Origin of the sequence: Bartonella sp. LB28NMGDW, from assembly GCF_042194435.1 — a bacterium.
Classification (GTDB): Bacteria; Pseudomonadota; Alphaproteobacteria; order Rhizobiales; family Rhizobiaceae; genus Bartonella; species Bartonella grahamii.
On record NZ_JBHIMX010000002.1, the window covers coordinates 115343 to 173013 of the forward strand.

At 37.1% G+C, this 57671-nt stretch carries 38 protein-coding genes (1 of these 38 cut by a window edge); 23 read left to right on the top strand and 15 right to left on the bottom strand.

The window, feature by feature from the left end:
- Nucleotides 1-20: 20 nt before the first annotated feature.
- On the bottom strand, nucleotides 21-884 hold the full coding sequence (locus ACFIKG_RS01880) for an LOG family protein (protein WP_375625466.1): 864 nt from the start codon (nucleotides 882-884) through the stop codon (nucleotides 21-23).
- 106 nt (nucleotides 885-990) lie between these two features.
- On the opposite strand from ACFIKG_RS01880, the gene dapD reads away from it, so the two are divergent.
- Nucleotides 991-1839: a 2,3,4,5-tetrahydropyridine-2,6-dicarboxylate N-succinyltransferase gene (gene dapD / locus ACFIKG_RS01885; protein WP_375651646.1), complete on the top strand. Its 849-nt coding sequence runs from the start codon at nucleotides 991-993 to the stop codon at nucleotides 1837-1839.
- A gap of 574 nt (nucleotides 1840-2413) precedes the next feature.
- Here the strand turns inward: dapD and lepA are convergent.
- The 5 genes from lepA to dnaK all read right to left on the bottom strand — a co-directional run bounded on the left by lepA (nucleotide 2414) and on the right by dnaK (nucleotide 11364).
- Nucleotides 2414-4219: a translation elongation factor 4 gene (lepA, locus tag ACFIKG_RS01890; protein ID WP_375651693.1), complete on the bottom strand. Its 1806-nt coding sequence runs from the start codon at nucleotides 4217-4219 to the stop codon at nucleotides 2414-2416.
- 1259 nt (nucleotides 4220-5478) lie between these two features.
- On the bottom strand, nucleotides 5479-6393 hold the full coding sequence (locus tag ACFIKG_RS01895; protein WP_375651647.1) for a DMT family transporter: 915 nt from the start codon (nucleotides 6391-6393) through the stop codon (nucleotides 5479-5481).
- 32 nt (nucleotides 6394-6425) lie between these two features.
- Nucleotides 6426-7331: an acetylglutamate kinase gene (gene argB / locus ACFIKG_RS01900; protein ID WP_012754491.1), complete on the bottom strand. Its 906-nt coding sequence runs from the start codon at nucleotides 7329-7331 to the stop codon at nucleotides 6426-6428.
- Nucleotides 7332-8171: 840 nt separating this feature from the next.
- Nucleotides 8172-9314 (bottom strand): molecular chaperone DnaJ, encoded by a 1143-nt coding sequence (dnaJ, locus tag ACFIKG_RS01905; protein ID WP_375625469.1) that lies wholly within the window; start codon nucleotides 9312-9314, stop codon nucleotides 8172-8174.
- A gap of 157 nt (nucleotides 9315-9471) precedes the next feature.
- Entirely contained in the window at nucleotides 9472-11364 is a 1893-nt protein-coding gene (gene dnaK, locus ACFIKG_RS01910) for a molecular chaperone DnaK (RefSeq protein WP_273722421.1), read from the bottom strand.
- A 966-nt stretch (nucleotides 11365-12330) separates the two neighbouring features.
- Between dnaK and ACFIKG_RS01915 the strand changes: the two genes are divergently transcribed.
- A complete protein-coding gene (locus ACFIKG_RS01915) occupies nucleotides 12331-12885 on the top strand; it encodes a copper chaperone PCu(A)C (RefSeq protein WP_375651694.1) in 555 nt (184 codons plus the stop codon).
- 112 nt (nucleotides 12886-12997) lie between these two features.
- Here the strand turns inward: ACFIKG_RS01915 and lysM are convergent, their stop codons facing one another.
- The gene (lysM, locus tag ACFIKG_RS01920; protein ID WP_375651648.1) at nucleotides 12998-13453 is read right to left on the bottom strand and encodes a peptidoglycan-binding protein LysM; all 456 of its coding nucleotides are present in this window, start codon (nucleotides 13451-13453) and stop codon (nucleotides 12998-13000) included.
- Nucleotides 13454-13839: 386 nt separating this feature from the next.
- Between lysM and ACFIKG_RS01925 the strand changes: the two genes are divergently transcribed.
- From ACFIKG_RS01925 to thpR, 6 genes are all read left to right on the top strand, one after another.
- Nucleotides 13840-14562, top strand: coding sequence for a response regulator transcription factor (locus tag ACFIKG_RS01925; protein WP_005774392.1), 723 nt, complete (start codon nucleotides 13840-13842; stop codon nucleotides 14560-14562).
- A 39-nt stretch (nucleotides 14563-14601) separates the two neighbouring features.
- Entirely contained in the window at nucleotides 14602-16386 is a 1785-nt protein-coding gene (locus ACFIKG_RS01930; protein WP_375651649.1) for a stimulus-sensing domain-containing protein, read from the top strand.
- Nucleotides 16387-16409: 23 nt separating this feature from the next.
- Nucleotides 16410-16874, top strand: a complete 465-nt coding sequence (locus ACFIKG_RS01935) for an HPr kinase/phosphatase C-terminal domain-containing protein (RefSeq protein WP_375648607.1) — start codon at nucleotides 16410-16412, stop codon at nucleotides 16872-16874.
- Nucleotides 16875-17009: 135 nt separating this feature from the next.
- Nucleotides 17010-17408, top strand: a complete 399-nt coding sequence (locus ACFIKG_RS01940; protein WP_375626191.1) for a PTS sugar transporter subunit IIA — start codon at nucleotides 17010-17012, stop codon at nucleotides 17406-17408.
- Between the two features lie 17 nt (nucleotides 17409-17425).
- Complete coding sequence (locus ACFIKG_RS01945) at nucleotides 17426-17719, top strand: HPr family phosphocarrier protein (RefSeq protein WP_012754483.1); 294 nt, start codon at nucleotides 17426-17428, stop codon at nucleotides 17717-17719.
- A gap of 626 nt (nucleotides 17720-18345) precedes the next feature.
- Nucleotides 18346-18885, top strand: coding sequence for an RNA 2',3'-cyclic phosphodiesterase (gene thpR / locus ACFIKG_RS01950; RefSeq protein ID WP_375626189.1), 540 nt, complete (start codon nucleotides 18346-18348; stop codon nucleotides 18883-18885).
- 106 nt (nucleotides 18886-18991) lie between these two features.
- Here thpR and grpE read toward each other — a convergent pair whose 3' ends face one another.
- Together grpE and hrcA are read right to left on the bottom strand one after the other, a co-directional pair.
- Nucleotides 18992-19654, bottom strand: a complete 663-nt coding sequence (gene grpE / locus ACFIKG_RS01955) for a nucleotide exchange factor GrpE (protein ID WP_375625476.1) — start codon at nucleotides 19652-19654, stop codon at nucleotides 18992-18994.
- A gap of 124 nt (nucleotides 19655-19778) precedes the next feature.
- The gene (hrcA, locus tag ACFIKG_RS01960) at nucleotides 19779-20849 is read right to left on the bottom strand and encodes a heat-inducible transcriptional repressor HrcA (protein WP_273787508.1); all 1071 of its coding nucleotides are present in this window, start codon (nucleotides 20847-20849) and stop codon (nucleotides 19779-19781) included.
- 530 nt (nucleotides 20850-21379) lie between these two features.
- Between hrcA and rdgB the strand changes: the two genes are divergently transcribed.
- Both rdgB and hemW read left to right on the top strand, forming a co-directional pair.
- Nucleotides 21380-22027: an RdgB/HAM1 family non-canonical purine NTP pyrophosphatase gene (gene rdgB, locus ACFIKG_RS01965; protein ID WP_375625477.1), complete on the top strand. Its 648-nt coding sequence runs from the start codon at nucleotides 21380-21382 to the stop codon at nucleotides 22025-22027.
- Nucleotides 22024-23223, top strand: coding sequence for a radical SAM family heme chaperone HemW (gene hemW / locus ACFIKG_RS01970; RefSeq protein WP_375651650.1), 1200 nt, complete (start codon nucleotides 22024-22026; stop codon nucleotides 23221-23223). The genes rdgB and hemW overlap by 4 nt, the downstream gene beginning before the upstream one ends.
- Nucleotides 23224-24844: 1621 nt before the next feature.
- Here the strand turns inward: hemW and dapE are convergent.
- The 3 genes from dapE to ACFIKG_RS01985 all read right to left on the bottom strand — a co-directional run bounded on the left by dapE (nucleotide 24845) and on the right by ACFIKG_RS01985 (nucleotide 27800).
- Nucleotides 24845-26017: a succinyl-diaminopimelate desuccinylase gene (dapE, locus tag ACFIKG_RS01975; RefSeq protein ID WP_375651651.1), complete on the bottom strand. Its 1173-nt coding sequence runs from the start codon at nucleotides 26015-26017 to the stop codon at nucleotides 24845-24847.
- A gap of 207 nt (nucleotides 26018-26224) precedes the next feature.
- Nucleotides 26225-26986, bottom strand: coding sequence for a M48 family metallopeptidase (locus ACFIKG_RS01980; protein WP_375625480.1), 762 nt, complete (start codon nucleotides 26984-26986; stop codon nucleotides 26225-26227).
- A complete protein-coding gene (locus ACFIKG_RS01985; RefSeq protein ID WP_375651652.1) occupies nucleotides 26973-27800 on the bottom strand; it encodes an alpha/beta hydrolase in 828 nt (275 codons plus the stop codon). Before ACFIKG_RS01985 ends, ACFIKG_RS01980 begins: the two co-directional genes overlap by 14 nt.
- Nucleotides 27801-27995: 195 nt before the next feature.
- Here ACFIKG_RS01985 and infC point away from each other — a divergent pair, with 195 nt between their 5' ends.
- From infC to ACFIKG_RS02000, 3 genes are all read left to right on the top strand, one after another.
- Nucleotides 27996-28514 carry a translation initiation factor IF-3 gene (infC, locus tag ACFIKG_RS01990; RefSeq protein WP_026500140.1) on the top strand — a complete coding sequence of 173 codons (519 nt, stop codon included), beginning with the start codon at nucleotides 27996-27998 and terminating at the stop codon, nucleotides 28512-28514.
- A gap of 359 nt (nucleotides 28515-28873) precedes the next feature.
- On the top strand, nucleotides 28874-29059 hold the full coding sequence (locus ACFIKG_RS01995; protein ID WP_375649439.1) for a hypothetical protein: 186 nt from the start codon (nucleotides 28874-28876) through the stop codon (nucleotides 29057-29059).
- Nucleotides 29060-29123: 64 nt separating this feature from the next.
- Nucleotides 29124-30896, top strand: a complete 1773-nt coding sequence (locus ACFIKG_RS02000; RefSeq protein ID WP_375626179.1) for an ABC transporter ATP-binding protein — start codon at nucleotides 29124-29126, stop codon at nucleotides 30894-30896.
- A gap of 1563 nt (nucleotides 30897-32459) precedes the next feature.
- On the opposite strand, the gene ACFIKG_RS02005 is transcribed toward ACFIKG_RS02000, so the two are convergent.
- Both ACFIKG_RS02005 and ACFIKG_RS02010 read right to left on the bottom strand, forming a co-directional pair.
- Nucleotides 32460-37118 carry a translocation/assembly module TamB domain-containing protein gene (locus ACFIKG_RS02005; protein ID WP_375651653.1) on the bottom strand — a complete coding sequence of 1553 codons (4659 nt, stop codon included), beginning with the start codon at nucleotides 37116-37118 and terminating at the stop codon, nucleotides 32460-32462.
- Complete coding sequence (locus ACFIKG_RS02010; protein ID WP_375651654.1) at nucleotides 37118-39082, bottom strand: autotransporter assembly complex family protein; 1965 nt, start codon at nucleotides 39080-39082, stop codon at nucleotides 37118-37120. Before ACFIKG_RS02010 ends, ACFIKG_RS02005 begins: the two co-directional genes overlap by 1 nt.
- 406 nt (nucleotides 39083-39488) lie before the next feature.
- Between ACFIKG_RS02010 and ACFIKG_RS02015 the strand changes: the two genes are divergently transcribed.
- Nucleotides 39489-41021, top strand: coding sequence for a YifB family Mg chelatase-like AAA ATPase (locus ACFIKG_RS02015; protein ID WP_273722401.1), 1533 nt, complete (start codon nucleotides 39489-39491; stop codon nucleotides 41019-41021).
- 11 nt (nucleotides 41022-41032) lie between these two features.
- Here the strand turns inward: ACFIKG_RS02015 and ACFIKG_RS02020 are convergent, their stop codons facing one another.
- Complete coding sequence (locus ACFIKG_RS02020; RefSeq protein WP_375626174.1) at nucleotides 41033-41938, bottom strand: transporter substrate-binding domain-containing protein; 906 nt, start codon at nucleotides 41936-41938, stop codon at nucleotides 41033-41035.
- A gap of 1337 nt (nucleotides 41939-43275) precedes the next feature.
- Here ACFIKG_RS02020 and gyrB point away from each other — a divergent pair.
- From gyrB to ahcY, 9 genes are all read left to right on the top strand, one after another.
- The gene (gyrB, locus tag ACFIKG_RS02025; protein ID WP_375651655.1) at nucleotides 43276-45708 is read left to right on the top strand and encodes a DNA topoisomerase (ATP-hydrolyzing) subunit B; all 2433 of its coding nucleotides are present in this window, start codon (nucleotides 43276-43278) and stop codon (nucleotides 45706-45708) included.
- Between the two features lie 118 nt (nucleotides 45709-45826).
- The gene (gene ubiE, locus ACFIKG_RS02030; RefSeq protein WP_375626170.1) at nucleotides 45827-46609 is read left to right on the top strand and encodes a bifunctional demethylmenaquinone methyltransferase/2-methoxy-6-polyprenyl-1,4-benzoquinol methylase UbiE; all 783 of its coding nucleotides are present in this window, start codon (nucleotides 45827-45829) and stop codon (nucleotides 46607-46609) included.
- 2 nt (nucleotides 46610-46611) lie between these two features.
- Nucleotides 46612-48198 carry a 2-polyprenylphenol 6-hydroxylase gene (ubiB, locus tag ACFIKG_RS02035; RefSeq protein WP_375625488.1) on the top strand — a complete coding sequence of 529 codons (1587 nt, stop codon included), beginning with the start codon at nucleotides 46612-46614 and terminating at the stop codon, nucleotides 48196-48198.
- Between the two features lie 68 nt (nucleotides 48199-48266).
- Nucleotides 48267-49688: a bifunctional phosphopantothenoylcysteine decarboxylase/phosphopantothenate--cysteine ligase CoaBC gene (coaBC, locus tag ACFIKG_RS02040; protein WP_375626168.1), complete on the top strand. Its 1422-nt coding sequence runs from the start codon at nucleotides 48267-48269 to the stop codon at nucleotides 49686-49688.
- 1852 nt (nucleotides 49689-51540) lie between these two features.
- Nucleotides 51541-52260, top strand: a complete 720-nt coding sequence (locus ACFIKG_RS02045) for a sulfate transporter family protein (protein WP_375625490.1) — start codon at nucleotides 51541-51543, stop codon at nucleotides 52258-52260.
- A 993-nt stretch (nucleotides 52261-53253) separates the two neighbouring features.
- Entirely contained in the window at nucleotides 53254-54174 is a 921-nt protein-coding gene (gene accD, locus ACFIKG_RS02050; protein WP_375625491.1) for an acetyl-CoA carboxylase, carboxyltransferase subunit beta, read from the top strand.
- Between the two features lie 4 nt (nucleotides 54175-54178).
- A complete protein-coding gene (locus ACFIKG_RS02055; RefSeq protein ID WP_375651656.1) occupies nucleotides 54179-55498 on the top strand; it encodes a bifunctional folylpolyglutamate synthase/dihydrofolate synthase in 1320 nt (439 codons plus the stop codon).
- Nucleotides 55499-55541: 43 nt separating this feature from the next.
- Nucleotides 55542-56540, top strand: a complete 999-nt coding sequence (locus ACFIKG_RS02060; RefSeq protein WP_375625493.1) for a complex I NDUFA9 subunit family protein — start codon at nucleotides 55542-55544, stop codon at nucleotides 56538-56540.
- A 719-nt stretch (nucleotides 56541-57259) separates the two neighbouring features.
- On the top strand, nucleotides 57260-57671 hold the 5' portion of the coding sequence (gene ahcY, locus ACFIKG_RS02065) for an adenosylhomocysteinase (protein ID WP_375651657.1). Its footprint extends 986 nt past the window's final position; the window shows 412 of its 1398 coding nt (coding positions 1-412); the start codon lies at nucleotides 57260-57262; the stop codon falls past the right edge of the window.

Genomic DNA, 57671 nt, shown 5'->3' on the forward strand with positions numbered 1-57671 from the left:
AGTGGACATCTTAAAAGTCGTCAAGGCAGTTTATAAAAAGAACGAATTTCTTCAAAAGCTTCTGCTGCTGTATTGACAAATTTCATATAATTAACATCAGTAGGAGAAATTGTACCTTGTTCAGACAGATACTCAAAATTGATAGCATTGCTCCAGAACTCTTTGCCAAACAATAAAATTGGTACCTGTTTCATACGCCCCGTCTGTACTAAAGTTAACGTCTCAAACAGTTCATCCAGAGTCCCAAATCCTCCAGGGAAAATAGCTAATGCTTTCGCTCGTAATAAAAAATGCATTTTGCGCATCCCAAAATAATGAAAATTGAAACACAAATGCGGCGACACATACGAATTAGGCTCTTGCTCATGTGGTAAAATAATATTCAAGCCAATCGTTGGGGCACCAACATCACAAGCACCACGATTTCCCGCCTCCATGATTCCTGGTCCGCCCCCCGTAACAACCACAAATTCACGATATTCTGTCGTAGCGGAATAAAGTGAGCACAAACGCGCAAACTCTCTTGCTTCATCGTAATAATGTGACATAGCATGCAAATTTTTCTTTTGTATTTCATTTTTTGCAGCCCACGCTGCTTGCCCAGGTTCAGGAATACGCGAACCACCAAAAAAAACAACTGTTGATTGAATGTCATATTCTTTAAGGGTTATTTCCGGCTTTAAAAATTCAAGACCAATACGTTGTGAGCGCAACTCTGGACGCATTATAAAATCTTGATCGATATAGGCTAAACGATAAGTAGACGAACGCATTTGTGCTGAATTAGAGATTTTATGTATTTGTTGTAGAGCATCCTTCGTATGGAGAAGTGGTGTCCAATTTTCTTGCTCCTCTTTTCTTTTTTCTTTACAGCTTTTTTTCATGCACCTGTTCTACTTCCTCATCGTTTTATTGACTGAACACATTTCTTCGCGTAGTTCATAGAGAATAAACCTTGAAGCTTTCAACTTGTTTAACGGAACTCTCGTCATGACCCATCTCACACAACTTGAAATGATTATCGAACAAGCTTTTGACGATCGCGATTCTGTCAATACTACCACAAAAGGCGAAATCCGTGAGAGTGTCGAACATGCATTGAACCTTCTTGATAAAGGTGAAATCCGTGTTGCAGAACGACAAAAAAATGGACAATGGCATGTTCATCAATGGTTGAAAAAAGCGGTTTTGCTCTCTTTTCGGCTTAATCCTATGCAACTTATTACTGGTGGAATCAATGGAACACATTGGTGGGATAAAGTTCCTTCAAAATTCTCTGGTTGGCAAGAAGCAGATTTTAAAAGTGCTGATTTCCGTTCCGTTCCTGGAGCCATTGTACGCTATTCTGCTTACATTGCACCCAACGTTATATTGATGCCATCCTTTGTTAATCTTGGTGCTTTTGTAGATGAGGGCACAATGGTTGATACATGGACCACCGTTGGTTCTTGTGCACAAATTGGTAAACATGTCCATCTTTCTGGCGGTGTTGGTATTGGAGGTGTTTTGGAACCACTGCAAGCAAACCCAACAATCATTGAAGATCATTGCTTTATCGGTGCTCGCTCTGAAATTGTTGAAGGCTGCATTATCCGTGAAGGTGCTGTTTTGGGAATGGGAGTCTTTATTGGAAAATCTACAAAGATTATTGATCGTACAACAGGTGAAATTTTTATCGGTGAAGTACCAGCCTATTCAGTGGTCGTGCCAGGTTCTCTCCCTGGAAAACCTTTACCAAATGGTGATGCAGGACCAAACCTTTATTGCGCTGTTATCGTAAAACGCGTTGATCAAAAAACACGAGAAAAAACATCCATTAATGATCTTTTACGTTCTTAAACACAAGATTAATTCATAATAATATTTCATCGTTTTTTAACTTGAATAATAACCTCGAATACAAGGATTCTCTCATTTCAAATCCTTTCATAGTGAATCAATCACTATCATTTCCTTGCACGTTACAAACGCAGTTAGTGTGTGGGTAAGAAACACTTTAAGTAAAGAGTAAAAATATCTTTAATGAATTCTCTTAAGTGATAAGGATTGCCATAATATTTTGAGCTGAAAAAGAGTATGATGGGCGCGCTTTACACCTTTATGACGCGTAAAGACGCTGATGCCAAAGGGATTTTATATTATTCACTGTGTATTTTACTTTATATTTTTCACAGCCCCATTGCGAAATGAAGTTGATACATTGAGTGATGATTCACTAAAACAAGCGCGCCAATATGCAACATAAATGTATTTCGTTTAAAGTATTCTTTTTTACGTGAGAAGCATGACACAATTACGCAATACACAAAAATATGAAGCACAGCGCAATTTTATTTAAAAGTGTTCTTTAAGCATCTGAACCAATCGACAAAAGCAAAAGCACAATCAATGAGAGAAAATACTCCTTTTTTCATTATTTGTTCATTTTGAGCGCTTGAATAAATGCCGATTGTGGAATTTCTACTTTTCCAAATTGGCGCATCCGCTTTTTGCCTTCTTTTTGCTTTTCCAAAAGTTTGCGCTTACGCGTGACATCACCCCCGTAACATTTCGCTGTTACATCTTTACGCAAAGCACGAATTGTTTCACGCGCTATAACTTTACCACCAATAGCCGCTTGAACTGGAATCTGAAACATATGTTGGGGAATAAGATCTTTCAGTTTTTCACACATGGAACGCCCGCGCTTTTCTGCAATCGTGCGGTGCACAAGCATAGACAATGCATCTATAGACTCTCCATTTACCAAAATAGACATTTTAACTAAATCCCCCTCCGCATAATCGGTCATCTGATAATCAAAAGAAGCATAACCCTTTGAGATTGATTTTAGCCGATCATAAAAATCAAAAACAACTTCATTCAGTGGTAAATCATACGTTACCATAGCACGGGTTCCAACATAGGACAAACCAGCCTGTATCCCCCGCCGCTCTTGGCATAGTTCTAAAATTGACCCAAGATAATTATCAGGAGTCATGATTGTCGCCCGAATCCATGGTTCTTCGATTGAAGAAATTTTAACCACATCAGGCATATCCGCTGGATTGTGCAACTCTTTAACAGAACCATCATTCATATTCATGCGATAAACAACCGAAGGTGCTGTCGCGATTAAATCCAAATTAAACTCACGCTCTAACCGCTCTTGAATAATTTCAAGATGAAGAAGTCCCAAAAAGCCACAGCGAAAACCAAATCCCAAAGCCGCGGATGTTTCCATTTCAAAAGAAAAACTCGCATCATTTAAGCGTAATTTGCCCATGGCTGCACGCAAATCATCAAAATCGGCAGCATCTATTGGAAAAAGACCACAAAATACAACTGGTTGCGCAGGCTTAAAACCAGGTAAAGCATTTTCACAAGGACGGCGCTCTTCAGTAATCGTATCCCCAACCCGTGTATCTGCTACCTCTTTGATAGAGGCAGTGATAAAACCAATCTCGCCTGGTCCTAACTCATCAACCTGTACCATTTTAGGTGTAAACACCCCAACGCGCTCAACTGGATATTTTGCTCCTGTACCCATCATACGAATGGTTTGGCCTTTTTTTAAAATACCATCTATCACCCGTACCAAAACAATGACACCAAGATATGCATCATACCAGCTATCAACCAACATTGCTTTCAAGGGATTTGCAACATCGCCTGTATGGGGAGGTGGTAATTGTGCAACAATTGCCTCCAAAACATCAGGAACACCCAAACCTGTTTTTGCTGATATTTCTACTGCTTGAGATGTATCAATGCCTATCACATCTTCAATTTGTTCTTTAACACGCTCAGGTTCTGCTGCTGGAAGATCAACTTTATTGAGTACAACAACCAATTCATGCGAATTATCAATCGCTTGATAAACATTTGCTAACGTCTGTGCCTCTACACCTTGGCTTGCATCTACCACCAACAGAGAACCTTCACAAGCTGCCAATGAACGCGAAACCTCATAAGCAAAATCCACATGACCAGGTGTATCCATAAGATTTAAAATATAGGTTTCACCATTCTTTGCCTTATAGTGTAAACGTACCGTTTGTGCTTTAATAGTAATTCCACGTTCACGCTCAATATCCATGGAATCGAGTACTTGTTCTTTCATCTCACGTGTATCAAGTCCACCTGTTATTTGGATCAAACGATCAGCTAAAGTGGATTTGCCGTGATCAATATGCGCCACGATGGAAAAATTACGAATATAATTACGATCTATTGTCATATAAGGCGATTTAGCAAAGAATAATACAAAACGCAAAGACCAATTATGCTCCGGCTTCTATCAAAAGAATATAAACCTAAAAAGCTTCTCAAAACACAACTTTTCATAACCTAAAAAATAAGGCTTTTATTTGCTAAATTAAATCCAACGGTGCTAAAATGATATTTTCACATCTTATTTTATGACTCATATGCTGGATAAACCGATACCATCACACATTTTGCCAGCCTCCAATGTTGCAACAATCCTTTACACTTGAAAAAGTTTATAAGAGATATGCCTTTCTTGTACAGTTTTTACCCACATGGACTACCTGCTTGTAACGTGTCAGCAAGTAGATTTGGATTGATTTAATATGAAAACGATTTGAAGTGAGAAAATTTTACGGTATTCAGGGTTCTAATTCAATGTGAATAATTCTATATTATAATTATAAATCAATGTGTTATAATATTTATATGATGGGCGTGTATATCACTTAAGCTTGCAATAAAATTCGCAAGAAATGCTTTTTTATTTATACGCAATAACCTGCTTTTTTTAGCAATCTTATATAAAATAACATGAATATCGCGAGCCTTTCTCATTTTAAATCTTTTCATAGTGAATCAATCAAATTTTTTGCTTCCCCATTATAAAACAGGGCTAGTATATGGATAAAAACGTTTAAGAAATGAGTAAACATGCCTCTCTCTCTTTCAAATGCCAAAGGCTGTCATAATATTGAGAACTGACAAAGAAAATGCTAGTGCCTTTTATTTAAGTAAAACGATGATGCTCTGTAGTTTTTCTATACTTCACGCGGACCGTCAATGAATATGATGTATATTAAGAAAATTGTCTTTTTAAAAAACGCGTTAATATACAACATTATGGGAGGCTGCTTTAGGCGTTCTATTTTACGTGAAAAGCGTGATCCCATGAAATAACAAAAGAAATAAAGTGCGACAGTGCGTAATTTTCATTATTCAAAAACATTACCATGGATGTTTTTGAAAATTGTAAAGCTAAATTTAACAATAACAGTAAAGATGAAAGCTGTTTTTTGTCTTTACCACTTCATGCTTTGACTCAATGAACGTTGACTTCCCGTTTCAGAGGTTAAGAAGACAGATAAATATTATTGCTCCAATTTACTATACAAAAGCTGGAATAGCTTATAAAGCCTCCTTTATCTTCATATTAAAAAAAGCCTCAAAAATGAAAACTTTGCAAGCAAAAATCTCATGTAATAAAATCATAATAGAAAAGGTGCATAGCTAATCAATTTTTTCAATTGCTTTGTTTTTTTTACGCCATTGTGAAGGTTGTAATTCAGCCACAATGATCCCAATCAGAATAAGCAAACCGCCCAATAAAGCTAAGGGAGATAAATGTTCTCCAGCCAAACGCCCAACAATACCAGCCCATACCGGTTCACCTGCGTAAATGAGTGTCGCACGTGTAGGGGAAATGGACTTTTGTGCCCAATTCATAGCTAATTGAATGATGGCACTCATTAATGCCAATCCTATACCAATATTAAACCATACCCACGAAAATTCAGGGATGCTTTCACCCATCAAAGGCATACAAGCAAATGAAAAAAAACCACTAAAAAATAACTGAATAATGGTCACACGCCGACTATCAACCTTATTGGCAAAAATTCCGATGAGTATGACTTCTCCAGCAATCGCTAAAGCACCTAACAAAGTCAAAATTTCGCCTTTTGAAAAATCAAAATTTCCCGGCTTTTGTCCTGAAATAAGTACAAGCCCGATAAAAGCGAAAACAATACCAACCCAACAAGCAAAACGGGGAGGTTTTTTAAAAACAATCCATTGCAAGATTGGAACCATAGGTACATAAAGCGCTGTAATAAAAGCTGACTGACTACTAATAATTGTTTGAAGTCCAGCTGCTTGAAAAGCATAACCAAAAAACATGGCTAAACCAATCGCCATCCCAGCGAAAACTTCATAAACCGTTATACCTTTTATAGAGCGCCAAAAAATTGCTCCACATATAAGAGATGCAACAATAAAACGAAATCCAACAAAAAACAGGGGACCACTATAGCGTACTGCAATATGAATGACTAAAAACGTAATACCCCACAATATTGTTGCAGCAAATATTGCCAATTCTGGCTTACTTAATAAAGGATATTTAAGCTGTTTTATATTTGTCATGAAAGGCTTTCTCCTCCAATTTTCCGCACAATTTATGAAACAATAAGCGTTCCAACTCCCTGTTCGGTAAACAGTTCTAGTAAAACAGAATGAGGAGTTTTACCATTTAAAATGACAACACCTTCCACACCATTTTGAAGGGCTTTTATACAAGTCTCTACTTTTGGAATCATGCCTCCTGAAATTGTCCCATTTTTGATAAGTTTCTCTGCTTCAGAAACTGTCAATTCTTTTAAAAGTTGGCCCTGTTTATCCAAAACACCAGGAACATCAGTGAGAAATAAAAGGCGTTTAGCCTCTAATGCACCAGCAATAGCTCCAGCAAAAATATCAGCATTAATATTATAGGTTTTTCCATCGCGTCCTGGAGCCACAGGAGCAAGAACTGGTATCATTTCAGAACATGCTAAAAGATCCAGCAATGTGCGATCAACTTCAATAGGCTCACCAACAAATCCCAAATCTAAAACACGTTCAATATTCGAATCAGGATCAATGACAGTTTTATAAGCCTTTTCGGCAAAAACCATATTGCCGTCCTTGCCACATAATCCTATTGCCCATTCACCCTCTGCATTGATGAGAGCGACAATTTCTTTGTTTATGGAACCGGCCAAAACCATTTCAACGACTTCAACGATCCGCTCGTCGGTTACCCGTAAACCGTTTTCAAATCGTGATTCAATCCCCATTTTCATCAAAATTTCAGCAATTTGAGGTCCTCCACCATGAACAACAACAGGGTTAATCCCCGATTGCTTTAATAGAGCAATATCACGCGCAAATGCTCGCCCCAAGGCAGGATCACCCATAGCATGACCGCCATATTTTACCACAACCGTTTCATTTTCGTATTTTTGCATATATGGTAAAGCAGACGATAGAAATGCTGCTTGTTTTTCTAAAACATCTACAGCACCGTTTTTAGCATCATCCATTAATAGGGCCTCCTCATCACTTTTTACCATCTCTTAGTGGAATTTAGGAAAAGTAATAACGAAATGAAACAAGAAAACAACTTCCTCAAAAAATTGACAGCGAAAAATTAAACAAAACAGGCGTACAAAACGTCATTATTTTATGATTTTATGTATAAAATTGAAAAGCAAAGTTCTGAAAAAATTTTAAGCTATGCCGTACATTCGACTCGTTAGTTTACGCCTATGGATACTTAACAATGAATAAGAATATATACAACCATTGATTTTGTAAGATAAAAACAAAATTTTCTTATAATAATAAAATTAACAGATCACCAAGATAAGAAATAGGTTGACTTAGCACTGTAACCTTATCCAAGCAATTTTTAAGACTATCAAAAATGCCAAAAATAAAATTGGTTATGAGGAGTTGATATTTTATTTGAAAAAAATGGATTGTCTAACAGCTTATTTAGCTACTTTTTGGTAGGCTACTACCTATTTGACAGTTTTAGCATAGGGCTTTTAAAAAGGCATTTTGAGTAAAACAATAAATACAAAAAATGCCGAATGCATAAAGGCAGTTATCATGACACTGGAAATTAGTCACTCAATTGCGTTCTTCTTGTATGGATAAGTCCTTTTTAAAATATCATAGATACTCAAAAATAAGACTTATCCATAAAACTCGTTAAATGTAAAAAACTATCAGTGGCAGGCACTTACCCTAAATTAATCGTTTCTCTCTTTTCTTTTCAAGAAAAAAATGCTTTTCACAGATGATAAGGCTATAGAAAGCTTAATTAAAATAACCTTCCAAAAGTTTTTTCTAATCTATTCTGAGAACATTCACATATTTTAACCAGAAATATTTTCAAAAAATTCTTTCATACGTGAAAAAAAGCCATGTGATTGCGGTGAATTCTCATGATTTGAAAGTTTTTCAAATTTTTGCAATAGTTCACGTTGTTCTTGCGTTAATTTCTGTGGTGTCTCAATCGTGATATGGATGTAAAGGTCACCCCTTGCTTGCTGACGGCGCAACATGGGCATACCTTTGCCTTTAAGGCGGAATTGACGTCCATTTTGTGTCCCTTCTGGGATCTTAACACGCGCTTTAACACCATCAAGATCGGAAACTTCAAACTCTCCTCCTAAAGCAGCTGTTACCATTGAAATAGGAACGCGACAGTGAAGGTCTGCTCCTTCTCGCTGAAAAAATTCATGCGGTTTAACGGAAAGGAAAATATAAAGATCACCATTGGGGCCACCACGAATACCAGCATCACCCTCACCAGAAAGGCGAATACGCGTTCCATCTTCAATACCAGCTGGAACATTCACGCTCAATGAACGTTTTTTCTCTATGCGTCGTGTCCCCTGACATTTTGAGCATGGATCCATAATAGTTTCACCACGTCCATGACATGAAGGACATGTTCGCTCAATAGAAAAGAAACCTTGCGCAGCACGCACACGACCAGATCCATGACATGTTCCACAAACTTGCGGCTTAGAGCCCTTTCTCGCTCCTGATCCTTCACAAACATCGCACGTAACGGAACTGGGAATAGTAATTTCTGCAGTTTTTCCTGAAAATACCTCTTCTAAGGTTATTTCCATATTATAACTCAGATCTGCACCACGTTCGCGACCATCACCACGCTTACGGTGCGCACCTCCCATAATTTCGCCAAAAAAATCTTCAAAAATATCAGCAAAGCCACCACCAGCAGCAAAACCTCCAAAGGGATTTGCTCCTCCTTGACTACCGCTATTTTCAAAAGCCGCATGACCAAATCGATCATAAGCAGCACGCTTTTGGGGATCTTTAAGGACTTCATAGGCTTCGCCAATTTCTTTGAATTTTCGCTCTGCCTCTTTATCCCCGGCGTTGCGATCAGGATGATATTGCATTGCCAACTTACGAAAAGCAGATTTCAACTTTTTATCATCACATTCACGAGTCACGCCAAGAATTTCATAATAGTCAACCTTCATCATGTATTCCTGATAATTTCTCTGTCATCCATCTTTATGGATAAGATTGCTTTTAATTTATATTTTTAGCAACAAAGTTGCAACTCACTCAAATAATAAAGCCCAGCCTTATATTTCAAAGGCCGGGTTTATAAATTAATCAACACATATGCTGACACTATTTCTTCTTATCATTAACTTCTTCAAAATCAGCATCAACAACATCGTCATTCTTTGCTTCTGTTTCAGTGTCAGCGCTCGCTGCTTGTGAAGCTTCATACATAGCCTGTCCAAGCTTCATACTGACTTCAGCTAATTTTTGCATCTTTGTTGTTACTTCTTCAGTATCACTGCCTTCAAGCGCAGATTTCAAATCAGATATTGCTGTTTCAATCTGTCCTTTTTCTTCAGCTGATACTTTATCGCCATATTCATTGAGTGACTTTTCAGTTGAATGAATAAGAGCTTCGGCTTGATTTCTAGCTTCAACACCTTCACGGCGTTTTTTATCCTCAGCTGCATGCTCTTCCGCATCCTGTACCATTTTTTCAATATCAGCATCACTTAAACCACCTGATGCCTGAATACGAATTTGATGCTCTTTACCAGTTCCCTTATCTTTGGCCGAAACATTAACAATACCATTCGCATCAATATCAAAAGTAACTTCAATTTGAGGTATACCACGCGGTGCTGGAGGAATACCAACAAGATCAAATTGAGCCAGTAACTTATTATCACTCGCCATTTCCCGTTCACCTTGGAAAACACGAATAGTCACAGCACTCTGGTTATCATCCGCTGTTGAAAAAACTTGAGATTTTTTCGTTGGGATAGTGGTATTGCGCTCAATGAGACGTGTAAAAACCCCACCCAAGGTTTCGATCCCCAAAGATAAAGGCGTTACATCTAGCAACAACACGTCTTTGACATCGCCTTGCAATACACCTCCTTGGATGGCAGCACCCATTGCAACAACTTCATCAGGATTAACGCCTTTGTGTGGATCCTTACCAAAGAAGCTTTGCACGACTTGCTGAATCTTGGGCATACGTGTCATACCACCCACTAAAACAACTTCGTCAATCTCACCGGCCTTTAATCCAGCGTCTTTTAACGCAGCTTTACAGGGCTCGATCGTACGCTGCACTAAATCGTCAACCAAAGATTCAAATTTTGCCCGAGTCAATTTCATTGTTAAGTGCTTGGGACCTGATTGATCTGCCGTGATAAATGGTAAATTGATTTCTGTTTGCTGTGACGAAGAAAGCTCAATTTTTGCTTTTTCTGCCGCTTCTTTTAAGCGCTGTAAAGCGAGTTTATCATTTTTCAGATCAATTCCTTGCTCTTTCTTAAACTCATCGGCAAAATAACCGACCAAGCGCATGTCGAAGTCTTCACCCCCTAAAAACGTATCTCCATTGGTTGATTTAACTTCAAAAACGCCATCTCCAATTTCAAGGACTGAAATATCAAATGTACCACCACCAAGGTCGTAAACAGCAATTGTTTTTCCGTCTTTTTTGTCTAAACCATAGGCTAAAGCAGCAGCAGTCGGCTCATTAATGATCCGTAAAACTTCAAGTCCAGCAATTTTACCCGCATCTTTAGTCGCTTGACGTTGCGCATCATTAAAATAAGCAGGAACAGTAATAACCGCTTGTTCAACTTTTTCGCCAAGATAAGATTCAGCTGTTTCTTTCATCTTTTGCAAAATCATAGCTGAAATTTGCGATGGAGAGTATTTCTTACCCGCTTCTTCAACCCATGCATCACCATTGTCACCTTTAACAATTTTATAAGGCACAAGTGCTTTATCTTTTTCAACCATAGGATCATCAAAACGGCGCCCTATTAAACGTTTAACTGCAAAAACTGTCCCCTCAGGATTTGTTACCGCTTGCCGTTTAGCAGGCTGCCCAACAAGCCGCTCTCCCCCATCAGTAAAGGCAACAACGGAAGGTGTTGTTCGCGCTCCTTCTGAGTTTTCGATAACTTTTGCGTTTTTGCCATCCATAACAGCCACACAAGAGTTCGTTGTCCCCAAATCAATACCAATTACTTTTGCCATATTATAATCTCCATTCAGCAAGCTACCTCAACCTTCATAAAGCATCTTTTTAAGATAGCTCCTCATAACACCTAAAGCCCGTATATTGCTTCAAGCAACATAAAATAATAATAAACCGCAAGTCGCAACAAGCCTTGCTGCCTCGTATATAAGAACAGGCTTTTATTGCTACAAGAGAATAATGAGAGAAACATCTCCAAAATAAAAAATTTATTTTAAAATAGGCGCTCTAATGACCCATAAATACCATATTTATGAGAGACTTGAGATCATAATATATTTTTCTTGCAATTCTCAAAAAATATATCTTTCTATAAAAATTAAAAAATAAAAGAGTGATGCACTCTCGCTCTTGATCTTCTCATCATTGATAAAAAATACCCACGTAAAAGCTTTTTAAAAGGCGAATAATTTATATCACAAATATTACAAATTTTCCCTGGACTAAAATAGTCATCATATCTAATGCTCATATTAGTAAAGGTATTATCTATCAATCTCCTTTCAAAAATTCTCCTTCTAACAGTCTCATTGTTTACTGCTATTTGAAATTTGTACTTTAAACTCACCTAAAGCGTTTTTCTTAACTGTATAATTTTGAACTTTGAAAATATATAAAAATACCTCTGTATAAATGCTTTAAAATGCCAAAAGCTCTCGTAATATTAAAAATTGGTAAAGTGGTTGATGATTGTTCTTTATTATATCTTTATTAAGTAAAATAGTAGTACATCATAGATTTTATACCATTTACAAATACTATTTATGAGATGAACATGGAAGCGTTGAGAGGTGTGTTGTCATTGTAAACCTCACTGTCTTCCTTTAAAATCCAAGAATTCTATGATTTTTATTCTCATATTCAAATCAATTTCACTTTAGCATTTCTTTCTTTTATTTTAAATAAAAGCTCTGCTAAAATAAAAAAATATTCAAAGTGTGAATCTTATGACGGAGGGTAAATCAATGATGACATCTATTATTAAGAAAATAACAAATCTCATCTTTAAGGATATAATACATACACAATATTCATACAAAAAGGTTATCATAAATATCATGTGTACTCTTCTCTTTGCTGGTATAACTCTGCCAGCAGGTGCTCAGCAATATAAACTTGGCGACATAGAAATTCTCAATCCTTGGACACGAGAAACACCTAGAGGTATAAGAGTTGGTAGCGGTTATCTTTACATTATTAATCACAGTAATACTCCAGATCGTTTGGTTTCTATATCTACAAACGGAGTAAAAACAACAGAGATACACTCTATGGCTGTCGTTAATGATATTATGAAAATGGAAAAAATGCACAATGGCATTGAAATTCCCGGAAATGGCGAAATCACGCTTAAGCCTGGCGGTGATCATATTATGTTTATGGGACTTTCACAACCATTCAAGTTAGGTGATAAAATTAGCGCAAAATTGACATTTGAGAAAGCAGGAACGATTGATGTTGATTTCTCTGTAAATGCTATGAAAGCACCATCACCTTCTAAATCCTCTCCTGTTCACTAAGCTCCTTTATATTATAAATACACACTTTTAAAATGAAGAAGCGTGAAATTTTTGTACGCTTCTTCATTTTTTTATTTAATGACATCAGTAAAAAATTACCCCCTTTGATGAATTAACTATGGTCAATTTCAGGAATACGTAAAACTTGTCCAGGATAAATTTTATCAGGAGATTTTAGCATTGGTTTATTGGCTTCAAAAATAAATGTGTTTTTATCACCTTGCCCTTTTCCATAAACCCCTTCAGCAATTTTCCAAAGATTATCACCAGATTTAACCTCATAAAAGCGAGAAGTTTTTCTAGGCGTTGTATCTATAACCTTTAATTGATCAACATCTACAGAAGAGATACCTTGTGAATTGCCAACAACCAGCAGTGCTTTTTCAAGTGTTTCCCTGTCTGGAACTTCACCGCTTAGAATAGCTTTACCGTCTTCAACTTGAATATTGACTTTTTCTGTACCGAGTTGAAAATCATTAAATGCTCTTTTAAAATCCTTTTCTTTTGGTTCATGATCCCCAATACCTAACTTTTCCCCTACAGTTTTAATAAAATTAAAAAATCCCATTACGACCTCCTTTCGTGTAGCAGAAACAAATTTTTGTGCATATATTGCCACATTCTTTTCTTTGCTCTTAAAACACATAGGCAGATTTTCTAAACTTCAACAATCAAAATTACGCCTGTGCAATTATGGGACAAATACAATAATAAACTTTGTAATAAATCTTGATAAAAAAAGCCTTTATGAAAATTTTCTCTCAAACAAAGGGATCTTAATAGATGTAGAAACATTATAAATTATGAAAGCAAAACAAGTTTTTACAGTAATGACAAAAGGTTTTTTATTTTACTACAATTTGTATCATATTTGTTTTGCAAAAAAAATATGAACTCCCATATAAATAAGTGTGGGTAATTTGCTACCATGGCAATAGAAAGGTCTAAGAAACCATGAAAGATACACCAACAATCACGCAAACGATTGTACTTGTTGATGATGATCGCAATATTTTAACGTCTTTATCTTTTGCGCTTGAGACAGAAGGATATCGGGTTGAAAGCTATACAGATGGAGCATCTGCACTTAAGGGTCTCACACTTCACCCTCCACACTTAGCTATTTTTGATATTAAAATGCCCCGAATGGATGGGATGGAACTCTTACGTCGTTTGCGTCAAAAATCCGATCTTCCAGTTATTTTTCTTACCTCTAAAGATGATGAAATTGATGAATTATTTGGTCTCAAAATGGGAGCTGATGATTTTATTACTAAACCTTTCTCCCAACGTCTTCTTATTGAACGCGTGAAAGCTATTTTGCGCCGTTCTAATGCACGTAATCAACCGCTTTCTACAGGAACTTCTTCCACCTCTTCTCTCAAACGTGGAGATCTTGTGATGGATCAAGAACGCCACACCTGTACATGGAAAGATAAACCTGTTATTTTAACCGTTACGGAATTTTTGATTCTACAGACCTTAGCACAAAGACCAGGAGTTGTAAAAAGTCGTGATGCTTTAATGGATGCTGCCTATAGTGATCAAGTCTACGTAGATGATCGCACCATTGATAGTCACATTAAACGTCTGCGTAAAAAGTTTAAACAAGTGGATGATGATTTTGCAATGATTGAAACACTTTATGGTGTAGGTTATCGTTTCCACGAGGTATAAAACTACTTTGTCGCAAAAATTTGAACGGCAATCAAATCGATGACAAACAATTCTCAACTGGAAACTTTACAAAAAGCAACCGTTAATGGTACATCCTCAACGCCATTTCTTATGTTTGCTCGTTTACATCTTCGAATACAACGTCTCTTTAGACAATTGCTTTTTTCCAGCCTCACACGTCGCATTGTTATATTAAACATTGCTGCCCTTGCCGTTTTAGTTACAGGCATTCTATACCTTAACCAATTTCGCGATGGTTTAATTGAAGCAAAAATTAAAAGTTTATGTACCCAAGGAAAAATTATTGCTGGGGCTATTGCTGCTTCTGCAACAGTAGATACAAATTCTATCCTCATTGACCCCCAAAAACTCCTAGAGTTACAGACTGGTGAAAGCGTTACACCAGCCCCTCAATCAACCGATTCTTGGGATTTTCCTATTAACCCTGAGCAAGTTGCCCCTCTTTTACGGCGTCTCATCACACCTAAAACGACAAGAGCACGTATCTATGATCGTGATGCTACTCTCCTTCTTGATTCGCGCGTTCTTTATTCTAGTGGAGAAGTTTTTAGTTATGATTTACCCCCACTTAAAACAGAACAAAACATGTGGGATCGCCTTACTTCATGGTATTCAAACGCATTTTATGGCAAAGGTATTGCTCTTGACAGAGAACAAACAAAAAACCGTGGTATTGCTTATCCAGAAGTGTACCGCGCATTAAACGGCTCTCTTGCTACGGCTAAAAGACGCAACAGACAAGGTCAATTAATTGTCTCTGTTGCCGTTCCTGTGCAACGCTATCGCGCAGTGGTTGGAGCTCTTCTTCTTTCAACCACTGGTTCTGATATTGATAACATTGTAAAAGGCGAAAGACTGGTTATCTTCAAAGTTTTTGCCGTTGTAGGTAGCGTACTTTTAGTTCTTTCTCTCTTTTTGGCCCATACGATTGCCCATCCATTAAGTAAATTATCTGCCTCGGCTAATCGAGTACGTAATGGCAATAATCAGCGTGTAGAAATTCCTGATTTTTCAATGCGTGAAGATGAAATTGGTCACCTTTCAACTTCTATTCGTGATATGACCAATGCCCTTTATATGCGTATTGAAGCCATTGAACGCTTTGCTGCTGATGTAAGCCACGAATTAAAAAATCCTCTCACTTCTCTACGCAGTGCTGTTGAAACGCTCCCTCTGGCTAAAAATGAAGAAGCACAAGAGAAATTGCTTGAAATTATTCAACATGATGTGCGCCGTCTTGATCGGTTGATTACAGATATTTCTGATGCATCGCGGCTCGATGCAGAGCTTGCACGAGAAACCGCAGAGATTGTTGATATGACACCGCTTTTGGAAAGTCTTGTTCATGCTGTTCAGGAAGTGTATCGTAATACGCAAACCATTGATATAAGCCTTAATATTGTCCCGCGTCCTCATGGAAAAGCCTATCTTGTATTGGGACATGAACTCCGTTTAGGGCAAGTGATTTCAAACCTTCTTGAAAATGCACGTTCTTTTATTCCTCGGAATCGTGGCAGAATTTGCATTACTATGAAAAGTCATGCTTCAACCCTTATTTTAACCATTGAAGATAATGGCCCAGGTATTCGTTCAGAAAATATTGAACGCATTTTTGAGCGTTTTTATACAGATCGACCAAACGAAGATGCTTTTGGACAAAACTCTGGACTTGGCCTTTCTATTAGTCGGCAAATTATCGAGGCTCATAATGGGACAATTACAGCCGAAAATATTATTGATCCTACACTTGGGAAGTGTAAAACTGGTGCACGTTTTATTATTATGCTTCCCCTCGCTAAATAAATCTTTTATCCAAAGTAAAAGACATGAAAACAAAATGTGAAATACTCCACGCAAATTGCCTTCAATTAGGCGGCAAGGGGCTGTTAATTATAGGTCCATCGGGATCAGGAAAATCAACCCTTACCCTTTCTTTGCTCGACCGTGCTGAGTGGTCAAAACGTGAAGCGAAGCTTATCAGTGATGATTATACAATGTTGCGTGCGGAAAATGGAAAGCTCCACGGATACACTCCTGATAATTTAGAGGGCGGTATCGAGATTCGTGGCGTTGGTCTTTATATGATAGAATTTGAAAAGCATACAACTATCGATTGTGTTATTTTTCTCGGTCCGAAATATGAACGTTTTTCCACAAATAAAACTTTTCAGTTTGAAGATTTGCACATTCCTCTTTTAAAACTTCCCTCTCTTCGTGAAGCCGATTGTACAGCCATTTGTCAAGCTATTGAAGCATTTTTGTTTAGAAAAATATGGCAAAAATCTGTCTAATTTTTTTCTAAAGATAAAAAAATCACAATTTTTGCCTTTTTTTTGCAAATTTTTCTTGGCAGCAAGACAAAGCCTTGTAAAATGTGTTTCCCACCAATATGGTCGGATCTTATTAGTTAACAGGAGTTTGCGTAAATGATTGGACTCGTGCTTGTAACGCACGGTGAGCTGGCTGTCGAATTTTTACATGCCGTGGAACATGTTGTTGGTGTACAAGAAAAGTTCGCAACAATATGCGTTTATCCCGATGACGATATAGATCAGCGCCGAGGTGATGTTATAGCCGCAGTAACCGATACAGATACGGATCATGGCGTAATCATATTAACAGATGTGTTCGGTGGAACACCATCGAATATAGCTATCCCTGCTATTGAAAAAGGACGCGTTGAAATGATTGCGGGTGTTAATTTGCCCATGCTTATTAAACTGATTTCTATTCGCAAATGTCCTGATATTTCATTATCAGACGCGTTAAGAATAGCACAAGAAGCAGGGCGTAAATATATTAATGTACCAAGTATGATTTTATAGTGGATAATAAAATACCAATGTTTTCCAAAGATACCCTCCCATGTATAAGTCGTCATTTCAATATCTGTAATAAACGTGGCTTGCATGCACGTGCTTCTGCAAAATTTGTACAAACTGTTGACAATTTTAATGTTACTGTTGAAGTTGAAAAGGATGGAAAAATCGTTGGTGGATCATCAATTATGGGACTTATGATGCTAGCGGCTTCATCCGGTTGCAACCTCACCATTCGTGTTTCAGGACCAGAAGCAACAGATGCTCTTAATGCTCTTGAAAAGCTTATCAATAACAACTTTGGAGAGGAAAACTAGCGCTTTCTCACCATAAATAAGGATGATGATTCTTAGAAAATAGGAACTTTCCATCATTGTTTTGAATTTTAATTTCTCTTCCCGCTTTTATACCAATATTCATATCCATTATGGATTGGCATAATTATCATAAATGTAAAAGCTTATAGTAATTTTATTATACTGGAGTTTTTCCCTCCTTTCCTAACATTATTTGATCAATTTGAATAGTTTTGCGTATTACGGCTATTACCCGACTTAACCGTATAATTAAATCTTTACAGAAAAAGAGAACTCTTCACCTTGTATTAGAATATGCTTTATTTTAGGCTAAAGATAGATGTCAAAATAATTTCGCACATCAAAAATCTATCAACTTTTCTTATTTTCTGCTCACTTTGTAGTCTTTATAATACATAAGTAATCTTCTATTGCACATCATTGTGATACAGCTCATGAAAACGCAATTCTTATCGATATCATAACCATTTTTTAAAACGAATAAGCTTTGTACGCTCATAATTATAGTAAGCATTTTTTAGACATTCTTTTTCAATACTATTGCCTTATTTTCTATGGTACATGCCTCGCCCTTATTATCTATATTGTGCTTGGAATAGCATCTTTCATTATAAGGAGATAATATTATGGGTCGTCTATTTAGTGCCCTTCAGATTCCTCAACAAACAACACAACAACTTGTATCGTTGCAAAATGGCTTACCAAAAGCGCAATGGATCAACCCGCAAAATTTTCACGTCACCTTATCTTTTTTCGGTGAAGTTGAAAGTGCTACCGCAGATGCACTTATGCACGCCTTTGATACAATAAAGCTCTCTCCTTTTATGCTACAAATAGATGGTTTTGAAGTTTTTGGTTCAGAAAATGCTCCCCATTCTCTTGTAGTTCGCATTGAACCTTGTGAAAAGCTTAATCTTTTACATGAAAAGATGCAATATATCCGGAATAAATTAGAGTTAAAGCCTGATGAAAGACAATTTATTCCGCATATTACTCTTGCACGAATATTTGATATCAATCTTGAAGATCTTTCTTCTTATCTATCTTTTCAAGATGATTTTTTTATCCCTCCTTTTGAGGTTGATCATTTTGTTTTATTTTCATCGTCATCTCCCTCAAGCGAGTCCGTGTATCTTGTAAAAGGAAGTTGGGCGCTTCAAAGATAAAAGGGTGTTTATAACACCCTTTAAAAACTCTTTGAGAAAAGACCTCATATATGTGTAATTGCAGGGAATACTGCATTTTATGTTGGAGATTTATTATTGATGTGTTTTAAGCAGAATCAGCTTCACCAGAAGCTTCTTTTGCTCCTCCTTTGGCTACACCCACTATAGCTGGACGTAACACCCTTTCCCCGATAATATAACCTGCCTGAACAACTTGTTGAACAGTGTTATCTGGAACATCGGCATTAGGAATTTCAAACATCGCTTGATGAAAATGAGGATCAAATTTTTGTCCCTCTGGATGAATTTTTTGCACCCCATGACGTTCTAATGCTGCCATCATGGCACGTTCAGTCATTTCAACGCCTTCTGCCAATGATTTCAAACCAGCATCACTTTCCCGCGCCCCTTCTGGAATGGCTTCCAAAGCACGATTGAGATTGTCAGAAACCGATAACATATCCCGTGCAAAATTAGCAATGGAATAAGCCTTTGCATCCGCCACATCTCGCATAGTACGGCGTCGAAGATTTTCCATATCTGCAACAAGACGTAAAAGCTGATCTTTCAGTTCTTTATTTTCATCCTGCAAAGACGCTAAAAGATCACTAACCTCATTGCTTTCTTTTTCAACGTTTTCGTGTTCCTCTGTTTTATGTGTTTTTAAAAATTCATCGGCTGCCTGTTTAAGTGTATTACGATCAGCTGGATTTTTTAAATCACAATTTTCAAATGAAGCGTCAGTAAATTTGTTTTTTTCATCAGACATAAAAATTTTATTCCTTCATAAGATTCGTTATTCTCGATATCGAAATTCTACAGACAAAAATCAAGGGGTATCGATGTATATAATACAATGAGCTTCTATAGTACAAATACTTACCTGCATCGTTTTAACGCAATAACTGTGACACAAGTTGAGCTGTATAATCAACCATGGGCACAATCCTTGCATAATTAAGCCGTGTAGGACCAATAACGCCCAAAGCACCAATGACTCTTTGTTGTGAATCACGATAAGGTGCTACAACTAAAGAAGAACCAGAAAGTGAAAATAACTTATTTTCTGAACCAATAAAAATTCGAACCCCAGAACCTTCATCCGTTAAATCGAGAAGCTGTGCCATACTCTCACGCGTTTCAAGATCATCAAACAAATGGCGTAACCGTTCTAAATCTTCTTCTGCTTTCACATCTTCAAGTAAATTGCTACGCCCGCGAACAATGAGGTGTATTTTATGATCAGCACCTTCTCCTCCCCAAAGAGCTAATCCCGTTTCAACAAGATGATGCGATAAGTCATCAAGTGCAGCCCGTGTTTCTGCGCATAAGCGGGCAATTTCCCCTTTAGCTTCACTCAATGTACGCCCTTGGATATGAGCATTGAGAAAATTCGTTGCTTCCGTCAATTGTGCATGGGTAACCCCTTCTGGCAAATGAACAATACGATTTTCAACTTCACCTTGTTGAGTCACCAAAACGGCAAGAGCGTGCTCCCTATCAAGACGCACAAATTCAATATGTTTCAATGTTCCTTCTTGTTTTGTTGCTAAAACAAGCCCTGCCCCACGTGAAAGATCTGAAAGAACTCGGCTTGCTTGAACAAGAAAATGTTCAACCGATTGTGCATGACCAGCCTCTTTGACTTGCATTTCAATATTTTCTCGCTCTTCGTTTGGCAAATCACCCGCTTCCATAAATGCATCTACAAAAAAGCGTAAACCTGATTGTGTCGGCATTCGACCCGCAGAAACATGTGGTGCATAAATCAAACCGAGATGTTCAAGATCACTCATCACATTGCGAATCGTCGCAGGCGATAATGTCTGTCGTAAAAGCCGCGAAAGATTGCGTGACCCTACAGGTTCACCATCATTAAGATAAGCTTCAACAATATGGCGAAAAATATCACGTGAACGTTCATCAAGATATTTTAGTTCATTATCAATAGTTTTGTGCTTCATCACAATTGTTTCACTACTTTTAAAATCCTCATCTCTTATATAAGTTTTGCCAAGGTTTGGTCAAATAGTCTAAAGTAGTATAAAAACATATTATCCTATTGACCCGTAAAATGCTAGCTTCAGAGTGATGATTGATAAATTACGCAGGAGGTATTTTTTGTTAGAGTGTGTGAGAAATATTTAAGATTAAGAGTTGATCTGTAAAGTGGTCTGCTGTAGGAACTTGCCAAGATAATTTGACCAAGAGAATCTGGATTGTTCAAAAACCGCTGTAAATAGAAAATTTCACCCTTTAGAGCAAACAAGAAATTGGAAATTTACCATAAAAATGCTATCATAAGAAAAAGACATGTCTTTCATATCTTTGCAAGGTTATCTTCATACAAGATAAAAAATTTTATTGGAATAAAATATCATAAAACGTGTAAAATAATCATATTATGTAAAATCAAGCAGAATGTGTGTGTATGAGCATTTAAGCCGGTTTTTAGCACAAAAACAATTCCCCTTTCATTTTTGGAGAAATCTATATGAGAAGCATAGCAGATAAAAAACTTGTCATTGCTACACATAACACCGGCAAATTGCATGAAATCACTACTTTAACTAAGCCTTTCGGTTTAATAATACAATCGGCAAAAGAACTGGGCTTGCCAGAACCAAAAGAAACGGGAAAAACATTTGAAGAAAACGCTTATATTAAAGCTTTTTCAGCAGCAAAAAAGACAGGACTTCCTGCCCTCTCTGATGATTCAGGCTTAGAGGTAGATGCATTAGAGGGTGCACCAGGCGTTTATACCGCTGATTGGGCAATTCAAGCTGATGGTACACGTAATTTTCCCAAAGCTATGGAAAAAATAGAAAATGAACTCCAAAAAGTTGGAGCGCGAGAAAAAAGCCAACGAAAATGCCGTTTTATATCCGTCATTTGCATTGCATGGCCTGATGCTCATGCAGATTACTTCCGCGGATGCGTTGAAGGAACGTTCATTTGGCCTCCACGGGGAGACAAAGGCTTTGGTTTTGATCCTATTTTTTTACCAGATGGATATGAAAATACCTTTGGAGAAATGTCAACAGAGCAAAAACACAACTGGAAACGTAATGATATTCCGCCTCTTTCACATCGCGCACGTGCTTTCAAACTTTTGGCAGAAAACCTTTTAGCATTCTCATGAATGAACCTTTTGGCATTTACATTCATTGGCCCTTTTGTGCAGCTAAATGTCCTTATTGTGACTTTAATTCGCATGTTCGCATCCATGGTGTTGATCAACCACGTTTTGTCACCGCCTTTAAGCGCGAAATAGAAACGCAATATCACAAAATAGGCCCACGCCATATTACAAGTATTTTTATTGGTGGAGGAACTCCTTCTCTTATGGAGCCGCAAACTGTCGATGCCCTATTGCAAGCACTTGCAAAAAAATGGGTAGTTGATGATAAAGTTGAAATTACATTAGAAGCTAATCCATCCAGTGTGGAGGCAGAACGCTTTCGTGGATACCGTGCGGCAGGTGTTAATCGCTTATCTCTAGGGATACAAGCGCTCAATGATAAAGCATTGCGCAAACTTGGTCGACTCCATAATGTGGAACAAGCTCTTTGTGCCATTGATTTAGCACGGCAAATTTTTCCACGTTTATCCTTTGATCTCATTTATGCCCGCCCCGAACAAACCCTTGAACAATGGAAATCTGAACTTGTACAAGCAATTGATTTGGCAGCGGACCATCTTTCTCTTTATCAATTGACAATCGAAGAAGGAACTGCCTTTAAACGGCTTCATGATGCAGGAAGACTTATCCTTCCCCCATCAGAGCTAGCAGCAGATCTGTATAATCTTACCCAAGAAATAACAGCATTGCATGGTCTTCCTGCCTATGAAATCTCAAACCACGCAATACCCGGTGCTGAATCAGCACACAATCTTCTTTACTGGCGTTATCACCAATATGCAGGCTTTGGTCCAGGAGCACATGGACGTTTCATTGAGCACGCACCGAATCATTCCTCTGCCTGTTCAAAAACATTGTCATCACACCTTGAAAACCGCGAACGTTATGTCACAATAAATGAAAAGCATCCTGAACAGTGGCTTAATTTGGTAGAAACAACAGGACATGGCTGTATTGAAACGGAACATTTAACCACTGAACAACAGGCAAATGAAATGCTCCTTATGGGATTACGCCTTAGCGAAGGCTTAGAACTTATACGCTATGAAACCTTAAGCCCTAAACGCATCCCAATGGAAAAACTGATCGATTTACAACACCAAGAATTGATAGAAATGGTGGATAACCAACGCTTAAAAGCGACAACCAAAGGACGTATTGTTCTTGATCACATCATCAGCCAACTCGCAAACTAAAGTTTTTATAACAACATACTTATTTTAATCATAATCATCATTTTTCACAGAAAAGGCGAGATTAGAGTATCGTGAGATACTCTCATTTCAAAACTATTTACAGTAAATTAGTTACCACCATTTGCTTACACCTTAAAAGTAGAGAAACGTATGGATAAAAAAGCTATAAAAAGAAGTAAAAATAACTCTTATGAACACCCTTAAGTGCTAAAAGCTATCGCAATATTTTGAGCTAGAAAGTGTGTGGTGGTCTAACTTTTTTTTCATAAACGTAAAGATGGTGGGCACTGTAGACTTTATACACTTCACGGAAAATTTTATATTACACTATTCACAAACACCGTAATGGCACGAATGTGACAAATATTGAGAAAATTTCTTTAAAACAAGTATGTGAATGCATAATACGATAATGTATTGTTTTTTATGAAATCGTGGCACCATTTAAAGAACCAGAGAAATGAGCATGAAACCATGTATCAATCTCTAATTATTTAAAAAGGTATTACTCTAGATAATTTTGAAAACCGTAAAACCGAATAAAAAAGGAGAGTAAAAAAGCACACTGATTTTCACCTTTATACCTTTATATTTTCCCTCAATCAGGTTGTGGTTGTATGTCTGTTTCAGAGATTACAAAAAAATAGATATACACAATACTTTTATCCTATTCTGGTATATAAAAGCTGTTGTCGCAAAAAAATACTGAACCAATATTTATTTGAGATACGCGGCTGTATGATTGGTATTGATCTATAAGTCACAGCAAAATCATGAGTTTTATTAAAACAAATAATGCACTCAAATGGCAAATATATCAGATATGAATCGAGATTATTTTGTTAGCGAGCGAAACGACATTAATCCCATATGATTTTATTTGTATGCATACATGCTTATGAGTGTCTGTACGCGTCCTTTAAGGTTATTTTATTAAAAAATTGAGAAAAATACTAGGCTAAAGAAGTCAACGTGATGCTACAAAAGAATTTCTGTGTATCTTTATCATAACCAATATTAAAGCTGATTAAATGAGCTCACCTTCTATCTCGTAATGATTTTGCAACAGAAGTTCTTGGGAACAAAAAGGCAGGGCAAAATATATGAAGTCAAACAAACTTAAAACGCGTTTCCTATGGACTTTACTCTAAGAGAGGCTAATTGAAATAAGAGGTACCTTTTATGAGAGTGCAGAAACCATATTAAGACACGAGCTATGAATGAGCGCATTTATGTTGTATGAATTTTTTACAATAGCAGCATGTTTTTGTGTGTCTTTATGGCTTCAACCGGTCATCACACAATTATGATATAATATTCATTGTTTTCCATTATGATTGCGTATTAACTTCCTTTCCAAACTTTAAAAAACAAATATTTTTAATCCAATATAGTCTGTAAACAGTTCTGCTTCTTAAAGCAGCTCCCTCTTGGCTTTCAAATTATGTAATTCACTTAACTAAAGACGCTACAGGCAAGAAGCCCAATTTAAGAAGATTCACCACTTACTCTAAAACCACTTAATATATTAAGTCTTACGAGTCTCATATCACCACACCTCAAATGGCAATATCTTATGGAACAACAAGATAAAGGTATTTTTGAACCAGCAATCATTTCTTCATGCAAAAAAATCAACAATAAAACGCTCATAAATAGTAGTAAGAGCTTCCACCGCATCAAGGGCTACACACTCATCTACCATATGCATCGTTTGCCCTGGTAAGCCAAATTCAACCACTGGGCAATAATCCTTAATAAATCGCGCATCCGAACTCCCACCTGAAGTGGAGCATTCTGGTATATTCCCTGTTACACTTTTAATAGCATTGGATAAAGTTTGAATGAGTTTATCATTTTTGGTCAAAAAAACATCCCCTAAACTTGGAATCCATTCAAGCTGATAAGAGGGATATTGATCACTATTGTTTTTTGATTGCACCAAAGCAAGACGCTTTTCAATTTCTTCCACCAGTGTTTCTTTTGTCCAAAGATCATTGTAGCGTATATTAAAACGAACTGTTGTCTGCGCTGGGATAATATTGACTGTTGAATTACCGGTATCGATGCTTGTTAGCTCCAAATTACTGGGTTGAAAATTCTCTGTCCCTTTATCTAAAGCAGTTTGTGTCAATGCCTGAATAAGCTTATTTGCCAAAGGCAAGGGATTAGCAGCCCGCTCTGGAAAAGCAACATGACCTTGGCGACCTTTCACGGTAATGATACCAGAAATCGATCCGCGGCGACCAATTTTGATGACATCCCCAACAGTCTTTACACTTGTTGGTTCTCCCACAAGAGCCGCAGTCCATTTTTCGCCCTTTTTTTCCGCCCATTTGAGAAGTTTTATAGTACCATTAACAGCAGGTCCCTCTTCATCACCGGTAATCAAAAAACTTACCATTCCTTTAATGGTACGTTTCTCAAGAACTCGCGCTAGCGCCGCAATAAAACAAGCGATTCCGCCCTTCATATCAACAGCACCCCGCCCATATAATTTTCCCTGATCTATGACAGCTTCAAAAGGTGAATAGGTCCATTCATCCAATGCACCTGGTGGTACAACATCTGTATGACCCGCAAACATAAGATGGGGTCCTTCGTTTCCCATTTTGGCATAAAGATTTTCAACATTATCTGTATTTTTATCCGTAAAAATAGGGCGCTCGACATGAAATCCCATTTTTTTCAAAAATTGTTCCAAAGTTGATAAAGCCCCTGCTTCATGAGGTGTAACAGAAGGACAACGGATAAGTCTCTGTAATAGCTGAAGCGGATCTGTAAGAACAGGCATAAGGTCCCTTCCCATTTTTTATAAGTCATAGCAACTTAAGGTTATTACGCTGAATTACAAAAAAGATAAAGCAAAAACATTGAAGACACTCAGCAAACCAAGCAGGGGAAAACAATCGTGCTGAGAGCTTCAATGGCTTCCTCATTATGCATGAGCAAGTACACACACAACAAAACACTCAACAAAAAGTTCCGTTAAATATTGCCTTCATTTGAAAGTTTTTGACGCCTCTAAATTATATGAATCAAAATTAATTGCTTGCAATCTATGAGCATTTTCCTTCAACCAAGCACGATACGTTTTACTATCAGGACATAGTTCTTCACAAAGAGCCCAAAATCTTGGACCGTGATTCATTTCAACAAGATGAGCAACCTCATGAGCAACAACATATTCCACAACTTCTTTTGGTGCCATAACAAGGCGCCAAGAAAAAGAAAGACGCTTATCTATTGAACAAGACCCCCAACGACTTCTCGTATCTTTATAACAAATTGATTTGACTTTACGCTCTACTTTATGGGCATAATGTGCCACCAAAGGTGTTATAATACGTGCTGCTTGTTTTTTCAAAACGTCAGCAATGCGTCTTGGAAGGTATTCTAATTGACCATAAACGATAATTTGAGGTTCTTGTTCTGCATCTCCTGCAATAATTTCCGTTACCCCACGTCCTTCTCTATGCTTTATGGAATGGCAAACACCCAACAAAGGAATCGTTGCCCCCTCTTTGAGATAAGCATTTTCATGAGAGATTTGTACACGAGCAAGACGCGCCTCAATCCAAGACCGATGCTTTTCAATAAAACTTTGAATCGTACAGAGACTTATCGCTGGTGGTGTTGTTACACAAATCCTCTGTCCGCTCGCATCAATACGTAAGGTAAGACGGCGCGCGCACTTATTTTCCCGCACCTGTACAGGTACAGAGCGATCAGAAAAAATAAAATGCTGTTTAGAAATGCTCATACATTATATCTTCATCATCAATGAATTTGCCCCCTTCTCCCGCATTAATCCGGTCAATCAATGACCTCAATACCGTTTCGAGGCAATCCAAATCTTGCGGACGAGAAAAGCGATGATCAGCATCACGAACGAGTGTCAATGTTACATCATGGAGAGGCAAATGATCAAGTAAAGTCATAGTATGCTGATAGGGTATCTCCACATCTTCCATCCCTTGTAGAATATGGATTGGACATCCAACATCTATACATCCCTTCATGACGCAGTTGTCTCTGCCATCTTCAATAAATACTTTTGTAAAGGGAACCGGCTCCGTATAACTAATCGCAGATCGTTCAATATGCTCTGTTTCTTCTAAAATTTTCCACCCCTTTCGACCCAACCCTGATTCTATCAATGTTTGTGTAAAATCAGGAGCTGGCGCAATCAAGATCATGCCAGCAAGCTTCTTATTTTTCTGTGCTAACATCATAGCAAGCTTGAGCGCAATCCACCCGCCCATAGAGGTGCCAATCAAAATTTGTGGACCCTCACAATAAGTTTCAAAAACCGCTAAACTTTCTTTAACCCAGCGTGAAATCGTTCCTTGAAAAAAATCACCACCTGATTCTCCATGTCCAGAGTAATCAAAACGTAAACAAGACAAATCATTCTTCTGAGCAAAACTATCAACCAACATCGCCTTATCCCCTGACATATCGGATAGATAGCCATGAAGCCAAACCAAACCTGGAGATTGGCGCCCCTTGCGATAGCGTACTGCAAGTGCGGTGTTCTCAAACGAAAAAAACTGACAAGGAATATTTTGATCCATAATTCTTTATCCTCCATAAAACGATTTCTTTAAATTAAAAGAAAAACTTTTATAATCTAAATCATTTCAAAAAGTAATAAATCAAATAATGAAAAAGGCGCGAATTATAGTTGTTTTTAGGCGCATAATTGTATATTAAATTAACTGTAGTTGAATCAAAATTAAGGAGCATAAACCATTCGTAAACCGTTTAAAATGACACCTACCCAAAAAGACGGACCACGTTCAAATCAGGATATCCGAGTACCTCATGTTCAGCTTATCAATGATGAGGGGCAACATCAGGGAGTTGTTGCGATACAAGAAGCTCTTGCTATGGCTGCAGATGCGGGGCTTGATTTGGTTGAAATTGTACCAAATGCGGAGCCACCCGTATGTAAAATCATCGATTTGGGCAAATTAAAATATCAAACCCAAAAAAAAGCTGCTGAAACACGTAAGAAGCAAAAAGTCATCGAAATCAAAGAGATTAAGATGCGCCCAAATGTTGATGTCCATGATTATGGAGTCAAACTCAAGGCTGTTCATCGCTTTATTGATCATGGTGATAAAGTAAAGATTACTTTGCGTTTTCGTGGTCGTGAGATGGCTCACCAAGATCTTGGATTAAAGCTTCTTCAGCGTGTGAAAGAAGATACAAGTGAAATTGCCAAAATTGAATTGGAGCCAAAGCTTGAAGGCCGGCAAATGATGATGGTGATAGCACCTAAATAGTTTTGCATTGGAATAATATTTGCATGCAACTCATCAGCGTGCAACTCATCAAAATGATGCGTATGGTATTATTTAGAAGCACCACATAGAGTTTTTGTGGTGCTTCTAAGGTTTTATAAATGTGTATAAATCCTTTTAAGAGTTTAATAATGCTTTATCGATTTATAAGAAGAATTCGTTATTTTGCATATTAAATGAAAAAGCTCAAACATCGTAAGGTGTTCTTATTTCAAGCTCTCTTATCATGTAATGCGGCAAAAATTTTTGCTTACACATCACAAACGGAAATGATACATAAAAATTATTAAAAAGCGAAATATTTTTTGTGAGCTATTTCAAGTGCCAAAGGCTATCACAATATGGAAATTGGTAAATACAATGGTGAAACTCGCCGTTACCTTTTATTGAAAATTAAAAATAATGATGAACAACAAATTTTCGTTATACCTTTCACAGAAACTTTGCACTACATTTTTCACTCTCACCGTCGTGAAATTGATATGATGAACCTTGAAAGAAAAGGCTATTTTTGTAAAAAAGATTAAGGGGCTTTTTAATTAAGAATGTTTCAATCTTGCATAAAATAATGAGAGAATATAGAAGCATTTCATGGCTAAAAAACAAATTTCCTCTTTTGATAAACATCTTATTATCCGCCTTTTGCGAGAAAATTTTCGTAAACATATGCGTTGGTACAGTGCTGCGATTTTCTCAATGATCATCATTTCTTGTACCACAGCAACCAGTGCATGGATTATGCGTGATGTTGTTAATCAGATTATTGATGCACAAAATTTTCCTATGATTGTTTTGATTTCTAGCTTCATTGCTTTTATCTTTATTCTCAAAGGAGTCGCAACTTTTTCCCAAACTTACTTTCTAAACAAAGCAGGCAATAGTATCATTGCGGAACAACAGCGTAAAATTTTTGCACGACTTATGGAACAAGGAGTCTCTTTTTATCATAATAACACTTCATCTGATCTTCTTGTTCGTGTAACTCATAATGCGACAGCTGTACGTAATATAATTGATACTATTATCACAACTTTTGTACGTGATTTGCTTTCCGTTAGTGGTCTGTTGCTTGTCATGTTCATTCAAAACTTTGTGTTAATCTCCATTACTTTAATCGTAGGACCACTAGCTTTTTTAGGCGTTCGAATGGCTTTAAAACGCGTTCGCCGCCTGATGGAAAAAGAGCTCCTTTCACTTGGTGAAATTATTAAAATCGTACAGGAAACGGCTGTTGGTATTCGAATCATCAAGGCCTTTTCACTAGAAGAGGTCATGAAAAAACGGATGGACAAAGCCATTTGTGATGTTGAAAAACAAACAAACAATATTGCCACACTCGAAGCTATTACCAATCCGATTATGGAAACACTCACGGGTGTTGCCATTGCAGGTATTATTTGTTTTTCCGGTTATCTTGCAACCCAACGCGCAGGTGTTCAAGGTGAATTTATGTCCTTTATTGTTGCTTTACTTTTAACTTATGAACCCGCAAAAAGACTAGCAAATGTACGTGTCAAAATTGAATCTGGCTTGGTCAATATCCGTACAATGTTTGAAATACTCGATTGTCCCCTTACAGTTATAGAACATAAAGAAGCTAAAGATCTGAGTAAAAAGCAGGGAACTATTCGTTTCGAACATGTTTCTTTTGCATACACTAATAACAAAATGATATTGAAAGATATCAACCTAGAAATAGAAGCCGGAAAAATGACAGCATTGGTGGGACCATCCGGTTCGGGAAAGTCAACCCTTATCAACCTTATTATGCGCCTCTATGACCCCACAAAAGGACGCATATTGATTAATGATCAAGATATTCGCTACACAACATTTCGCTCTCTGAGAAACCTGATGGCCTATGTAGGACAGGATACTTTTCTCTTTCAAGGAACTGTTAAATATAATATCGGACTTGGAAAAGAAGGGGCTAGTGATGACGAAATTATCGAAGCAGCAAAAGCAGCAAATGCTCATGACTTTATTATGAGTTTGCCAAATGGTTATGATACACAGATAGGTGATAATGGCTGTAACCTTTCAGGGGGGCAAAAACAACGGCTCGCTATCGCTAGAGCAATGATTCACGATAGCGAAATTCTGATTCTTGATGAAGCAACGAGTGCGCTTGATTCACACACCGAAGCACAAATTAATGAAGCCATTCACCACCTTACCAAAGGACGCACAACGATCATTATTGCTCATCGCCTTTCAACGATTGCTCGTGCTCATAAAATTGTGGTCATACAAAATGGACAACTGATTGAACAAGGTACTCAGAAAGAATTGCTAGCAAAAGAACATGGGTTTTATAAAAAAATTCATAATATCCAGTTCAAAGACATACCTCCTAATTTCTAGATCCTTAAATAAGATTTGAAATAAAAATGGATAGAAGGTAATGCTCCATTTATAAAAAAGGCTTGTTACCAAAAAAAGTATTACTTCAATCAAGAATTGGCAAAGAATTTATGGTTTATTGAAAATAAACTTCTTGGATTTAGATGAAAACTTTACTCGCTATTTTGTTGAATGCAATTGACTTTAACAGTGAAACTTCAAAAACCCCTTTCCTTCCTCAAATAAGTGTTGAAACATTCATAAATGTTTTGAATCCTAAAAGAGAGAGCATCAAGGTCTGAAAAAATTGCCGCGGATTATGATGATGAATCTGGATTAATACTACCTTTATCCGTGTTTATCCCTGCACTAACAATTTTTTCTCCACACACCTTAAAGGACAAAGATTCTACCCAATCTGATCTGTAAACAATCCAGATTTTTATTGAGTTCGTTCCACTTGATAACAAATCATGTGATTCACTTATACAAGACTTACCCTAAATATTCACCCTGTGCTTTCAAAATACTTTGTCAAAAAGACTTACATGCCTTATATCACCAAACCTCAAATGTCAGTCTTTTATGGTACAGCAGGATAGGCTCACAATTATAAATTGTGCTGCAAATTATAGATACACTCAGCGTAAAAGAAAAACATTAAAAAATAAGAGAAGATTTATTATAAAACTTTTTTACTGTTGTAGATTGCTTTAAAGCAAGCTTTGCTGTTTTTTCTACATCCGAAACTAAAGTGATATTCCTCCAATACCTTAACTTCTTGAAGAGTTTATAAATGCACAACGTTAGTGCTTATATAAGGCTATGATTTCAATATGAAAAAAAACAGATGAAAAGTAAAATGACATTCCTCTTTCTTTTAACCGCCTAAATAGAAAAATACGGCATATAACTCTGATAAACATTTTTACAAAAAATATCTTTTGACCTGCATTTTAATACTTTGATTTATAATCATAATTTATTACTTTACATCTTAAATAAAAGATAAAATGTAATTTGCTTATTGTAAATTTTCTCTATATTTATGATGAATTAATCAAAAGCACTTGTTGTACGTCATAAGAGATATTGGTGTATGCATAAAAACTCTTAAGATAAGCAATAAAAATACCTCTACATTTTCAAGTGAAAAGATTGTCGGCAACATGAGAAGCTGGAAAATAGAATGATAATGCCGGCTTATATCTTTAATAAATACTTATACCTTTATTAACAATGGTAGTATGGATTTTATACCATTCATAAGAGGTACTTTATATCATTTCACAAGCAATCTTATGAAATAGGCTCAAGCCACATTGAGAAATGTTTCTTTAAAACAAGCACATGAATTTGCAACACAATAGTGTTATATTTTGGAGTGTTCTGTTTGGGGGGCTATTCATTATAAGAAAAGTGATCTCATTCAAAAACACAATAAACAAAAATCGAATATTTCAGATATATTTCTTCACGCCTCAAAAAATCTTCTTCTTTTATAGGATTTCTAGTCTATGTATCCTTCCTCAGATTTAGAAATGAGAGACAAAAGACAAAGAATTTATTTTTTAAATTCAATCTTTAATAATCTCTTTCATAAAAGAGACCAATGCTAGAATTTTGTTCATTTCCTATGGCACCTTTAGCTTTGAGATGACGCGAAATATCTAAATTAATTGTTCCTTTCGTCGTTCCATCGGACCCTGCTTCAAAGCCCAAATAAATATTATTGTGTATGTAGCGTCCAATACGTAAGCCTGTATTACCCTTCTCATTAACGATAACATCAAGATCATCAAGCCCAATTTTAGTTCGTAAAGTATTCAACAAAGATGTATTAGAAGCACCTGCAAGATCAGCCGCTGCTGCTGCAAGTTGAGCAATCTGAAATGGTGATAATTCATTAAGAGAGCGATTAAAAATCAAACGCGCCAAAATCTCATCCTGAGGCAAATTCGGTTGTGAAGAAAAATTAATATCAAGATTATCAATCGTCCCACTTACCGTTACAGTGACGCGAATATCACCACTGTTATTGTTGGTTACAAAATAAACCGTAGGATTAAGATTACCGCTAAAACTCGCTTGCCCTTGATCAAAATTAAGACGTTGCGAAAGAATATCAAAACGTCCACGAATCATTCTAAATTCACCAACTGGATGCACATCATTCAATGGGCCTGCTAGATTAATGCGTCCTCCAAGTTCAGCATCTAAGCCTTTTCCGCGTACAAAAAATTGATTGCGTGCTGTAATACTCATATTTGATAACACGACAGATGAAGATTCTTGTGTAACTATACGGCTTTTGCTTTTGTTCGTTTTCTTAACATCAGCACGTTCAAGTGTTGTTTGAATCGATTTAGTTAAATTCTTATTTCTAATATCAAGAAACTTAGCACTTTTAAAATGATCAGGAACAAAAACTTCAGCTTTTTCAACGATGATATCACCACCAACAACAAGATCATTTAAAAAATGACCTTTCATTGTCATCTCACCTGACAATGTTGCCAGAATCATAGAACCATCATTATAATTGGCATTATCAAGATGAAATATCAAATCTGTCTCTAGACCATTAGAGATACGACCTGAAGCAGAAATTCTCCCCCCCTCAAACGAAGAAGCTGAAGCTTTCTCTATAAGGATATGATCACCATTTAATTTGCCTTCAAGCGTTATATTATTCAATCCTACATTTGTTTGTGAATCAAAAAAGCTACCGTCGCCTATAGAAATATTTCCTATCAATTGTGGCTTTGATAACGTTCCATTAAGAACTGTATCAATTCTTGCTGTACCCGTTATATGTGCACCACGCTTAGCTAATAAGAGATTAACAAAATCAAGAGGCATTATCCCTTTAACGTTTAATTTTGCCTCTGAACCATTAAGAGATACAGGCCCATGGACGGAAAGATCTAATCCTTTATCTCCAGTAGCTATCATATTTTCAATATGAAATGTCGATTTTTTATAAGAACCACGAGCATTTATATTGATTGACATTGGTCCTTTATGCGTCATAGCGGTTAAATTTTGACTAGAAAGCTCAAAATGAGCAGATGGATCCTTCATTATTCCACCAATATCAATTTTGCCTATCAGTGTCCCATCAAGCGCTTGTCCTGCAATAAAACCATTCGCCAAACGTGCAGATAAATTTTGCAAATTAATATGAAGATCAAGCGTATTTTTCTCTAGAGATACATGCCCCTGAGCTTCTGCTTGTACTCCTTCTCCTGTTAAATTTGCATTTAAAGTAAGATTTTGATCTACAGTGTTTCCCGTAGCAGAAAGAGAAAAAGGCATAATTTTTTTATCTTGAAAAGCAACGGTTGTCAGTCCCTCACCTTTTATATCGTACGTTATATCAGGTTTTTTTAAATGACCACGAATCATAACATGCCCTGTTACACTCCCTGCTGCTCCAAGATCGGCTTTCCACAGATTGACTAAAGTAGCAGGAAGCGCATTCATTGTAAGTTGCAAATTCAGGGTATCTTGAATATTCCCTGCTAAGATGATGTTGCCTCCATTTATTGCAATTCCTAATTCATTGATTGTCATTCCATCTTTATCAAAAGCAATTATGGATGGTTTCAGCAATGTTGCATGAAAAATGTGTTGTTTTAGATCCACAGTTTCAATTTGCACTTCTCGTTTTATACTGTCTGGAAGTTCCTCAACCATTAAACGACCAGAAAGCTGTGCATTGAGAGTATCATGCAACATCGCTTGGACAGTAAAAACCGTTTGTCCATTATTTCTATCGGCGTGAGCATTTAAACGATTGACCATTATCAAAGGTGTTTGAATATGTTCTGCATTGATAACTCCTTCAAACTGTGTCATGCCAAAAGGATCGAATATGTCAGCATCTATTGCCAATTTTTTTATTTTATTCTTGGAAAAATTCAAATGGCTAACATGCGCCTTCACATTGGTTTTTTGTCTGCCATTTTGTTCATCAAAAATAAAATCTCCTTTTACTTTTCCACTACCATCCTGCAAAAATAACGCTGAAAGTACAGAAATATCATCGGCATCAATATGCAACGCTCCTTTCAAAAACCCCCCAAGTTGTTGAGAAAGAGCACCCGTTATTTTTGCACTTCCCCCTCTAATATCGATATTTTCAAGTTTTCGAATTTTATGAGAATCTTTAAAAGAGGCCGATAAATGCAAAGGTTTCTTAGCAAAAATCCCTTCACCTTTTACCACCCCCGTTAAAGCAGTAACTGGTGCTGTATTATCTATAAGTGCATCTATGTTAAATGTTGTGTTTTGAAGTTTCTTCCCTACGATTAATGCTTCAGCAATATGAGCACGTGTATTTAGTTTTATATGGCTATTGCGCCCTCTCGCCGTACTTTCAATCGTAAGCGCACCGCTTATCTTTGGATCTAATTTGGACAAATCAGATATTTCAGCAGATAGATCCATTTTAGCGCTTTCATCTGAAAAATAACCATTAGCCTTTATGTTTGTATATTGATTTTTCAAATTAAAATGACGAAAAATGAAACCCTTCGTATTTCGAGTAGCACCACCTGAAAGAGTGATGTTTCCTTTGAATAAACGATCAAAAGACTGCACGCCTATTTTCATATCGTCAGCCATTCCTGATAATTGGAGATCAAAAATGCCACTCAATAAATTGATCGTTCCTTTGGCTTTAATATCTGCACTACCAGAAAGTGATTGTTTACTGAACACTTCCAAAGGAGTTAATGTTTGAGCTTTTAAACCGAGATCGCCTTTAAAAACAAAACCCTCCATTGTCCCTTTTAACCAAGAAGAAAAACCCTGAGCCGTAACACTCAGATCATGAATCAAAATTGGTTTATTCGAAACAATATCCGTATCTAAATGCACATGAACCGCTTGGCTTAAATTTTCTACTAACGTTCCCTTAATTTTTTTAACCCCTTGAAGCGTTCCTTTAACCTGAACACCAACATGACGAGAAGCTGCATTATCAAGATTTTCGCTTACTCCTCCCATATCAAAAATTGCATCGCGAATATAAATATTTTTATTGCTTAAATGACCTACAACCAACCGCCCATTCCAAGATTGTTGCCCTTCGCGACCATAGTCAATGTTCAAAGCAAGAGTATTCGCAGGTTTTGATACTTCCGATACAGGTAAATGAATAGACTCCTGTTCGTTATCAAGAGCCATTTTACCATCAACAAAAAGCCGCCGCAAAAATCCATCAGCGGTTATTTCAGCATTGGCTATAACATTCATTGCTTTGCTCTGAATAACCATCTGATCAAGGTGTGTCACACCTTCTTTTGTTCTTCTTGTCTTTGCTTTTAATGTTATATCAGATTCGAAGAGACTACGATATTGAGAAGGTATTAAAGGGCTCAGTGTTCCCTCTAGTTTCGTAGAAAAACTGTGTCCTTCTGGAACACTTGCAAGAATAACATTACCATCTAAAATAGAATGATGATCGGACTCTAAAGAAAGTTTGATAACCAAATCATCAAAAGTACCATCACCTTTCACGACGAGATTTAATGCTGGACGTTGTTCAATGTTAAAAATATTCGCCAAAATACCATTTTGTGGTTCGTTAGCAGAAATATCAATTTGAGCTGTACGATTACTATCAGATATCTTGGTGACAACAGAAAAAGAACCTGGTGCATCTAAACGATGCGCCGCTATATCGACATCAAAATTACCACTAGCCAAAGTGAGATTACCTTTTAATGACATATCAGCAGAAAAACCAAAAAGATTCTGTTCAAATGTCACATGTTGAGCTATAAGCGTATTGATAGAAAGAGCAAGCGGCAATTTTGGTAAAGAGAACTTGCCCGTCCCAAGGGAAGAAACAAAAGAAGAATTGCCTTGCGGTTTGCGTAAAAATGTAACCTGTTCTGCCGAAAGCTGGTTAATGTCCATCCGCCCTCTCAGCAACGCTAGACGATTCCAATCCATTTTAGCATTGGTAATTTTAAGCCAAACCCCTTTTTTATCACTGACAGTAATAGCATCAATTGATGTTTGAGAAGACAGTGTCCCTTGTATATTATGTAAACGAACTTGACGATTGGGCGTTGAAAGCTTTCGTTCAATTAAAGAAACAAACCATGAGCGATCATCTGTTTTCATTTCGCTAGAGGGAAGAGTATCTCCTCTTTGCGCAAAAACAAAACCACCCACCCCAAAAAACAAAAATACAAAGAAGAAAGCTGATAAATGTACACCTTTTTTCATTAAAATGCTTGCCCTATACCCACATAAAAACCAATGCGAGGATCACCCTTCTCTCTCTTTAAAGGAAAGGCTAAATCAACGCGTAAAGGACCAAGACCCGTCATATAACGACCTCCTATACCGGCTCCCCATTTAATTTTTTGAGAAAAATCAAAATTCGCCTTTTCCCCTACGGCACCTCCATCAAGAAAACCGACAAACCCTATTTTATCATTTAAAGAAACACGCAATTCTGCCGATCCCTCAACAACTGCCCGTCCACCAACAACCGCATCATTTTCTGTTTTGATACCAATATTATGGTAAGCATAACCACGAACAGAGCCCCCACCACCAGCAAAAAAAAGCGTATTCGCGGGGATTTGTGCTGTATCATTCCCAAGAATTGTACCAAGCTTTGCCCGCGTAGCAAAAACAAAACGATTCCCTTCATCCAACGCCCAATAAGAACGACCTTCTGCTGTTACTTTTGCAACAAAGTTGCTAAAACGCATCTCATAAAAAGGCTCAATGAAAACTTCACCATATAAACCTTTTGTTGCATTAAGCTTATTATTACGACTATCGTAAATCAAACCGCTAGGGAAACCTATTGTTGTAAAATTACGGCTCCCAAAATAAATATCACGTGAATAACCATTTGAAACTTCTACAGCAGCCTGTCCCGATAGATTACCATTGAAAATATGTGTAATCCCTAATCTTCCTTTGATGGCCTTTGTCGTATAATTTTCTAGAACATCTTGTTGTATTTTTAATTCTGATCTGAGATCTGTATCTGGCGTGAGTACACCAGGCTTTATAAACGTACCACCGAAAAGATAATCAAAATTTTTAAAATTATACGATTGCTTTTTATTGCTACCAACACCACTTATTTTTGTTTCAATTTTAAGAACCTCTGCATGACCAAAAAGATTGTTATGCATCCAATAAGCTTCAAAACCAGCACCATCTAATGTTGAATAGCTACCGCCTACACCAAAACGACGCGGTTTACGTTCTTGTACAACAAGTGAAAGCGGTAAACTGCCATCTAGATTAATGGTATCAGCCTCACGTATATTGATAGCACGAAAAACACCAAGGCGCGCAAGACGTTCATTTGCCTTCGCTAACGCATCGGAATCGTATTTCTGACCTTGCTTCAATCCGGTCATCCATGCGATATAAGCTGAATCTACACGTGGTTTATTACTTATATTACGCACACTTAAAGGACCATAATGAGCCTTTTGTCCAAGATCAACAACAATCCGTCCTTCAACACGCAACGCAGCATGATCAGCCACGACCTCACTTTTCATAATTTTAGCTTTGGCATAACCTTGTTGACGCCATCCTTCTATCGCCCATTTTTCTGCTTTCAAAATGGTTTCAGATTTAGCAATAGCCCCAACTTTATAGCCCAATTCTTCAATTGTGGGCATTTTATGCGCTTTACGTTTTTCAAACGGAGCTACTTTATCAATATCTGCAATACTAAAAACATATTGTGGACCGGCATTAATTGTAATAACAATATTGGATTGTGCTGGAAGTTGAGTTACCGGACTTAAATCAGCGACTTCTAAGCCATTAATTTTAATACTAATAACACCACCGTAGCGTCCATCAGCATAAAGAGCAGAAAGAATTGCTCGATAATCTGAACGCGCCTTGGCTAGCAAACCAGAAGAACTGGCGGACGCTTTCTCTTTATCAGCAACAAGAGAAGAAACAGATTTAACTATTTTTATACCTTCTAATGGCGCGCCTGGCGGAGCAACAACATCAACTTTATAAAATCTCTCTGTACTTTTGGCATAATTTGAAGGAGAATTTGTTTTCTTTTGACCAAAAAAAGGTATGCCGAAAAAATCAAATGCAGCAAGTGGCTGTGGAAAAGCAAAAGCGAAACACAAGCCTATAAATACACAGCGCACAGTCCCTGATTTTAACAAAATTCTTGCCTGGTATACCATAAAATCAGATACCTTATAATACACTTTGCATCTACTACACTTTAAATAATATAAAAATGGGAAAGGTAAATATAATTACTTTGCACATTTTACACGTTTTATCACATCAAATAACATTCTGCGATACATAACGTCACCCTCCCCTTATATTTTCATAAAATTCTGCACTGTTGCATAACACGAACAGCCTCATTCTTTTTCCTTAACATATTTATTTAGCTTATTATAAACGTTTTATTGCGTTCCATACTATCATGGTTAAATTTGTACAAATGACTTTCCATGAGAACGCTAAAAAACTGCCTACGTATATAGATCTCTCTATAAAAAAAACCATAGAGATGCTTCTTGATTTTTATGCATAGATATGATTGTCTCTACAAAGTCTAAAGGGGGAAATAAACAAATGATCGCACGTGTTACAACTGTCGCTTTTCGCGGTCTAGAAGCAGTCCCTGTGGATGTACAGGTTATGATTTCATCTGGTAAAATAGGAATGGCTATTGTTGGATTAGCTGATAAAGCAGTTGCAGAAAGCCGTGAACGTGTACAAGCAGCCCTCCACGCTTGTGGACTTTCTATGCCTACTAAACGGATTACGATTAATCTTGCACCAGCTGATTTGCCTAAAGAGGGCTCGCATTATGATTTGCCAATCGCCGTAGGCTTAATGCTTGCTATGGGAATCCTCCCTCCCGAAGTAGCACAAGACTATATCATTTTAGGAGAATTATCACTGGATGGTTCACTTACCGCTGTTAATGGTGTTTTACCAGCTGCCATGACAGCTTTATCACTCGATAAAGGACTGATTTGTCCTTTCCAATGTGGACCTGAAGCTGCTTGGGCAAATGCAGAAATAAATATTCTTGCCCCAGAGACTCTGCTCACTATAGTCAACCATTTCAAAGGAACCCAAATTCAAAAACGTCCACAACCGCGCCAATATACTATCGAAACTGAACTTCCAGATCTTTGCGAAATCAAAGGACAGAAAACAGCCAAACGTGCCTTAGAAGTTTGTGCTGCTGGACGCCATAACCTCTTGTTTGTAGGACCTCCTGGTGCTGGGAAATCTATGTTAGCGCAACGCTTACCTTCCATTTTGCCACCTCTTGATAGCCGTGAGCTTTTAGATGTCTCTCTGATTGCTTCTATTACAGGAGAAGCGGTTCATAATACCATTTCACTTCATTGCCCCTTTCGTTCCCCACATCATTCTGCTTCCATGGCCGCAATGATTGGTGGGGGACTTAAAGGACGACCGGGAGAGGTCTCCCTTGCCCATAATGGTGTGTTATTTCTTGATGAATTGCCTGAATTTTCTCCGCAGGTTCTTGATTCTCTTCGTCAACCCTTAGAAAGTGGGGAATCGGTTATCGCCCGCGCTAATCACCATATTAGCTATCCTGCTCGCTTCCAACTCATTGCCGCAATGAATCCTTGCCGTTGTGGTATGGCAGGCGAAAAAGACCATGTTTGCGCTAAAGGAATACGCTGCCAAATCGATTATCAGTCCCGTATTTCTGGTCCTCTGCTTGACCGAATTGATTTACGGATTGATGTCCCTGCTTTGACAGCTATGGACCTTATGCAACCAGAACAATCAGAAAAAAGCTGCGATGTTGCCAAACGCGTCGCACGATGCCGTACCATTCAAGCTAAACGTTTTGCAACAATGGGGTTTGATCATATTCGCACCAATGGCGATTGCCCTGCCAAAATTATAGAACAGATTGCCATTCCTGATAAAAGTGCGACCACACTCTTACGAGATGTGAGTGAAAAAATGCACCTCTCTGCACGCGCTTATCATCGCATTCTCAAAGTTGCACGCACAATTGCTGATCTTGACGAATCAGATAATCTTTCACGCTATCATCTCGCAGAAGCTATTTCCTATCGACTAGGCACAGAAAGATTAACAGCTCTTAATTAAAAAACTATTCATCAATAAAAACTTATTGGAAAATACCGCAAATAAAGTTCTGTAAGTTTACCATCCTCTTCTAGAGATTTCAGCGCATAATTGAGTATATCAACCAATTTTTCATTCTTTTTTCCAACAGCAAGCTGCATTCCTTGTCCCAATAACTGTGGCGCCATATATGCCCCCCCAACAAAATGACAGCAATCAACAGATTTTTGTTTTTTGAACCATAACGATAAAGCAAATCCATCATCAAAAATAAGGTCAATTTTACGCTCCTGTAATGCTTTATAGAGCTCTTCTCTCTTTTTAAATTCTTGCCATTTTGCTTTAGGAAAATAATGATGAAAGAGCTTTTCGTGAATACTTTTAGACAAAACACCACTGGTTAAATGCACCAATTGATCGCTTATTGGCTCATCGAGATCTAAAAGTCGAGAAGCAACAAATCGCGCTGGAAAGCGCAAATATGACTTTGTAAAAACAAGATCTTGCTGGGTTTTACTTGTTTCTTTTAAACCCGCAATAATGACTTCTGCACCACCATTTTTAACATATTCTACAAGCTCTTTCCAAGGAATTACTTCTACTTCACAAAGCTTCTCTAATTTTAATTTTGAGCAAATAGCGCGCAATAAATCGATATTATAACCTGCAAGATGCCCCGTTTGATCAAGGAAATTAAAAGGAGGAAAATCAAAAGTTGTTACAAAACGCAAACGAAGAATATCCGTCGTATCAGGTTGTACCAAATGTTCATGCGAATCAAAAAAAGAAGGCAACCTTTCAGCTTCTCCGTAAGAGGAAAATAGAACCCCCCCTGCTACAAATAAAATACGAATAAAAATATTGTATGGATTATTGAATAAAAAGTACCATAAACGCAATTGAAGATGTTTTATATATATAGATTTTTTTATTTTCAAAATCTCTCCCCCATTTTTAAAGCTAAGATGCAACCCTTCTCAATTATTATCTAACGCACTTCACCAAAATATCTGGCGTTTAATAAATAAAATTCTTGCTATTTATAAAAAGTAATTTGAGAGAAAGGCGATTTGATTTTTTAAATATAAGAAATAAGCTGTACATACTTTAGTGGCACACTCCATTTTATCAAAACCATTTTCTTGCGTATCACAACCAGAGGGAGTATATAGACACTATTAAAGAAAAGAGTAAAAATACCCTTCAAATGCCGAGGGTTTTCTCAACATTAAGGTTGCATCAACATTTAAGAACCGGAAAATAAAATGATGATGCTGGTTTGCGCCTTATTGTCAATATGGGCAAAATGAGGGACATGAATCTTGTAGTATTCACAGGGTATTTTGCGTTATACTATTCAAACATCGTTGTAAAATGAGTTTAGGAACATTGAGAGATGTTTCTTAAAAAAGCGCGTGAATAACAGTGCAATGGGGCTTTGTTTTAAATAAGGGACGTAACCTCCATTACAGAAATGAGAAAAACAAAAGCGTAAGACAATGCGTCATCACCCCCATTCTTTAAAAACATCGCCGTAAACGTTTTTAAAAGTTGTAAAACTGAATAAAAGAACGATAGTGGAAACGTGCTTTTACATTTACGCCTTTATATTTTCCACATTTTAAAGATAACACAAACTAATATACCCAATATTTTCGCCTCAATCTAATATACAAAAATTTGAGCTGCTTAGAGAGCTCGTAACCTTTGTTTTAAATATACGGCAGCATTAGAATTGAAAATTGATTTATGGATAAAACAAGTAAGACCTTTGTTAGTTTAACACAAAAATGTATAACTAATTTTGAAACATCACGCATATGCAAAAATAAACAAAATAAATAGCATCATTATTGTAAAGCTTAATTGACCTCATCCCCACTCTCAAAGGAAAAGGATTCCTATTAGCGTTGACGTCTAGACAATCCTGCTTCTCTCGACTAATTCCTCGGGGCTATCCACTCATGCGCTTCATTTAACTAAAGATTATACAAATAAACCCTGCTCCGAATATTCACCACGCACTTTAAAAATACTTAATGTATCAAGGTAGTGCTTACTTTCCTTATATCACCGCCCTAAATGACGGAGTTTTACGACATAACAGTACAATCTCATTTCATCATTCTCTTCATTATATATCGACAGATATTGAATCTAGTTCTGATATACGGTAAATGTTTAATGTGGTTATTCCATAAATAACTGATCAGAACATTAAGCTTTAAAAAAGCAGATAGAATATTGTAAATTGAACACAGGAATGGACTAACTTATGAGTGATGAAATAACCTCAGCGGCACAAAGTGATGATTATGGCGCTTCTTCTATCAAAGTCCTCAAAGGTCTTGATGCTGTACGCAAACGTCCTGGTATGTATATTGGTGATACTGATGATGGATCAGGTTTACACCATATGGTCTATGAAGTTGTAGACAATGCTATCGATGAAGCTTTAGCTGGTCATGCTACTCTTGTAAACGTCACACTCCATGCTGATGGTTCTTGTTCTGTTCGTGATAATGGACGTGGGATTCCAACAGATATCCACCCAACAGAGGGTGTTTCTGCAGCTGAAGTTATTATGACACAGCTTCATGCCGGCGGAAAGTTTGATCAAAATTCTTATAAAGTTTCAGGTGGATTACACGGTGTTGGCGTCTCAGTTGTGAATGCATTATCCGTTTGGCTTAAATTGCAAATCAGACGGAATGGTAAAATTCATGAAATATCATTTACCCACGGAGTGGCTGATGCTCCATTAAAAATTATTGGCGATTGCGATAAAGAAAGTGGAACAGAAATCAGATTTTTACCAAGTTCTGAAACTTTTACTATGGTTGAGTTTGATTTTGAAACTTTGGAGCGCCGTTTACGGGAATTGGCCTTTCTAAATTCTGGGGTTTATATTCTCCTTGTTGACGAGCGTCATGCTGATACTAAATCAGTTGAATTACATTATGAAGGTGGATTAACGGAGTTTGTCAAATATATTGATCAATCAAAAAAAGCCCTGCTTGATAATCCTATTTACATTGCAAGTGAAAAGGATGGTATGAGCGTTGATGTTGCCCTATGGTGGAATGATTCTTATCATGAGAAAGTCTTGTGTTTTACCAATAATATTCCTCAGCGTGACGGTGGAACTCATTTGATAGGTTTTAGAAGTGCCCTTACGCGTCAAATTAATGGCTATGCTGAATCTTCAGGTATTGCTAAAAAAGAAAAAGTGAACTTAACCGGTGATGACTGCCGTGAAGGATTAACAGCTATTCTTTCTGTCAAAGTTCCTGATCCAAAATTTTCTTCACAAACAAAGGATAAGTTAGTCTCTTCTGAAGTGCGCCCTATTGTTGAAAGTTTGGTCAATGAAGGTCTTTCAGTGTGGCTGGAAGAACATCCTCATGAAGCAAAACTTCTTATTAGTAAAGTGGTAGAAGCTGCAACAGCACGTGAAGCAGCACGTAAAGCACGTGAGCTCACAAGACGAAAAGGGGCGCTTGATATCACTTCTCTGCCAGGAAAGCTTGCCGATTGCCAAGAACGTGATCCTGCAAAATCAGAAATCTTTATTGTCGAGGGGGATTCGGCTGGCGGTTCAGCAAAAAGTGGGCGCTCACGTCAAAATCAAGCAATTTTACCCCTTCGTGGTAAAATTCTCAATGTTGAACGAGCGCGTTTCGACCGCATGCTCTCATCTGATATGATTGGAACACTTATTACAGCTCTTGGAACGTCTATCGGTAAAGATGAATTTTCACCGGATAAGTTACGTTATCATAAGATTATTATCATGACAGATGCGGACGTTGATGGAGCCCATATTCGAACTTTGCTGCTCACTTTCTTTTTTAGACAAATGCCCGAGTTGATTGAACGTGGACATCTTTATATTGCTCAGCCTCCTCTTTATAAAGTATCGCGTGGAAAATCTTCCCAATATATTAAAAATGAAGCAGCATTTGAAGAATTCTTGATCGATACTGGATTAGAAGAAACAACGCTTGAGCTTTCAACGGGAGAAGTTCGTGCAGGGGTTGATTTGTATCAACTCGCTAAAGATGCTCGTATATTACGTCAACTTTTAGATGGTCTTCATACCCGTTATGATCGTAATATTGTTGAACAAGCAGCAATTGTTGGCGCTTTTAATCTTGAAGTCTTTGCAACACAAGAAAAAGCGCAAAAAATAGCAGATACTATAGCACACCGCCTTAATCTGATTGCTGATGATATGGAACAAGGTTGGAGTGGACAATATACAGCAGATGGAAACTTATGTTTTGAGCGTATTTTGCGTGGTGTTAAAGATGTTGTTACGCTTGATGTGGGACTTATAAATTCAACTGACGCACGCCAAATTGATCGCATTTCTCAAAATTTTATCGACATATATCATCCTCCTGTTCTTTTACGTCGCAAAGATAAAACAGAGCGTATTTTTGGTCCTATGAGCCTTTTAGAAAGCATTTTTACAAATGGTAAAAAAGGTGTTACTCTTCAACGTTATAAAGGCCTTGGGGAAATGAATGCTGAACAGCTTTGGGAAACAACGCTTGATCCTAATGCACGTTCTCTTTTGCAAGTAAAAATTAATGATGCAACCGATGCAGATTCACTCTTTTCTCGTCTCATGGGTGATGAAGTTGAACCTAGACGTATTTTTATTCAAGACAATGCCTTAAGCGTTGCCAATCTTGATATCTAAAGGTACTCTTCTGTTTTTAGCTGTGTAAATGTCGCAGTTTTATACGTTGTTTTTTCGTATTTGAACATTCCCTCTTTATTTCATTTACGATAAAAGAAAAATAAGGAAGGTCATACACATGGCAGTTGAAACAGAACGTGTAGGAGCCAAGGGTGGCATGGAGCACTCTTTTGGTTTTACAAGAGTAGATGAAACACAAAAACAATCCATGGTGGATGGTGTGTTTCATTCTGTTGCTGAAAATTATGACAAGATGAATGATATCTTATCCTTAGGGCTACACCGTGTGTGGAAAAATTCCATGATTTCTTGGCTTTCCCCACCAGCACTTTCTCATTGGAAAGTTCTTGATGTCGCTGGTGGTACAGGTGATATTGCTTTTCGTATTCTTAATGCTTCACGCCAAAAAGCCCATGCTACAGTGCTTGATATTAATGGCTCAATGCTCAACGTTGGCAAAAAACGCGCACAAAAAAATGGTCTTGCTCCTCTGATTGATTTTGTTGAAGCCAATGCAGAAAATCTACCTTTTGAAGATCAAAGCTTTGACGCTTACACTATTGCTTTTGGAATTCGCAATGTTCCTCATATTGATCAAGCTCTTAGAGAAGCTTTTCGTGTTTTAAAGCTCGGTGGACGTTTTTTATGTTTAGAATTTTCAAATGTCGAGATGCCTTGGCTCGATAAAATTTATGATCTTTGGTCTTTCCATGCTATCCCTAAGCTGGGTCAATTTATTGCAAATGATGGTGATGCTTATCGTTATTTGGTTGAATCTATCCGCAAATTTCCTAAGCAAGATGATTTTGCCCATATGATCAAGCATGCGGGATTTTCGCGGGTATCGTACCGTAATCTCACCGGTGCGATTGCAGCACTGCATTCAGGTTGGAAAATTTAAAAATGGTGCAAATTTCCCCTTACTTTCAATTGATGCGTGCAGGATGGGTTTTAACACGTGAAGGTGTTTTAAGTGCTCTTCCTCATGATGACCTTCAAGGATTTCCAGCGCTATGTCATCGTATAGCGAGTGCATTAGCACGACGCAAAACAAAAAAAAAACAGCGTTCTGAAAATATTTCGTATGCCATTAATAAGCTTGGACCCTCTTACATAAAACTTGGTCAATTTCTTGCCACAAGACCTGATATTGTTGGGCGTGATATTGCGGAAGATTTGTCACAACTACAAGATCGTGTCCAAACATTTTCTTGCACTGCCGCTGTCGCTCAAATTGAAAGTTCTCTTGGTCGCTCTATCGATGATTTATTCATAAATTTTTATCCCCCCATTGCTGCCGCTTCTATTGCTCAAGTTCACCCAGCTGAATACAGTGATGAAACTGGTCATAAGAAAAAATGTGCTGTAAAAGTTATTCGTCCTAATATCAGAGCGCGTTTTTCTAAAGATCTTAGAGGATTCTATCTCATTGCTCACTTACAAGAGCGCTATATCCCTGCCTCTCGAAGGCTTCGTCCTGTTCGTGTGGTGGATACTTTAGCACAAACAACACGCCTTGAAATGGATTTACGGTTAGAAGCAGCAGCTATATCTGAAATGGCTGAAAATATTCAACATGATACAGGCTTTCGGGTTCCGCGTATTGACTGGGAACGGACAGGACGTAATGTTCTCACAATGGAATGGATTGATGGTATCAGAATATCCGAAATTTCCAAACTCAAAGAAGCAGGATTTGATTTGCAGGCGCTTGCCATTACGCTTATTCAATCTTTTCTTCGTCATACATTGCGTGATGGTTTTTTTCACGCCGATATGCATCCTGGTAATTTATTTGTAGATGCAAAAGGATGTATTGTTGCTGTTGATCTAGGCATTACAGGAAGACTTGGCAAAAAAGAAAAGCATTTCCTTGCTGAAATTCTTTACGGCTTTATTACCCGCGATTACCATCGGGTTGCACGCGCCCATTTTGAAGCAGGTTATGTTCCTTCATACCATAATATTGAAAGCTTTGCGCAAGCCAACCGCGCTATTGGTGAACCAATACACGGACAATCAGCACAAAGCATTTCCATGGCTAAATTGCTCACTTTATTGTTTGAAGTCACTGAATTATTTGACATGCAAACGCGACCTGAACTTTTATTGCTGCAAAAAACGATGGTTGTCGTGGAAGGTGTTGCCCGCACATTAGACCCCACTTTTAATATGTGGAAAGCTTCTGAACCTGTTGTCAAAGAATGGATTAGTAAAAATTTAGGGCCCGTAGGCGTTGCAAAAGACTTTAGTGAAGGAGCGCAAGCTCTCCTTTCGCTGGCACGCAAAACACCACAATTGGTTCAAAATTTCCAACGGATAGAAGAAGATTTAGATCAAATGAGAAAAACAGGTTTTAATCTTTCTCCTGCCACCCTCAAACAACTTGCTGTCGAACAAAGTCGCAGAAACCGTTATGGTCGTTATAGCCTTTTCATCATTGCGCTTTGTTGCGTTTGTCTCACTTTTTACTTTTTTCATCTTTTCTAATTTCCTTAATATGCTAAAAATATCAATAATGAAATCATTGCAATCATTTTATTTCTTGGAGGTATTTTATGGCCAGTATTACTATTCGTAACCTGTCTCCTGAAACCAAAGAAGCTTTGCGCATACGCGCCGCGAAAAATGGTATTTCTATGGAAGAAGAAGTCCGACGCCTTTTAAGCAATCCCACTCCTTACACCACACAACTCTCTCATACTAGTGCTGTTGAAGTGCAATCATTGAAATCAAAATCTCTCCTTCTTATTATTGGAGGAAGTATTGCATCCTATAAAGCACTTGATTTGATGCGCCGTTTACAAGAACGTGGAGCACACTTAAAAGTTGTAATGACAAAAGCAGCACAAAAATTTATTACGCCTTTAGCCGCTGAAGCTTTAAGCGGTAGTACTGTATATACTGATTTATTTTCACGCGAAGAAGAACACGATATTGGACATATCCGATTAGCACGTAATGCTGACCTTATTATTTTAGCCCCTGCTACAGCCAATCGCATTGCAAAAATAGCCAATGGCATAGGAGATGATCTGGCTGATTGCATCCTTTTAGCGGCACGCTGTCCACTCTTAATTGCACCTGCTATGAATCCGTCCATGTGGGCGCATCCGGCCACTATTCGCAATGTTGCACAACTGCGCGCAGATGGCGTTCATATCATTGGACCAGAAATCGGAAATATGGCTGAACGTGACGAGATAGGATATGGGCGCATGAGTGAACCTTTAACGATTGTCGCTACCATAGAGGCTCTTTTGAATGTGCATGAAAAACCTCTCTCTGACCGCCATTTCATCGTTACCTCTGGCCCTACCCATGAACCAATTGATCCGGTGCGTTATCTTGCTAATCGATCTTCAGGAAAACAAGGTCATGCCATCGCAACCGCTCTTGCGCATTTGGGTGCAAAAATAACACTTATTTGTGGACCTGTTAATCTTGCAGACCCACAAGAAGTAAAAACCATTCATGTTGAAACAGCACAACAGATGTTACAAGCCGTTCAAACCGCATTGCCTGCTGATGGTGCCATCTTCGTTGCCGCTGTTTGTGATTGGCGCAGTCAAACGCAGTCTTTACACAAAATTAAAAAGAATGCTCATAAAATACCACCATCCCTTCATATGGTCGAAAATCCTGACATTTTAGCAACGATTGGACACGCTCCAAATCGCCCCTCATTGGTCATTGGTTTTGCTGCTGAAACATGTGATATCATTGCCAATGCGCAAAAAAAATGTGTTGAAAAAGGAGCTGATTTCATTCTTGCTAATGATATTTCTCTTCAACTAGATGGCACAAGTGTCATGGGTGCTGATACAAATCAAGTTTATCTCGTGAGTAAGGAAAAAGTTGAACAATGGCCCCATATGAGTAAACAACACGTAGCGCAAAAATTAGCAAACATGATTGTATCATTTTTTGCCCCCCAAACACCTACTCCTCATGAGGAAAATATACCCCATTTCAAATAATAACCCTTCAAATGCATTCATATTAAAACACCTTATAAAATAGAACTAACAATAGGTGTCTATCTATCTCGATTAGTATACAATATTTTGATTTATAGTGATAATCTAGCGTTGTTCATATTAAATTAGAATCCCGAATATCGTAAGATTCTCTCATTTCAAATCTCTCTCATGTTGAATCAATAAAAACCATTTTCTTGCACGTTGCAAAGAAGGATAGCCGTATGAATACAAAACGTTTAAGAAAGAACTAAAAACGCTTATAATGGACCGTCTCAAGAACAGAGCTGTCGAGCAATACTGAGAGAATGATGGTGCCCGCCGTGCTCTTTTATTAAGTGTAAAGATAGTGGTGCCCTATAAGTTTTATATTATTCACGAGAGCTTTACCCTTATACCATTCACAGGCACTGTTGGGAAATGTTTCTTTAAAAAATTGCCATAGTCTTCATACAAAAGTAGGATCTATTGCACCACTGTCTCCCCAGCTTATAAAAAAACAAGCTATCATTCACTTTGCCTATTATCAATTTTGAGAAAGCTCTTGCACTGAATAAAATTTATAAAAGCATTTTCTTTCTTCAATGTTTTTATCCCGATATTGCTCCTATTTATGATGTGCAAGTAAATGATTTTGATTATTTCATGATGAGAGCAGCTAATGAGAAAATATGACAACTTTATTTGAAGCTCTTATTCACTATGAAAAATAATGTAATAAATCAATGTATTTTAACATCTCAATACAATTTGAAGCATATCTTACACTGATGCTCATAAAGAGTGTAGATAAAATTCATTGCACCACTGTCTATAAGTTTATGAAACTGACGCCTTTATTATTTTCCTCAGTGATCGGTCTTTAAAATTAAATGTGTGTGTCCTCTCTCCAGCATACCAAGACCACAAAGACTAGAATTTGATCCATGATATCCTCACATTGTGATGTTTCATGAGAAGCATTTTTAGTCCTTTATCGAAAGCTTTGTATCCATACATTGGTCTCGCCTATAATGTGCAAGTAAATAATTTTTTGATGTTGAATAAAGGCTTTGAAATTAAAGAATATTTCTATATTTTGGATTCTTATTCAAGTTGAAAATGATCAATTCTCTTCATAAATTAGTGGTGTTATTATCTAAAAATTATTTGATACATTGCACCACTTGTATGAAAAGTGCTTCAATGAATTCTACTTCATTGCACTTATAGCTTTTAAAATTCAAAATCTCATCATTTTTAATCATCAGTGGTGTCTCCCACTCTTTGCTTCTTCTCAAGAAATTACCCTTCCATGGGATATGGACGATCAATCGCCTAAGCTTATTTTCCACTTCTATCATATTAATTATTCTGTTGCCCAAATCAGAATATCTACAAGCTACTACGTTACTCCGATTCCATTGAACTCAATATGTTTTGAATAAAAGCGAGAGGCAAAAGCATGCCGCCAAATAGTATAAAAGTACAGAGCATTAGGAATTGTACAAAACAATTAAGCACGTAGATAAACGAAGTTAGACAACACTACTGAATAAATAGAAGTCAACAACTTTCCTCCCAAATAGTTCTTATTCCTTAATTTTTCACATATATCATATAAACGCAATAACCTGCACTCTGTAGAAAAATATTAAAAATTTCTTCTACAACAGCTGCTTTTTAAATTCTTCTTGATTTTTAAAAATCAAAATTTCTATTTATTCAAATTTTATTTTAAACAAAGAAGCCTTAGCCGTTTTTTATAATGTTCTTGAAAAGAAATCTTGTAATTCAAAAAATAAAAAATTACACTGTGCATTCTTTAAATATATTTCTTGTTTTTTTGCTTCTTTCCTTAGTTTATTAATCTATGATTTTTACTGCTGCCTATCGTGCTTTACAACGTCTTCTGACCTCGCAATATAGTATTATGATACTGAAAGCATTGGGGATTACTTTTTTCATTCTCGCCATTTTATGGTTATGTGTGCACCAACTTTTTGTGTCTTACTTTTGGCCCTGGATTGCTCAGTTTCTTCCTGGACTCCCTAGTTGGGCGGGATGGATTGGTTTTAGCGTGCTTATCATTTTTAATCTTGGTTTGGCTCTTTTGTTGGCTTTTTTGATTGCACCAATCGCAGCTATGATTGGTGGTTTTTTCATTGACTCTGTTGCTGAAATCATTGAAAAAGAGGATTACCCAAACGAGCCTATTGGACAAGCTTTGCCGTTTCAGCGTTCTCTTATCATTTCCTTTAAATTTGTTATTTTAAGCCTTCTTGGTAATGGAATTGCTTTTATTTTATTCTTCATACCAGGTATTAATTTAATCGCTTTTTATGTTATTAATGGTTATTTGCTTGGTCATGAATATTTCTTGTTTGCTGCTTATCGTTTTCGAACAGAGCAAGATGCACGTGCTTTTTTACATACTCATTATACAACGGTTTTTGGTGCAGGATTATTGATAGCGCTTTTTGTTTCGATTCCAATTCTTAATTTATCAACACCGCTTTTTGCAGCCGCCTTTATGACATATTTACACAAAATGCTTTCCCAAAAGACCATGGCACGCATTACACAAAAATAATGTTACTTGACTTTAAGGCTAATAAAACTTGCCAGCCAAAGAAAGCATAATATTAAAATCTTATGCTTTATCTTTTATTAAAGCAATATATTGATTTATAAAGATAATTTATCGTTTCATAACATGAGTGAAAAACCTAAATATCATGAGGCTTTCTCATTTTAATCCTATCCATATTGGATCAATTGAAATCGTTTGTTAATATGTCATAAACGAAGGTGGTGTGTGGATAAAAGTACTTTCAAAAAGGCCTGAAATATCTTTTATAAATCTTTCAATGCAAACATTTTCGTCACATTAAAAACTGGAAAAGAGTATGATGGTATCGATTTGTACCTTCTATTTCAGTAAAAATGAAGAGCATAATGTATTTTATACCATTCATGGAGAGTGTACACTCTTCTGAGCACCGTCATAAGAGAGTTTTGGGGATTATTGAAAAATGTCTGTGTAAAACAAGCACATGAATGAGTAATATGATAGCATTTTTGAGGGTATTCTATTTTAATTGTGAAAAGCGCGCGCTTTAAAAAAACCTTTTGAAAAAAATCTTGCTCTGATGTTAGCGTTTCGCTAATATGGTGTTATCATATACATTATCTTAAATGGATTATTTTAGCCTTGTTAACGCCTTATATTATAAGGTTTCTTTTCTTCAAAACTGTTGATACGAATGATTAATTGGATATTCATTTTTATTGAAAAATAAGGGGGTTGTTAACCATCGCAAGGAGTGAATTTTAATACCAAAGTAAAAAAATAAAAACATGTAAGTTCTTAAACTTATGAGAAATTTGTTATAGGGAATACTCTTCATAGATATGATTGTTATGATATTGGAAAATTAAAAAATTAAAAAACAAGCTATACGTACACTGATAAAAGTATTAAATAGGCTTCTTTGTTACACCGGTAAAGCAAATGTGACTGCTTAGGTTCATATTCTTTCAAATTATGCGAAAGATGTGTAATATTTAAAGGAAGGTTATAAAGATGAACTGGATTACAAATTATGTTCGTCCTAAAATTAATTCTATATTGGGGCGCCGTGAAATTCCAGAAAATCTATGGATTAAAGATCCTACCAGTGGTGAAATGATCTTCCATAAAGATCTGGAAGCTAATCAATTTGTCGCTCCCAATTCTGGCCATCATATGCGTATCAGCGCTAAAAATCGTCTCATGCATTTTTTTGATGATGGTGTTTATACAGCTCTTGAAAATCCAAAGGTTGTAACAGATCCCTTAAAATTTCGTGACGAAAAACGCTATATTGACCGGTTAAAAGATTATCGTTCTAAACTTGGTGTTGATGATAATATTTTAAGTGCACGTGGTACGATTGAAGGCTTACCAATTATTGCAACTGTTCAAGATTTCGCCTTTATGGGTGGATCACTCGGTATGGCTTCAGGAGAAGCTATTATTAAAGCTTTTGATACTGCCATTGCCGAAAGGCGCCCGTTAGTTCTTTTTTCTGCTTCTGGTGGCGCACGCATGCAAGAAGGAACGCTCTCGTTGATGCAAATGCCTCGTACAACTGTAGCGATTGAAATGTTGAAAGAAGCAAAACTTCCCTATATTGTTGTGCTGACTAATCCAACCACCGGTGGTGTTACTGCTTCTTACGCCATGCTTGGTGATATTCACATTGCCGAACCTGGCGCTATGATTGGTTTTGCTGGTCCACGTGTGATTCAACAAACTATACGTGAAACCCTACCAGAAGGCTTTCAAAGTAGTGAATATCTGCTCGAACATGGTATGATTGATATGGTTGTATCGCGTTTAGAAATGAAAACAACAATTGCGCGTCTTTTACGCTTGATGATGAAACGCCCTGCTGTTTTTAACCCTTCCGATCCATCCCCAACAGACTTTCAAACATCGCTTTCTAGGACAAAAGCAGCTTAAGTTTATGCAACAAAGCCAAATACAAAGGGTGGTGGATGATTTACTAAAAAATTATCCGAAAAAATTTGATCTTTCTTTAGAGCGTATTATTCACCTTTTAGAGCGTCTTGGTAATCCGCATTTAAAACTTGCCCCTATTATTCACATCGCTGGAACAAATGGCAAAGGATCTGCCTCAGCAATTTGCCGTGCTCTTTTAGAAAGTGCAGGATACTGCGTTCATGTCTATAGCTCACCTCATCTCGTCAACTGGAATGAACGCTGCCGGTTAGGTCAAAAAGGAGGTGGTCAACTTGTTACAGAAAACCAATTGGCTGAGATAATCCGTGAAATTATAAAAGTAAATCGTCAAGAGCCGATTACTATTTTTGAAATTTTTACAGCCGCTGCCTTTATGCTGTTTAGTATACATCCAGCTGATGTTGTCATTTTAGAAGTTGGTTTGGGAGGACGTTTTGATGCTACCAATGTCATTAACAAACCAGCTGTATCGCTTATTATGCCCATTGATTATGATCATGAAACCTTTCTTGGAAATACAATTGCTCAAATCGCTTTTCAAAAAGGAGGGATTATCAAACCAAATGTTCCAGTAGTCATCGGGAAGCAAAATTATGAAGAAACTCTTGCTACTTTAATACCCCTTGCCGATAAAAATAAAGCACCTTATTCTCTATTTGATCAAGATTATCAAAGTTATAAAGAACATGGACGTATGGTTTTTCAAAACAATCAAGGTCTCATGGATCTTTCACTTCCTAACCTTATTGGAGACCACCAAGTTGCCAATGCTGGCGCATCTCTTGAAGCAGTTTGTCAAGCGGGTTTTCAACTTTCAGAACAAACCATAAATGACGCTTTGAAAAATATCTATTGGCCCGCACGGATGCAACATCTTATCCAAGGACATTTGGTTGATCAACTGTCTCCTAATATTGATTTATGGTTAGACGGTGGTCACAATCCTGCTGCTGGAAAAGTTATTGCGGCAGAACTTACACAATGGAGAAAAAAAACAGATCGTCCCATTATTATGATTGCTGGTATGCTCAATACCAAAGATGCTGTTGGTTATTTTCGTTCCTTAGCGAACCTTGTCGATAAAATATATACGATACCGCTGATTAACAATAATGCCGGTATCTCTCCAATAAAATTAGCTGAATCAGCGCAAAAAGCAGGAATCTTTGCTACTCCACAAGCGCATCTACAAGATGCTTTGCATAAGATTAGAGCCGAATATAAAGAGGCAATTGTCCTTATTAGTGGTTCCCTTTATCTTGCGGGCGATATTTTGCGTGACAATAAAACACCTCCGTGCTAAAAATCGATTATTTTAAAAGCGTTGAAAGATAGACTTTTTAATCATGCAACTTGATTGTGCACTTTATCAACATCCTAAACTTGTTACTGTTTTTGGCGGATCTGGTTTTGTAGGACGACATGTCGTTGAAACTTTGACTAAGCGGGGATATCGCGTTCGTATCGCTGTTCGTTGTCCACAAAAAGCTTATTACATGCTCCAAATAGGAGAAGTAGGACAAACCCAAATGCTTAAAACGGATATCAAGCATCGTGCTTCTGTTGCACGCGCGTTGCTTGGAGCTGATGCGGCAGTGTTTTTACCTGGTAGCTTAAAACAAGCAAATCAATCGAATTTTAAAAACACACAAATTGATGGTGCTTACAATGTTGCTGAATTAACAGCACAAGCTGCTATTCCACTCATCTATATGTCAGCACTTGTGGCTAACGAGAATGCTTCATGTCTTTATGCACGTGTTAAGTTTATGGGTGAACAAATCGTTCATAACAAGCATCCTCAAGCAATTATTATCCGTCCATCCGTTATCTTTGGACCAGAGGATTGTTTCTTTAACACCTTAGCAGATTTGTCACGTTTTTTACCAATTATGCCTCTTTTTGGGGGTGGGCAAAGCAAATTGCAACCCGTGTATGTTGGTGACGTTGCTGAGTTTATCGCGCGCACTTTAGATGGACAGGTTGCTTGGGGAAAAAATTATGATCTTGGTGGTCCCCAGATTATCACCTTTCAAAATACTCTTGAAAATATACTCAAAATTATTCACCGTAAAAAAACAATCCTATCCATGCCCCTTTCTGCTGGTCTATTGATTGGAGGAATTTTGGGAACTATCGGTAAATTGCCTTTTGTACCAACACTCGTAACAGCCAATCAGATACGTTTTTTGCAAATGGATAACATTGTTTCTAAAGAGGCTATAGAGAATGGATATACTCTAGAAGGTGTGGGAATTACTCCCAGAGCAATGGCTGCATTCTTGCCAAGTTATCTTTGGCGATTTCGTCCACATGGTCAATTTTCGCAAAACTTATTCGTCTAGAATAAATTTTTTCAAAACTGAGTTAATTATTTGATTTATAATTTATAGCTCGTTGTTAGCGATTCTGAAATCAGAATGCTCAATAGAGTAATGTTTTTGCGTTTTAAATGCTCTATTCAGTATCACAAAAAATGTTTAATCGTATACCTATAGTATTTTGATAAAAATCGTTGAAAACAAGAGAAAAGCACTTCTTATAAACTGTCTTTATCCAAGAGCAGATGCAACATTGGAATCCTAAAGAACCGATTCTGAATTGCCTATTCATAAATATGATAACCTATGACTTTGCATTATATTATTTTGGTAGAAAGCTTAATAATGAGATTAAAGTAGGGTAATACTTCCTTTTTCAACAACCGCATAAGCGCGTAGAATATAAGTATTCTACTTTCGATATTATCCCATAAAAAATCGATATAAAAACTGTGAAGCAATGCACAATTTTTATTATTTAAAAGGTATTCTCTCTGGAGATTTTTAAAAGCTTTAAAGTTACGTGAAAAGGATAGAGTTTTGTTTATATAAATAAGACTTATCATGAAGATCTCTTATTCTTTCAGTAACATCATTACTCAGATTCATAAATGCATATTTGTTGCACAAATTTATGGAGATTTTAAAAGAGCTTTTTCACATAAAGAAGTCCTCTTCTTGTCTTGCATTTTTTTTTAATTTCTCCTACCGTCTTGGAAAAACTTATTTTAAAGGAATAAAGAATGGCAGCTCAAGATTTTGTTGTCAAAGATATTGCACTTGCCGCTTATGGTCGTAAAGAACTTGATATTGCTGAAACTGAAATGCCTGGTTTGATGGCTTGTCGCAAGGAGTTTTCCTCTAATCAACCTTTGCGTGGAGCGCGTATTTCTGGCTCATTGCACATGACAATTCAAACAGCTGTTTTAATTGAAACATTAAAAGCAATTGGCGCCGATATACGGTGGAGCTCTAGCAATATTTTTTCTACGCAAGACCATGCAGCAGCAGCTATCGCCGCAACTGGTATTCCTGTATTCGCCGTTAAGGGTGAAACATTGGAAGAATATTGGACTTATATAGATGCAATTTTCCAATGGCCAGATGGTAATCCTTCCAATCTTATTTTAGATGATGGCGCTGATGCCACAAACT

Excerpts from the sequence above, each read along its gene's own strand:
- ACFIKG_RS01880 (WP_375625466.1), bottom strand. The coding sequence starts at position 884 with ATGAAAAAAAGCTGTAAAGAAAAAAGAAAAGAGGAGCAAGAAAATTGG.
- dapD (WP_375651646.1), top strand. The coding sequence starts at position 991 with ATGACCCATCTCACACAACTTGAAATGATTATCGAACAAGCTTTTGAC.
- lepA (WP_375651693.1), bottom strand. The coding sequence starts at position 4,219 with ATGACAATAGATCGTAATTATATTCGTAATTTTTCCATCGTGGCGCAT.
- ACFIKG_RS01895 (WP_375651647.1), bottom strand. The coding sequence starts at position 6,393 with ATGACAAATATAAAACAGCTTAAATATCCTTTATTAAGTAAGCCAGAA.
- argB (WP_012754491.1), bottom strand. The coding sequence starts at position 7,331 with ATGGATGATGCTAAAAACGGTGCTGTAGATGTTTTAGAAAAACAAGCA.
- dnaJ (WP_375625469.1), bottom strand. The coding sequence starts at position 9,314 with ATGAAGGTTGACTATTATGAAATTCTTGGCGTGACTCGTGAATGTGAT.
- dnaK (WP_273722421.1), bottom strand. The coding sequence starts at position 11,364 with ATGGCAAAAGTAATTGGTATTGATTTGGGGACAACGAACTCTTGTGTG.
- ACFIKG_RS01915 (WP_375651694.1), top strand. The coding sequence starts at position 12,331 with ATGATGACATCTATTATTAAGAAAATAACAAATCTCATCTTTAAGGAT.
- lysM (WP_375651648.1), bottom strand. The coding sequence starts at position 13,453 with ATGGGATTTTTTAATTTTATTAAAACTGTAGGGGAAAAGTTAGGTATT.
- ACFIKG_RS01925 (WP_005774392.1), top strand. The coding sequence starts at position 13,840 with ATGAAAGATACACCAACAATCACGCAAACGATTGTACTTGTTGATGAT.
- ACFIKG_RS01930 (WP_375651649.1), top strand. The coding sequence starts at position 14,602 with ATGACAAACAATTCTCAACTGGAAACTTTACAAAAAGCAACCGTTAAT.
- ACFIKG_RS01935 (WP_375648607.1), top strand. The coding sequence starts at position 16,410 with ATGAAAACAAAATGTGAAATACTCCACGCAAATTGCCTTCAATTAGGC.
- ACFIKG_RS01940 (WP_375626191.1), top strand. The coding sequence starts at position 17,010 with ATGATTGGACTCGTGCTTGTAACGCACGGTGAGCTGGCTGTCGAATTT.
- ACFIKG_RS01945 (WP_012754483.1), top strand. The coding sequence starts at position 17,426 with ATGTTTTCCAAAGATACCCTCCCATGTATAAGTCGTCATTTCAATATC.
- thpR (WP_375626189.1), top strand. The coding sequence starts at position 18,346 with ATGGGTCGTCTATTTAGTGCCCTTCAGATTCCTCAACAAACAACACAA.
- grpE (WP_375625476.1), bottom strand. The coding sequence starts at position 19,654 with ATGTCTGATGAAAAAAACAAATTTACTGACGCTTCATTTGAAAATTGT.
- hrcA (WP_273787508.1), bottom strand. The coding sequence starts at position 20,849 with ATGAAGCACAAAACTATTGATAATGAACTAAAATATCTTGATGAACGT.
- rdgB (WP_375625477.1), top strand. The coding sequence starts at position 21,380 with ATGAGAAGCATAGCAGATAAAAAACTTGTCATTGCTACACATAACACC.
- hemW (WP_375651650.1), top strand. The coding sequence starts at position 22,024 with ATGAATGAACCTTTTGGCATTTACATTCATTGGCCCTTTTGTGCAGCT.
- dapE (WP_375651651.1), bottom strand. The coding sequence starts at position 26,017 with ATGCCTGTTCTTACAGATCCGCTTCAGCTATTACAGAGACTTATCCGT.
- ACFIKG_RS01980 (WP_375625480.1), bottom strand. The coding sequence starts at position 26,986 with ATGAGCATTTCTAAACAGCATTTTATTTTTTCTGATCGCTCTGTACCT.
- ACFIKG_RS01985 (WP_375651652.1), bottom strand. The coding sequence starts at position 27,800 with ATGGATCAAAATATTCCTTGTCAGTTTTTTTCGTTTGAGAACACCGCA.
- infC (WP_026500140.1), top strand. The coding sequence starts at position 27,996 with ATGACACCTACCCAAAAAGACGGACCACGTTCAAATCAGGATATCCGA.
- ACFIKG_RS01995 (WP_375649439.1), top strand. The coding sequence starts at position 28,874 with ATGGAAATTGGTAAATACAATGGTGAAACTCGCCGTTACCTTTTATTG.
- ACFIKG_RS02000 (WP_375626179.1), top strand. The coding sequence starts at position 29,124 with ATGGCTAAAAAACAAATTTCCTCTTTTGATAAACATCTTATTATCCGC.
- ACFIKG_RS02005 (WP_375651653.1), bottom strand. The coding sequence starts at position 37,118 with ATGAAAAAAGGTGTACATTTATCAGCTTTCTTCTTTGTATTTTTGTTT.
- ACFIKG_RS02010 (WP_375651654.1), bottom strand. The coding sequence starts at position 39,082 with ATGGTATACCAGGCAAGAATTTTGTTAAAATCAGGGACTGTGCGCTGT.
- ACFIKG_RS02015 (WP_273722401.1), top strand. The coding sequence starts at position 39,489 with ATGATCGCACGTGTTACAACTGTCGCTTTTCGCGGTCTAGAAGCAGTC.
- gyrB (WP_375651655.1), top strand. The coding sequence starts at position 43,276 with ATGAGTGATGAAATAACCTCAGCGGCACAAAGTGATGATTATGGCGCT.
- ubiE (WP_375626170.1), top strand. The coding sequence starts at position 45,827 with ATGGCAGTTGAAACAGAACGTGTAGGAGCCAAGGGTGGCATGGAGCAC.
- ubiB (WP_375625488.1), top strand. The coding sequence starts at position 46,612 with ATGGTGCAAATTTCCCCTTACTTTCAATTGATGCGTGCAGGATGGGTT.
- coaBC (WP_375626168.1), top strand. The coding sequence starts at position 48,267 with ATGGCCAGTATTACTATTCGTAACCTGTCTCCTGAAACCAAAGAAGCT.
- ACFIKG_RS02045 (WP_375625490.1), top strand. The coding sequence starts at position 51,541 with ATGATTTTTACTGCTGCCTATCGTGCTTTACAACGTCTTCTGACCTCG.
- accD (WP_375625491.1), top strand. The coding sequence starts at position 53,254 with ATGAACTGGATTACAAATTATGTTCGTCCTAAAATTAATTCTATATTG.
- ACFIKG_RS02055 (WP_375651656.1), top strand. The coding sequence starts at position 54,179 with ATGCAACAAAGCCAAATACAAAGGGTGGTGGATGATTTACTAAAAAAT.
- ACFIKG_RS02060 (WP_375625493.1), top strand. The coding sequence starts at position 55,542 with ATGCAACTTGATTGTGCACTTTATCAACATCCTAAACTTGTTACTGTT.